We start from the raw sequence: 49,688 nt of genomic DNA on the forward strand, positions 1-49,688 counted from the left end.
CTCTATACAGATATGTCGGACCGAAGGGCGAGCTCAGGGATTATGGGAAGCGCGTTCTCAGCTTAGCGTAGGATTTCGCCCCCTCCCGCAAACGACCCCCTTCAGGCGTATCCATTCGTCCAGAGCCGTACGGAAGATGGCAATGCCACCCCGCGCCATCAGGCGGGCGGCGTTGCGGCGGTTTTTGCGGTCGGAAATACGTTTCGCAAGCCCGTCGGCAAGGCAGTCCTCCCACTTGGCGTATTTCTGGAAACTGACCGTCCGCAGGGAGGGCGTCTTTTCAATCAGGAACACGAACGCATAGGTGTCTTTCCGGTTTTCCGCGATCTGGGGCACCAGCGCGGTGAAGGCATGCATCATCGCATCGGCGGGATGCATGTCGGCAGGACATGAAGCCAGCGCGTCGCTCAGGCTCTGGGTCATGCCGCGCGTCCAGGCAAGGACGATGTCCCCCTTGGTCTCGAACATGCGAAACAGCGTGCGTCGCGAAACCTTGGCGGCATCGGCGATTTCATCCACCGTCGTCTGGTCGTATCCCTGCTCGGAAAACAGGTGCATCGCCTCGGCAATCAGGGTGGCGCGGATGCGTCCCTGCTTGCGCTCACGCAGGCCGGGTTTGGGCAGGTCCTCAGTGGCGTCGGGCTTCATACACTCTCCTCATGTCCGCATTCATCATGCCGCAGGGCATCGCGAACATTCAAGGCGCAAGGAAAAACGGGGCTTACGCGGGGCCGTGACCACATCAGGATGGGTCGATCAGGGGATTTTGCGGTTTCTTGCCATGCTGCTGCCCACCTGTCGAGCCTTGGTCCCCCTGTCCCGCCGCGATCTCCGGTCCCATGGCATGGCGGGCATGCCCTGTCCCGGCAGGACAGGCCCTGCTTCACGGATCCGTTACAGTCAGGAAGTTTCTTAAAAAGAATATCATGTATTATAAGTAATAATGAAAATTTTTTAGGTATTAAAAAAATATTTTAAACATTTTCCATTCATACTTTGTAAAAAACCCTGTATCTACCACGCAGGTCATTACCCCATGAAACCATGTCAGGCATCTTCTGCCGACCCTGCCGGAGTGTACACGCATGTCACTTTCCACAGATATGGCCTGTCTGTCCTAACCTTTCGTATTCGCATGCGGTCAGGAATGACCGGGGACCAGAACCAGAAATGAACCCGGCGCGATGTCCGCACGACATCCGCGCGTGCAGGGTTTGTTTCCACGCATGAAATACATATCCCATGAATGCCATCGTAGTTACCGCACTACGTCGGCCCTATACCTTCGTGGTGCTGTCGATCCTTATCGTGGTCTTTGGCATCATGTCGGTATTGCGCACGCCGACGGACGTGTTCCCGAACATCCGCATCCCCGTGGTGTCCGTTGTCTGGACCTATGGCGGGATGCTGCCGGAAGAATTCGCCGGTCGTATCATCTATAATTACGAACTGATGGTGACCTCGACCGTCGAGGGCATCGAACATATGGAAAGCAGTTCGTATTACGGCCGCGGCATCGTCAACATATACTTCCAGCCCGGAACGGACATCGGCAAGGCCGAAGCCGAAGTCACCGCCATTTCCCAGACGGTGATCAAGCAGCTTCCTGAAAACATCCCCGCCCCGATGGTCATGAGCCTCGATGCATCGTCCGTGCCCGTGCTGACGCTGCAGGTCACGTCGGACCGGCAGACGCCGTCCGACCTGTTCAAGCTGGCGATGATCCGCGTGCGTCCCTTGCTGGTGACCGTGCCGGGCGCGGTGGTGCCGCAGGCCTATGGCGGGATGGACAGCTTTGTCATGGTCGCGCTGAACCAGCAGCAGTTGCAGGCGCATCACCTGTCGGCCATGGATGTGCAGAATGCCCTGCGCGGCCAGAATATCGTCCTGCCGGCAGGGGACCAGAAAATCTCCGCCACGGACTGGATGGTGCAGACCAACGCCACGCCGCGTTCGATGAAGGAACTGGGCGATATTCCCGTCAAGCGGGTGGGCAATGCTGTCATCTATGTCCATGACGTGGCCGAGGTCTATCGCGGCGGCCATCCGCAGACCAACCTTGTGCTGGTCAAGGGCAAGCAGGGCGTTGAAATCGTCGTCATGAAAAGTGGCGATGCCTCGACGCTCGATGTCGTCGCCGGGGCCAAGGCGCTGCTGCCACGGATACAGAAACTGCTGCCACCGGATGTCAAGGTCAGCATCCTTGGCGATGCCTCTGTCTTTGTTAAGGATTCCATTTTCGACGTCGTGCGTGAAATGCTGACGGCGGCGTGCCTGACGGGCATGGTCGTGCTGCTGTTCCTCGGTTCGTGGCGGCCGACCGTCATCATCGCGACTTCCATCCCGCTGGCGATCCTGTGCGCGATCATCGGCCTTCACTGGGCGGGGCAGACGATCAATGTCATGACGCTCGGCGGGCTTGCGCTCGCGGTCGGGATCCTCGTCGATGACGCCACCGTCATGATCGAGAATATCGACGCCCATCTGGAGATGGGAAAGGAACTGGAACTTGCGATCATCGACGCGGCCAACCAGATCGTCATCCCAACCTTTGTCGCCACCACCTGCATCTGCATCGTCTGGCTGCCGCTGTTCGGGCTGAGCGGGGTTGCGGGTTGGCTGTTCATGCCGATGGCCGAGGCGATCATCTTCGCCATGATCGCGTCCTTCATCCTGTCGCGCACGCTGGTGCCGACCATGGCGAAATACCTGCTGGCCGGGCACAGCGTTGCGGGACATGGGGATTCACACCACTGCGAACCCCAGCATCATAAGCTGCAATACCCCCAGCGCCTGCCCGAACGTTTCCAGCAGGCGTTTGAACGCGGGTTCAATACCTTCCGCGAACGCTATGCTGGCCTGCTACGCTGGGCGATCGCGCGCAGGCGGCCGTTCGTCGGGGCCTTCCTGGGCGTCTCCGTCTGTTCGATGGCGCTGTACCTTGTCGCCGGGCGCGACTTCTTCCCCGAGACGAAGTCCGGCACGATCCAGATGCACATGCGCGCGCCCCTTGGCACCCGTATCGAGGTCGCAGGCCGCGAGGCCTCGCTGGTGGAGGATCGCATCAACCAGCTTTTCCCAGACCGCGTGGACACGATGATCGAGAATTGCGGCCTGCCCGAGGGTGCGCATAACCAGGCCTTCATCCCCACCCCCACCATCGGCACGCAGGACTGTGACATCACGATCGCCCTGAAGGACGAGGAAACGCCCGTATGGGATTACCGCGCCGTCCTGCGCCGTGACCTGTCGGCGCGCTTTCCCGGCACGGTCTTCACGTTCCAGCCTGCGGACCTTACGGCGCGGATCCTCAATTTCGGCTCCCCCGCGCCGATCGACGTGCAGATTTCCGGACCGGACCTGCGCGACAATTACGACTATGCCCGCAAACTGGTCAATCGCCTGCGCGCGGTGCCGGGAACCGCCGACGTGGTGATCCAGCAGACCATGAAGACGCCGACCCTGTTCGTGCAGGGCAACCGCACCTTCGGCCAGGCGACCGGCATGACGGAGGCCGACCTGGCGAACAATGAACTGATGACCCTGTCGGGCAGCCAGACGGTCGATCCACAATACTGGCTGGATCCGCAGACCGGGATCACCTTTCCGCTGAACGTCTATGTCTCGCAGGACCAGTTGACGCATTTCAGCAACCTGATGACCATTCCGGTGGACAAGGGCGATGGCGACCCGCAGGGACGGCACATGCAGTTGCTCGGTGGTATCAGCAACGTTACCGCCACCGGCACGCCGGGACAGGTGTCGCATTTCAATTCCATGCCCGAAGTCGATATCTACGTCTCGGCCGAAGGCGCGGACCTGGGGCAGGTGACAACAGGCGTGCGCCGCGTCCTGCAGCAGACGGAACGCATGGTCCCCTCTACCGCCGCCGTGACCATCCGGGGGCAGACCGAAACCATGCGCCATTCCTATGTGGAACTGGTGTTCGGACTGGTGGTGTCGGTGCTGCTTATCTACCTGCTGATCGTGGTGAACTTCCAGTCGTGGCTTGACCCGTTCATCATCATCACCGCCCTGCCCGGCGCGCTGGCCGGCATCGCATGGGCGCTGTTCCTGACCCATACCCGCCTGTCGGTGCCCGCGCTGACGGGGGCCATCATGTGCATGGGCACGGCCACCGCCAATTCCATCCTTGTCGTCTCCTTCGCACGCGAACGGATCGAGGAACATGGCAATGCCCTGCGCGCGGCGGTGGAGGCAGGGTACGGCCGCATCCGCCCGGTCCTGATGACCGCGCTGGCGATGGTGATCGGCATGGTGCCGATGGCCATGAGCAATTCGCAGAACGCGCCACTGGGCCGTGCCGTCATTGGCGGCCTGCTGGTGGCGACGGTGTCCACCTTGCTGTTCGTGCCGTGTGTTTACGCAATCCTGCATAACCGTCCGTCCCGCCACCGGGAGGAGCCGAAGTGATGTCGATCGGAAAATCGAAAAAAATGCTGCTGGTGGCCGGAAGTGTCGTCATCATGGGATGGTGCGGCTACCTTGTGGGGGAGCGCATCCACCATGCCGCCGCCCTGCGCCGTACCGCGCGTGAGGCCGCCATTCCCGACGTGATGGTGATCTCCCCCCGCCACGAGGCACGGCATGTCAGCCTCGAACTCCACGGTACGGTGGAGGCCTGGTACCAGGCCCCGATCTATCCGCAGGCTTCGGGCTATGTGCGCATGTGGTACAAGGATTATGGCGCACGTGTTGCCGCAGGCGACGTGCTGGCCGAAATCAATACGCCCGGCCTTGATGCGCAGTTCGCGCAGGCGCAGGCCGACCTGCAGTCGTCACAGGCGAAATACGACCTCGCCGTCGTCACGGCGCAGCGCTGGCGCCTGATGGGCCGGTCGCAGGCGGTCTCCGGCCAGTCGGTGTCCGTACAGGATGCCAACGAGAAATCGGCCGCCGCCGACCTTGAGGCCGCGCGCCATAACCTTGACCGTTACGCCGCCCTTGAGAGGTTCAAGGTCATCGTCGCCCCCTTCAGTGGCGTGGTGACGGAGCGCGACATCAATGTGGGCGATTACGTGCATGAAGGCGGCGGCAACCTCAACGCCAATGGCGGGGCCAGCGAACTGTTCAGCGTGGCGGACACGCACCAGATGCGGCTGTTCGTCTCCATCCCTGAAAACATGTCCTACATCCTTCAGCCTGGCCTGCAGGCCAGCGTGCGCGTGCCGCAGTTCCCCGATCGCGTGTTCGAGGGGAAATTCCTGACGGTTTCCGGCGGGTATGACCCTGATACACGGACCAGCGTCAGCGAATTCGTGATCGATAACAAGGACAATGCCCTGTGGCCGGGCACCTTTGCCGCCGTGACGCTGAGCGCGCCGGAACAGTCAGGCCACCTCAGCATCCCCACGGGGGCGCTGGTGTTTCAGGAACACGGCATGCAGGTCGCGGTCGTGGACAGCCACGACACCGCGCATTTCCGCGACATCACGGTGGGGCGCATGGGGGACGGGGCCACGCAGGTACTCTCCGGCGTCTCGACAGGCGACCGGATCATCGACAATCCCCCCGCCGATCTGCTGGAGGGGGAAAAGGTCCATGTCGTCCCGCCTGCCGCCGGATACAGCAACGACGTCTCTGAAAAGGACGATGAATGATGAAGCGCGCCATTCGTCCTGCCCCGACGCTGCGCGTGGCCTGCGTGGCCTCCATGCTGCTGCTGGCGGGATGCGACCTTGCCACCGCCTATCACACGCCACATTACGTCATCCCGACGACATGGCAGGGGCAGGCCCCCTTCGCGCCCGCGCATCCGATGGATGACAGCGTCCGCGCGGACTGGTGGAAGGGGTTTGCCGATCCCCGCCTTGATGCGCTGGAGGCCGAGGCCACGGCGCATAACGGGGACCTGCAGGCGGCGTCCGAACGCTTCATGCAGGCCCGCGCCGTCGTCAGCGAGGCCCGGTCCGACCTGCTGCCCCATTTCGGGATCGCCTTTGGCGGCAGCAACAACAAGAGTTCGGCCGAACGGCTGTTCCGCTACAAGGGGCCGATCACGGATTCCGATGAATTCTATGGCGGCATGGCCTCGTGGGAACCGGATTTCTGGTCCTCCATCCGCAACCGCGTCCGACTGCAGAAGGATTACGCGCAGGAACAGGCCGCCGAATACGCCTCCGCCCGGCTGAGCCTGCAGGCGGAACTGGCCAGCGATTATTTCACCCTGCGCGGACTTGATGCGCAGGCCGATATCTATACCCAGTCAATCCGGTACTACGAGGACTCCCTGCGCGTGACGCGTACGCGCCTGCAGGACCAGGCGGCCTCGCGCCTCGACGTGGCGCGCGCGGAAAACCAGCTTTACACCACACAGGCGCATCTGCTCGACATCCAGGCGCAGCGTGAGGTGATGGAGCATGCCATTGCCGTGCTGGTCAATGTCGCGCCGTCTTCCTTCCACCTTGCCGCCGACAGCCACCTGAACGCAAACCGGCTTGCCGTATCGCCCGGGCTGCCGTCCGAACTGCTTGAACGCCGTCCAGACGTCGCCATGGCAGAACGCCAGATGGCGCAGGCCAACCGGGCCATCGGCATCGCGCGTGCGGCGTTCTATCCCCATGTCTCCTTCCGGATGGATGGGGGTTTTGGTGATAACGGCTTCAACCTCGCCAATCTCGCCAACAGCATGTGGACCTATGGCGCCACGGCCACGCTTCCGGTGTTTGAAGGTGGGCTGCGGCGTGCGCAGTTGCAGCAAAGCTGGTCGGCCTATCGCGAGACACGCGATCATTACCGCATGACGGTGCTGACGGCCTTCCGCGATGTGGAGGACGGGCTGTCACGCACGAAGCGGCTGGATGGCGAAAACGCCCGCCTGCGGGCCGCCGTGGGCGCGGCAAGCCAGACGCAGGACATCACGATGAACCTGTACAAGGGGGGCCTTGCCGCCTATCTCGATGTCCTGATCGCACAGGTCAGCACGCTGGAGGCACGCATACAGCAGGTCGAGGTGCAGACGCGCTACCTTCAGGCGCAGGTCGGGCTGATCCGGGCCTGTGGCGGGGGATGGGATGCCTCCCTGCTGCCTGCGCCGAACCGGCTGCCCTCCGTGGGGCCATTGCAGTATTCCGGCCTGCATCAGGCCCGCGCGGTTGGCGATGTCCCCGCGCCCCGTACCCGTGGCGAGGATCCCGAAGACAACCTGACCGGGCCGAACCTGTCCGCCCTGTCGGTCAGGTAGCGTTCCATGCGGGCCGCATCTGGCCCGCATGAAAAATTATGTCCGTTATTATTTATAAAAAACATACTTACATGGCGTATGTATGTTTTTTAAAATATATCCATGTCTTGTGGGTTTCGTGCTACTTTGGGGGCGTTGTCTCTTAACAGGTGCCCTTGTGATTCTGTTTCTATCCGGCCTGATTTCTCTTGTTCTTCTGGTCGCACTCAATATTTTTATTTCACTTTCGGAAATATCGTTCGCGGCCGCGCGTGATGTCCGGCTCCGCTCACGCGCGGATGCGGGCGATGAACGCGCCACCGCCTTCCTGCGCCTGCGCCGCAATAGCGGGCAGGTCATGACGGTCCTGCAGATATGCCTCAACGGTGTGGGGGTGCTGGGCGGGATCATCAGTTCGGAAATGCTCGCCCCGTCCCTGACGCAGGGGTTCATGGCATGGCACCTGGGCGAAGCCACGGCCCAGACCCTGGCCGCAACGGTGGGCTTCTTCCTCGTGACCGGCATGTTCGTGCTGTTTGCCGACCTGATCCCCAAGCGCGTCGCGATGAACGCCCCGGACAAGGTCGCCCTTGCGGTCGGGTGGTTCCCGGCCATGGCGCTGAAACTGCTCTATCCCCTTGTCTGGGTGTTTTCCAAGATGTCGGATGCGATCCTGCGGGCGATGAAAATCCCCGCCGCATCGGCGGTCGAACCCGTAACCCCGGAGGACCTGCGCGCGATCCTTGCCGCAGGCACCGCATCGGGCGTCCTGCTGGAGCAGGAACACCAGATGATCCAGAACGTGCTGGGACTGCAGGACCGTTCCATCACATCGGCCATGACGCCGCGTGACGAGATCGTGTTCCTCGACCTGCAGGAAAGCCTGGAGGAGCAGAAGGCCAAGGTGCGCGCCAAGCCCTATTCCCGCTACCCCCTGTGCAATGGCGGCCTCGACAACGTTGTGGGGTCCATCCGGGCGGAAGACGTGCTGGCCGCCGTGGTGGACCGTGTCCCGGCCTCCGGCGTGGCCTCTCCTGACGACAGGGTGGATTTCGGGGTGCGGCGCGATGTCCTGTCGGTGCCGGAGACGATCAACCTGTGGGACACGCTGGCGCAGTTCGACACCCATGGGGTCGGCTTTGCCCTTGTCGTGAACGAATACGGGCTTGTGGTGGGCCTGATCACGTTCAAGGACATCATGGGCGCCCTGATGGGAGGGGTCGCAAACCCGTTCGAGGAGCAGTTGATCGTCCGGCGTGATGCCAATTCATGGCTGATCGACGGTGCGGCCTCGATCGAGGATGTGCGCCGTGAACTCGACGCCACGGACCTTGACGAAGCCGGTCCCTTTGACACCATCGGCGGCTTTGTCATGCACCGCCTGCGCCGCATGGCGCGCAAGGCCGACCGGGTGGACACGGCGCGCTTCCGCTTCGAAGTGGTCGATGTCGAAGGATTCCGCATTAACCAGTTGCTTGTGACCCGGCTTCAGGGCTGAATGCAGAAACGCCGCCTTCGTGAAAGAAGGCGGCGTCTGGTGAAGATTTTTGATTACTTTGCCGCGGTTTCCATGGCAGCGACATGCTTTTCCCCGGCGGCAGGGACGCGGATCAGGTAATCAAAGGCCGAAAGCGCGGCCTTCGCACCATCACCGATGGCAATGACGATCTGCTTGTACGGCGTTGTCGTGGCATCCCCGGCCGCAAAGATGCCCGGAATGGACGTCGCGCCATGGTCATTGACGACGATCTCGCCAAAATCGCTCAGCTTTACGGTGCCTTTCAGCCATCCGGTATTGGGCAGCAGGCCGATCTGCACGAACACCCCTTCCAGATCCAGATGGTGATCCGCGCCATCCCCCCCGCGATAGGTCAGGCCGGTGACATTTTTACCGTTGCCTTCGATCCGGGTGGTCAGCGCCTCTGTCAGGACCGTGACGTTGGGCATGCTGTACAGCTTGTCCTGCAGTACCTTGTCGGCCTTCAGGTGCGATCCTCGTTGCAGCAGCGTGACATGCGCGACAATCCCGGCAAGGTCGATCGCGGCCTCGACGCCACTATTGCCCCCGCCCGCTACCGCAACGCGCTTGCCCTTGTAGAACGGACCATCGCAATGCGGGCAGTAGGCCACGCCCCTATTGCGATATTCCTCCTCCCCTGGCACGCCGAGGTGACGCCAGTGCGCGCCTGTGGCGATGATGACCGTGCGGGCATGCAGGATCGCCCCGCTTTCCAGCGCCACGCCATGCAGGCCGCCCGGTTGTGCCGCGGGGAACAGTTCCTGCGCACGCTGGGAGGAGATCACATCGACATCATACTGCCGGACATGGGCCTCGAGCGCTGCGGACAGTTTCGGGCCGTCGGTTTCCTTGACCGAGATGAAATTCTCGATCCCGTCCGTATCCATCACCTGCCCGCCAAAGCGCTCCACCACGATGCCGGTGCGCACGCCCTTGCGCGCGGCATAGACGGCGGCAGAAGCCCCCGCCGGCCCGCCGCCAATGATGAGTACGTCAAAGGGCGCGACATTTTTCAGCGTCTCCGCCATGCGCCGGGGCGCGTCCGCATCCAGCTTCGCAAGGATCTGCTCAACATCCGCGCGCCCGGTTTCGAACGGCTCGCCATTGAGGTAGACCTGCGGCACGGACATGATGTTGCGCGCCGTCACCTCATCCTGGAACAGTGCGCCGTCAATGGTGGTGTTGTGGATGTTGGGATTGAGTACGCTCATGGCGTTGAGCGCCTGCACCACGTCGGGGCAGTTCTGGCATGACAGCGAGACGTAGGTCTCGAACGCGTATTTTCCCGGCATGGCGCGGATCTGCGCGATCACGTCATCCGAAAATTTCGGCGCATGTCCACCAACCTGCAGCAACGCCAGCACGAAGGACGTGAATTCATGGCCCATCGGGATGGCCGCGAAGGTCACGCCCGCCATGCCTTGCCCGGTGGCATCCGCCCGACGGATGACGAAGGAAGGGCGGCGTGTGGCCACGCCCTGCTCCGACACCTGCACCTTGTCGGAAAGGGCGGCGACCTCGTGCAGCAGTTCATGCATCTCACGCGATGGGGCGCTGTCATCAAGCGAGGCCTCCAGCACGACCGGATGGGCCAGGGTCGCCAGATACCCCTTGAGTTGCGCCTTGATGGTGTCCTGCAACATGGGAAAGAACTCCGCTTTTTCCGAAAAGGTGGGTACGGTGGCCCGACCCGCAAAGGGGCCGGACCACGGACCTGCGATCAGATCTTGCCGACGAGATCCAGCGACGGGGTCAGGGTCGCGCTGCCTTCCTTCCACTTCGCGGGGCACACTTCGCCCGGGTGGGAGGCGACATACTGCGCGGCCTCGATCTTGCCGAGGAGTTCGCTCGCGCTGCGGCCGACGCCGCCTGCCGTGATCTCGATATACTGGATCCTGCCTTCCGGATCGATCAGGAAGGTGCCACGCTCGGCAAGGCCGGCGTCCTCGATCAGCACATCGAAATTGCGTGCGAGATGCCCGGTCGGGTCACCGATCATCACGTACTTGATCTTGCTGATGGCCGGCGAGGTGTCATGCCATGCCTTGTGCGTGAAATGCTTGTCGGTCGAGACCGAGTAGATTTCCACACCAAGCTTCTGGAACGCGGCATAGTTGTCGGCCAGGTCCTCAAGCTCCGTCGGGCAGACGAACGTGAAGTCGGCCGGATAGAAGAAGAAAACGGACCATTTGCCCTTAACATCGGCATCGGTCACCGTGATGAACTTGCCATTGTGGAAGGCGTCGGCCTTGAAAGGCTTCAGGGGCGAATTGATGCGTGCCATGTGAAATGCTCCTCGCTTTCGCTTGTCAGTTGATGACAGGTCATGTTGTCCCACGAACACGGATGACGCGGAAACTGTTTGTTCTGATAGCTCTGATAGGCAGAACCTTTCAATCCCTCCTCAGGAATCCGTTATACCTATACACATGAGCTATATTCCCCTTTCCGGCCTGTCGCTGCGGGACATTGAATATGTTGTCGCGGTGGACGACCTGCGCAACTTCTCCCGTGCGGCGGAACGCTGTGGCGTCAGCCAGGGTGGCCTGTCGGAGCAGGTGCGCAAGCTTGAAACCCTGCTTGGCGTGGTCCTGTTCGAACGCACCCGCCGCCATGTCGCCCCCACCCCGCAGGGCGCGCGCCTGATCGCGCTGGGGCGCGAGGTGATTGCCGCCGCCCGCGCCATGATCGAGGCCGCGCGCGTGCAGGCAGGCCCGCTCGAAGGCATGCTGCGCATTGGTGTCATCGCCACGCTTGGTCCCTATTACGTGCCAAGCCTGTTGCCGCTGCTGCGCCATGCCTATCCGCAACTCAGGCTGCAACTGACCGACAGCCAGACGCTTCCCATGCTGCGGATGCTGCGTCATGACGAACTTGACCTTGTCTTCGCCGCCCTGCCGGTCAGTCATGAAGCCCTCCATTACGCACCAATTTTTGAAGAGCCGTTTGTCGCCGCCTTTCCCGCCAGCCACCCGCTTGCGCACCGCCAGACGCTTGCGATGGGCGACCTTGACGGGCCGGACCTGCTGCTGCTTGAAGAAGGACATTGCCTGCGCGATCAGGCGCTGGCCCTGTGCGGCATGCCTGCGCATCACGACCGACAGCGCCTTGCCACCAGTCTGGAAATGCTGTGGCATATGATCGGCGCGGGCGAAGGATATTCGCTGATTCCCCGCCTTGCCCTGCGTCATCGCGGGGAGTGGGAGGACCTGATCACCACCACGCCCCTTGCGGATGCGCAACGCACCATCGGCCTTGTCTGGCGCGCATCAGACCCGAGGGAGGACGCATTCCGCGCATTCGCCCGTTTCCTGCGCGAAAACACGCCCGATGGCTGTCGTCCGGTGGCGGATTACCCCACAATCGCCGATGCGCGGGAATAATGCCTTCCCCTTCCCTTACCCCCTGCCCCGGACGGTCATGCGGGCCGTCCTTTCTGTCACGTTCATGGAAAACCGGTCTTGCCTGATAAGTCTGCCTCCCGAACGCATCGGTCCGATGCAGGTCCATCATGGCGCACATGGCTGTCGCGGCGTTTCGGGGTGTACGGCCACCTTCCGCGCATGTTCCGGCAGTTGTGGCAATGCAGCCCTGCCCTGACACTGGCCAGCATGGGACTGCGCCTGATACAGGCGATCCAGCCACCGCTCGCACTTTATGTCGCGAAACTGATTGTCGATGGGGTCATACATCTCGGCGGACATGCACGGGACCGTGCGGGGGCGGATCATCTGGAACTCTGGCTGGCGGTGGAATTCGGGCTGATCATCCTGTCGGACCTGACATCGCGTGCGGTGGCCCTTGTCGATGGCCTGCTGAACGAACGCTATATCAACGCCGTCAGTATTGCGCTGATGGAACATGCAGCGACGCTGGACCTTGCGCAGTTTGAATCCAGCGAACTGCAGGACCTGCTGGAACGTGCCCGCCGGCAGGCATCGGGGCGCAACAACCTGCTGGTGCAACTGTTCAATATCGGCCAGACGGCGCTGACGGCCATCACGCTGGTCATCGGCGTTGTCGCCTTTGCCCCGTGGATGGTCCTGATCCTGATTGTCGGCCTGCTGCCCGCTGCTGCCGGGGAGGCCCGCTTCAATGCCGAGGCCTATCGCCTGATGCGGGCGAAAACCGCGGAACGGCGGGAAATGGAATATCTGCGCAGCATCGGGGCCAGTGCGGAACATGCCAAGGAAATCAAGCTGTTCTGGCTGGGCGGTTTCCTTGTGGAGCGTTTCCGCGCGGCGGCGGCCACCGTCCTTGAACAGAACCGCAGGCTTGCCGTGCGCCGTTTTGGGTGGAGCAGCCTGTTCGCCGCCATCGGGTCCGTGACCTATTACGGTGTCTATGTCGTGATCGTGCATGACACGGTGCGCGGGCAGTTCTCGGTCGGGGACCTCACGTTCCTGTCGGGATCGTTCCTGCGGCTGCATGGCCTGCTGTCCAGTCTGCTGCTCGGCATTACGCAGACGGCGGGACAGGCGCAGTATCTTGATGATTTCTTCGCCTTTCTCGACCTGCGCCCGGTCATCATGTCCCCGGTTGCGACACGCCCGTTTCCATCGCCGATCCGCCACGGCATCCGCTTTCACGATGTCGGGTTCCGGTATCCGGGCACGGACCGCTGGGCGCTGCGGCATCTGGACCTGCGCATCGCGGCGGGGGAAACGGTGGCGCTGGTGGGGGAAAATGGCGCGGGCAAGACGACCATCGTCAAGCTGCTGACACGCCTGTACGATCCCGATGAGGGAGAGATCACGGTCGATGGCGTGTCGTTGCGCGACATGGACCTTGATGACCTGCGCGCCCATATCGGGGTCATTTTTCAGGATTTTGTCCGCTATAGCCTGACGGCGGCGGAAAATATCGCCGTCGGGCGTATCGGGGCGCTGTCGGATTCCGCGCGGATCACGGCCGCCGCGCGCGAAGGACTGGCCGATGGGGTGGTTGAAAAACTGCCGCTGGGATACGACCAGCCCCTTGGCAAACGGGTGGCGAAAGGACGCGACCTGTCCGGTGGGGAGTGGCAGAAGATCGCCATTTCACGCGCCTATATGCGCGATGCCGACCTGCTGATCCTTGATGAGCCGACATCCGCGCTTGATGCGCGGGCGGAGGCCGATGTCTTTGAACGCATGCGCGCCCTGCGCCATGGCAAGGCCGCGCTGGTGATTTCCCACCGTTTTTCGACCGTGCGGACTGCGGACCGCATCGTGGTGCTGGAACATGGGCAGGTGCTGGAATCCGGCACGCATGACGAACTGCTGGCCCATGGCGGGCGCTATGCCGAACTGTTTGCACTGCAGGCGGCGGGGTATCAGTAGGCGCGAAAACTTTACAATGACGCCAGCGATGATACGGGCCTCATTCCGTGCAGGCGATGAAGAACGTCATCGTCAGGACCGACAGGACCGCGCTGAGGAACAGGGTCGATGCGGCCTCACGCTCATCAACCCTGAAGCGGACGGCCAGGATCACCATCACGGTGCCAACCGGAATGGACAGCGCGAGCACCGCCGCACGGATCGTCTCGTGTGACATGCCGATCAGCACCATGATCCCCCACGAGACCGCAGGCACGAGGATGTTGCGCGCGGCCACCGTCATGACGACGGGCAGTGTGATGGATACACGCTGTGCAAACAGCACGATCCCCGACGCAAACAGCGCCACACCCGCCGCCGCATTGCCAAGCAGGCCGAGCGAGTCCAGCAGCGCCCCGGGAAGATGCATATCCATCACCACCAGCATCGTCGCCGCGATCGGCGCCCAGACGATCGGTTCCTCCAGCGAGGAGATGATCTGCCTGCGGATCCCCGGCGGGGCCGCGATCCCCGCACTTGCATTCTTTGCCAGCAGCATGAAACAGAGCGGTGTCTGCACCATCACCATGGCAAACACCGCGGCCGAAATGGCGACGGTGGCGCTGCTATGCCCGATCAGTGGCGGCAGCATGGCCGAACCGATGAAGGGGACGGACGGCGCGCCAATCGCCAGTCCCTGCAGCGTCGCACCCGACGCATCACGCCGGAACACATGCCGCGACATCAGATAGGCCACGACAAAACTGCCGCACATCAGCAGGAAGACACAGGCCGCAAGAGGCACCTGCTGCGCCAGGATTGCGCGTGGCGTCCTGGTGATGCCCACGAACAGGTTCAGCGGGAACGCATACAGCATGACCATCCGGTTGAGGGTGGAGACCTGCTCCCCATCGAAATCCTTATGCCAGCCTGCCCGGTAACCAAGGGAAAACACCACGATGAGTGGCAGCATCGCGGCAAGTATGTTTGAAAGCATGCAGTCGTAAGTCCCGTGATATACAAGGCAGGGCCGCAGGTGTCCTGACGTCCCCGTAACGTTTTACAGTACGGGCGTGATTATGGAACAGGGATGGGGCCACCGCACCGTCATCGCGGGTCAGAGGGCGCTGACACTGCGCCACAGGTCGATCTTTCCGTCCCTGGCGTACTGGTCGATCCGGTTCAGTTCATCCGTGGTGAAATGCAGGTTCTTCAGCGCATCAAGCGAATTGTCCAGTTGCGCCACGGTACGCGCGCCGATCAGCGCGGATGTCACCCGCGGGTCACGCAGCACCCACGCAATGGCCATCTGCGCCAGGCTCTGCCCCCGTTGCGCCGCAAGGTCATTGAGCGCCCGTACATGGGCAAGGTTTTCCTCCCCCAGCATCTCGGGATTGAAGGAGGTGCCTTTTGTCGCGCGGGACTGATCGGGAACGCCGTGGAGGTATTTGTCCGTCAGCAGTCCCTGCGCCAGCGGCGAAAAGGCGATGCATCCCACGCCAAGTTCCGCCAGCGTGTCGAGCAGCGAGACCTCCACCCACCGGTTCAGCAGGGAATATGATGGCTGGTGGATCAGCAGCGGCACGCCTTGCGCCTTCAGGATTGCCGCAGCCTCACGCGTGCGTTCCGGGCCGTAGGAGGAAATGCCGACATACAGCGCCTTGCCCTGACGCACCATCTGCACCAGCGCGCCCATTGTCTCCTCAAGCGGGGTATCGGGCGACGGACGGTGGGAATAGAAGATATCGACGTAATCAAGGCCCATGCGACGCAGGCTCTGATCCAGCGAGGCCAGCAGGTATTTGCGTGATCCCCCCACCCCGTAAGGACCGGGCCACATGTCCCATCCTGCCTTGGAGGAGATGACCATCTCGTCACGATGGGCGGCGAAATCCTTTTTCAAGATCTCGCCGAAATTTTCTTCGGCGGAGCCATAGGGCGGGCCGTAATTGTTCGCCAGATCGAAATGCGTGACCCCACGGTCGAATGCCCGGCGGATGACCGCACGGCCCGTTTCGAACACATCGACCCCACCGAAATTCTGCCATAACCCCAGGGAGATCGGCGGCAGATCAAGCCCGGAACGGCCGCAACGCCGGAAACCGGCCTGTTCATAACGGTGTGCGTCAGGAACCCATGTCATATTTTCTGCCCCCGTGGTCAATTATTCGTAGTCCATTACCGGACGGTCCACGATATACGCCAGTGACCGGGACGGCAAAGGGAGGACGATCGCATCTACTCCCATTCCCCCCCAGAAACAGGGGGCAATCCTGCGCGCCGGTACCGATCCCGCTGGTTCCGGCGGTGCTCTCGCTCCAGATCGCGCCTTCGCGCAGCTCCAGCATGAGGCAGGCCGGCAGGTGTGCGATCAATATTACGGACCAGAATGATGGCGTTCCGATCGATCCGCAGGACCATCAGGCCCCCTGCACAAGGCCGAACAGGCGGCGCATTTCAGGCATGTCGGTTTTCAGAAGATTTCTGGAACAGACAGCAACATGTCGGAATTCCGCCCCGGACAGGACATCGGACCTCCATCCCTGCGGCAGATCCAGATTATGGGGCTAGGCACAATGCGGCCAGGATCTGGCGATCTCACTCGTGCTCGACATTCGCAGCAACTGCTTCGGGACGATGGGGCCCCTGCACCTTTCACAGGCCATGCCGATCTTGGTTCATGGCCTGTACATCAGGTCATGCACGATGCATGGGTATAAAAGCGTGGTTTTCCTGTACAGGTTTATTTGCTCATGGAATATCCTACCTTCCATTATAGGCATGGAGGCACTTGTCTCATATTTTCCATCAATCCTGTATCAACTTGCCGGGATACGGGTGTCATTTCCTGCTGGCGCGACGTCGCTGCCGGATTGCACCATGGATGGAAATAAATGACACAGGATACGGAAAAGACGAACCATGACCACGCCATTGCGGGAATGACGGATGTCAGCGCAGGCCCCTTCATTTACCATAGATAGACGAATTTGACGTAATAGGCATTGCTTTCGGGAACATTTCGCCCGTCCACGGAATGGGAGTAGCGGGTGGTAAAGGACAGGTGCTGCGAAATATTGAACATCACCCCGGCGCCAAGCGTGATTTCACGGCTGTTGGAATCATCCAGATACTGTCGTGCGGTATTGTCATACGTTCCCTTGACATTCTGACAGTCAAGGGCAAGGAACGGCTCGAACAGATGCGTCGCCTTCCAACTGAAACGCAGGTTGGTGTAGAATACGACACCGGGGTTATAGCTATGCTGTCCCTTCTGGTGTTTCGCTGCCCCGGCGACCGTTCCGGCATCCCCGTCGAAGCTGAAATGTTTCCATTCATAATCGAAGATGAAGCTGGAAATGTTTGACCAGTAATTGGGCGATGTCGCATCGCGCGTACCCACTGCGGTCTGCATGAAGGTCTGGATGCCGAAAGTACTGTGCCTGTTGGGCTTGAACCATGCGGCAGGACCGACAATCGTGGGGCCAAGGCCGCCGTAATTGGTGCCATTCGCCAGGCTGTAGCTTTCCGTCTGGATCAGTTCGAATGCGAACCCTACATGCGGGATGGCGGCGAAACTGCGGAAATGCACGTATTTCGTCATGCCCGCCCATGTATGGCTGCCGCCATTGGCATGCCGTTGTCCGTCGCTGTTATAGGAACTGCCGGCCGCATTCCCGTCGCCATATTGCACGAGCACATTGAATGGCTTGAAATCAACCGGCAGGTCATATTCATGCGGACCGATGATCCCGAGGGTGACGTCGGCGGCCCTTGCGGAGCGCGCGCCGAAGATGACGACGGACATGAGCGCGTAACGGAGCATGGCACGGGGCCATGCCGACCTTTCTGTATGATGCATGGGGACGTTTCCATGGTGCAGCACGGTCGCCGGAATGATGCCCGGCACCCGAGCAGGTTATTGTTGTTTATTTATTTTTATCCTGCACACCGTCGAGTGTATAGGCGATGATGTAATCACCACTTCGCGCGCTCAGTTCACCATGACCGCTTGTGGCAATCACGACATATTGCTTTCCATTTATTTCATACGACATCGGCGTTGCCTGACCGGCCGCCTGCGGGCAGGTGCTCTCCCGTCACGATGTCCAGCGCGATGGTCGCGGACGACGCGTGCCGCCCCAGTAGTGGGGACATAGACCAGCCCGAGGTTGAGGTCCGCCGTATAGACGTGGCCAGACAGAACTTTCCCTCTACCACAAGCGAGTGCGTCACTCTTCAGCATGAAAATCTGAAGAAACGCCGCGCGATATCATGATTTATTCACAGAGTTTTGTGGTTGGAAAACCAGACTGTCTTATTCCTGAGACAATCCGGCAGCAACTTTCGGCATGACCGGGGAAGCATCATCCCGATGCTGCTGCCTCACCACGCTTTGCACCGCCCATGCGGGACGGTGTGGGCATACCTGCGGATACCGGTCGTTTTGCGGCAGGACGGGGACAGTTCCTATCGGAACCTGTCGGCCTCTTTGACGCTGCGCTCATAAAGGACGGCATCCTGCCGGTATAGTGCATGGATGCGTGCCGTCTGGCGTGCTGTCAGGGCAACGTCCTGACTGGTGCTTTCATTCAGATGCCGGATGGGCACGTCGCGGAATGCCGGCAGGATCCTGTGCAGGTTCGTGACAGCCTGCATGGGAACCAGATGATCCACCAGAAGACGATCCGAGCGGTCATTTACGTACCAGGACTGCGGACGGAAAATATGGTCCATGTCATAGACCGAACGGGCATTTTCGACATGATCGAGCGCATCGTCCACAGAACGGAAATTCATGTAGCGTTCGCGAAAGGTGTCAACGACCTGCCGGTGCCGTCCTCCGCCCGCCCGGGCGTAACAGTAGGAAGACACGAAACGCGCAACAGGATCGCGCATGATGGCAACACTGGGCAGCCTGCGAAGGGCCGCCGGTGCGGTCGTGGCAAAGAAATGCATTGTTTCATGCAGCATGGGACGACCATAAAGCGCCGTCGCAATCGAGGTCCCCGCATTTTTGGGCACATGGATAAACAGCACGCCACGCTGCGCGATCAGTTGCATCCGTGCCCGACGCTTGCGCCCATGGGGAATATAGAGCCCATGATCCGCCGCCCATTCATGAAAGTCCGAAGGAAGCTGAAAGCCCATCCTGCGCGTCAGGGAATGAAACAGGGTCTGGGGCAATGCGGACTGAGAAACCCTGTGTCGTGGATTTACCGAACATTCCGACGTGGGGCTGTCAGTACTCATGTGATATGGCGATCTCTTGCTGGAATGAAATCCGGAAATAAATGTTCCGGAGACAGAAAAAACCTATCACACGTCCGGATAAAATCGAGCCCCAGGCAACGGCCTGTTACTTTATTTTGCACAAAAATTACATGACAGAACCAATCTGGTACGCTTGACCACCATGGATTCTGACATAATTTGAAATCTATATTTTGAAATATTATCCCTGCCCCAAGATTATGGTCAGGGCAGCCGTTTTTCATTATCCTGTAATGTCAACTGCATTTTGCAGCGCTTTTCCTCATGGCAGGAAATGGCCGGGGCCTGCGTCCGTCCATCAAGTTCAGGACCGACAGGGCCATGTCGTGCAATCTCCCGGCGTCCCCTTGCGTCAGGGACGTTGGATCAGGGACGGGCGCCCGATCATATCGGCTTTCGCGGAAACGGCCTGATTTTCCGGGATGCCCATGGCGGGGACACCCTTGTATTCATACGACGCGGCAGGCGACACGCCCGGCAATGTAAGGACATGCAATGACTGCCTTGCCTGCCGCTGTACCGTCGCATCCGGCCTGTATGCACCATGACCGCCTGCATGGAAAAACGGTCATGTGCGATAATATCAAAGCCCGATTATGGTTGCTGCGAAGATGACGGTGCCGCACCCGCCATCACCGCAACGCACATTCCGCCAAGCCTTCCCTTCCCTTCCCTTCCCTTCCCTTCCCTTTCCTACGCCGCTTCCAGAAACTGCTGCATCAGGTGCAGGAATTCCGCCGGGGCCTGCGCATGCACCCAGTGACCGGTGTTGGGTATGATCTCGAGTTGGTAATGGGGAAAGAGTTTTCGCATCATGGGATAGCTGGCCGGCTGGATATATCGTGACTGCCCGCCGGCGATAAACAGCGTCGGGCCATCATAATGTATGCCTGCCGCCAGTGTCGGCCATCCGATGATCGCGGGCATGGACCGGGCGATTTCGTGAATGCCGATATTCCAGTGCGGATGTTCCCCCAGATCAAGGTTCATCATCATCAGGTCACGCACCGGCTTTTCCGCGATATCATGGGCCAGCAGCGCATCCGCCCCGGCCCGGTCCAGAAAATCAGGCAGCGGCAGGTCGGCCATCTTCGCAGCCAGGTGCTGCGACTGTGCCAGCCCACCCTGCGCCGGGGCGATATCGGCAACCAGCAGGGAATGTACGTCCGCGGGAAACGACAGGGCCATCATCATTGCCGTCTTCCCCCCCATCGAATGGCCCATAATCGTGGCAGGCAACGCATCGTGGGCCGACAGTGTCTCATGCACATCGGCGGCAAGCGTGGGATAGTCCATCATCCCATGGGGGCTTTGCCCATGGTTGCGCAGGTCAAGCGCCAGCGTCCGCCGCGTGGCCGCAATACGTCGCTGGAAAAACCCGAAATTGCGCCCACGCCCGAACAGGCCATGCAGGAAAACGACAGGCGGCCGTGACAGGTCACCATTTTCCGGACCCAGTTCAATCGTATTGAGCAACATGGACAAGCAAACTCCGTTTTTCCATCTGGCCTGACTGCCTATCCTAGGGTAATCGGCCCCATGCCGCCTGTCATAACTTTGTGGGGATGCGCCGGGCCCGGAATTGACCGCGAAATCCGGGTATGTTCCGCTGTGCCACACGTCTCGATCTGCGCCGGATGGCGGGGAATACACCGTGGAAAACACGCCGAAACTGATCCAGTCCATCGAACGCTCCGCCGCCATCCTGGAAATCATCGCCCAGGAAGGCGGCGCGGCAAGGCTCCAGCGGATCGCAAGCATTGCCGGGATCGGCAAGACCACGGTACACAATATCCTCCAGACACTGGACCAGCTTGGCTATGTGCAGCGCCGGGCGGGCGACGTGCGCTACCATCTTGGGGGACGTATCCTGAACCTTGCGCGCATTGCGGGCGACGACAATACGCTGCGCGCGCGCCTGCGGCCAATGCTCGACGCCATTGCCCGCGAAAGTGGCGCGACCGCATGGCTTGCGGTGCCCAGCGGGGACGAGGCCACCTACCTTGACATCGTGGACGTTGCGAACCCGGCGATGGTCACATCGGGGATCCGCCGCCGCGAACGGCTCGAGGGATCGGCCGTGGGACTGGTGTTCCTTGCCTTTGTCCCGGGACTGGGCAAGCGCGTGCTGGCCACCCGCGCCAACGCACTGGACGAGGATATCCGCACCCAGATCGAGGCCGTCAGGACGCGGGGCTATGCGCTGGACCTCGAGGCCTACCAGTCCGGCCTGAACGGTGTCGCCATCCCGTGGCGCGAAAATGGCGAGGTACGGGCCAGCATCTGCCTGACGGGGTCCGCGGCACAGTTCCCCCGCCCCAGGCTGACGCGCATGGCCTGGATGATGATGCGGCACGCCGAATGTATCGCCGTTCAACAATGCTGAATAAACGGATTTTATGGTATCCGGCAGGTTCCCACGTCGAAGGGGGCGGCTATTGTGCATTTTTTATTCACAACAGCGGTCATGGGCATGATGAAACTGTCTTCTGCTACACTGATACTGGATACCGCACTGGCCGAGGCGCAGAAGCGTGGCGTCAGCGTCTGCATTTCCATCGTCGATGCGGCCGCATGGCCCGTGGCCTTCGTACGCATGGACGGCGCGCCGCTTGGCGTCATAGATGTCAGCAACAAGAAGGCACGCACGGCGGTACTGTTCCAGATGGACAGCGCGGATTTCGCCAAAGTGGCCCATCCCGACGCTGGTGCCTATACGCTGGAGAACACCAATGGCGGCCTGACCAGCTTTGGCGGCGGCGTGGTGCTGAAGGCGGCGGATGGCACGGTGTTGGGCGGGATCGGTGTCTCCGGCGCGGCCACGCAGGATGACATCGACATCGCCCGTACCGCGGCAGATACCCTAACGGCCTGAATGGCTATTGCCAGGGAACCCTCATGACTACTGAAACCGCACCGCCACAGGTCAGCAACGGAATTGTCGTTCCCCACCATGGAAGAACGGCGGCGCTGCTTACGCTGACATTCGGCACCTTCGTCGTTGGCACCGGGGAGTTTTCCATCATGGGAATGCTGCCGGAATTCGCGACGTCGCTCGGGCTTTCACCTGCGGACGCCGGGTATGCCATCACCGCCTATGCGCTTGGTGTGGTGGTTGGCGCGCCGCTGATCACCATTCTGGGCGCGCGCCTGTCGCGGCGTGAACTGCTTTTGCTGCTGCTGCTGCTTTTCTGCTTCGGCAATATCCTGAGTATCGTCATGCCCAGTCCCGGACTGGTGGAGGTCGCACGCTTCATCACCGGCCTGCCCCATGGCGCGCTGTTCGGGATTTCCGCGCTGGTTGCCGCCTCCATGGTTGAACGCTCCCGCCGGGGATGGGCGGTCGGGCGCATCCTGTCGGGCATTGCCATCGCGACACTGATCGGTGCGCCATTTTCGACCTTCGCCGCCGATCACATGGGCTGGCGGGTGGCCTACCTGATGATCGCCATACTGGGCTTTGTCGTGTTCCTTGGGGTCTGGCGCTATATTCCCGCCGACCGGCCCAACCGTTCGAATTCTCCCCTGCGGGAGGTCACGGCGCTGAACAATATGCAGGTCCTTCTGACGCTTCTGACGGCGGCCATCGGGTTTGGCGGCATGTTCGCGATCTATACCTACCTGACCAGTGTCCTGCAGGACGTGACGCATGTGTCCGAATGGCTGGTCATGATATTCATGGTCATCTGGGGACTGGGCATGCTGGCGGGTGCGAATGTTGGCGCATGGATCGTGGATCGCAACCTTGACCTCGCGGCGATCCTCGCGCTGGCGGGCAGCGTGGTCGCCATGGTGGTCTTTCCTGCCCTGCTGCACAATACGGCCGGCCTGATGCTGGATGTCTTCCTCATCCCCGCCTTCGTCAATGCGCTGGGCCACGCCCTGCAGACGCGGCTGATGGATTTTGCCGGGGATGCGCAGACGCTTGCCGCCTCGCTCAACCATTCGGCATTCAACATCGCCAATGCGCTCGGGGCCTCGCTCGGCAGCGAGCTGCTGGCATGGCATTACGGATATGGCTCCCTTGGCATGGGGGGCGCCCTTCTGTCGCTGGGGGGGCTTGCGGTCTACCTCCTTGCCGTGGCGATCCTGAAGAAACGCGGGGTTACCGAAGTCCGCGAACCGATTTCATGATTGGGTCCATGGGCCGCCATGTTGCAGGCCATGGACTTTCATCGTGATGTCAGGCCGTCGTGCGTGGCGACACCCTGCGCACGAGTGCCGCCAGCGCACCAAGCTGGCCACGCAGGAACTCCCGCGTGGCGGCATCCACAAGTTCCAGCGTCCGGGCATCGACCTTTCCCATCACCTGCCCGATCATTGCTTCGGGCCGGTTCAGTACATAGGCGTCAAGGAAAACAAGACTCTGGCGCAGGTGGTACTGTGCCCGCGCGCCACCGATCATGCCCGGCGAGGCCGTGATGATCGCCACAGGTTTTTCGGCCAGCGGTTGCGGGGACACGCGGGATAGCCAGTCGATCGCATTTTTCAGGACACCGGGGACGGAATAATTATATTCCGGCGTCACGATCACCACGGCATCCGCCGCCGCGATCTGTTGGGCCATTGCGGTGACGGCGGCGGGATAGCCCTCCTCCTGCACGTCCTGGCTGTAATGGGGGAAGTCGCCGATGGAACCCAGCGGTGTTACGCCAACCCCTTCCGGCGCGATCCCCGGCAGGGCGCGCGCCACCGCCGCGTTGAACGAAGCCTTGCGCAGGCTGCCCAGAAGGCTGACAAATTGCAGGGGGGCGGTTGTGGTCATCTCTACTCTCCTTGGAATGATGTCGGGGCCGATATGACGCGACTGCGCCTTCCGGCCGGAATGGGAGGTCATATGGAACCCGCCACAGGAACGCGGGAACGGACCGGATGGCTGTTTCCAACCCGATGGCTACGGGCATGCTTGTGACGTCGCGGGGTTTTCGCGTACATGCCTGTGCATGACAGATCCATCTCCCCGGCAGGCCGGTTGCCTCCCTTTCCTGTCCCTGCAGCCTGCACTGCATCCATCGTTCCATGAAGGGTTCGGGATGGGACGCTGCGTTCCTTCAGCAGGACACGGCGTTCTTCGACAGTCCGCCCCGTTCGCCCCGATGGGCCTGACACATTTGACGGGAGGTTCCTGCCCAACATGGTGACATTGGCGGTTGCTGAAGGAAAACATGCTGATTTCCCAAGCTGGAAGCGTGCATTTTCCACCCTTGCCCCTGATCTGGATGTCATCTGGTGGGAAGACGCGCTCCGAGCCCCCCAGAACGCGGAATATCTGCTGGTCTGGCAGCCGGAGCATGGGCTTGCCGCCCGTTTTGCCAATCTCCGCGCGATATTATGCGTCGGTGCGGGGGTGGATCATCTGCTGGCGGACCCGCACTGGCCACATGACATCCCGCTTGTGCGCATGGGGGGGCAGGAAACAGCCGCCCTGATGGAAGAATATGTGACATGGGCGTGCCTTTCGCTGCTGCGTGAAACCCGGACATGGGCATGGCAGCAGGAACGCAGGATCTTCCACCGCAAACTGGTGACCCGCACGGCCGCCACGACCACCGTCGGGATCATGGGAATGGGGCATCTGGGGACACAGGTGGCGCGACGACTGCGCGATTTCGGTTTCCAGGTGCGTGGATGGTCACGTCGGCGGCGGGAACTGGCAGGTGTCCGGTCGTTTGCCGGGCAGGCGGAACTGGCGGATTTCCTCTCCGGGACTGATATCCTTGTCTCCCTCCTGCCCAACACCCCGCGGACCCGCGACATGATCGACGCGGATCTGCTGTCGCGCCTGCCGCGCGGCGCGGCGCTGGTGAATGTCGGCCGGGGGGAGCAGGTGTGCGAGGACGCCCTGCTTGCGGCACTTGGGCGCGGGCACCTTTCCGGTGCGGTGCTGGATGTCTTTCGTGAAGAGCCCCTGTCCCCCGATTCCGCGCTGTGGGACCATCCCGCCATTACGATCAGCCCCCATGCCGCCTCCGAAGCCTCCCGCGCGGAACAGGCGGCCTATATGGTGCAGGTCATTCACGAAATCGAGCGGGGCGGAACGCCTGCCCTTCTCTACAACGCGGAGCGCGGATATTAGGAGAGGGCCGGACTGCGCCGTACCGGATCGCAGCCCCACAGGATGACGAGACATGCGCCAATGCTGAATGACCGTATGGGACTGCCGGCTGCCCTGATGCTGGGAATGATGCTGGGGCTGGGGGCATGCACCACCTCCCCGTCTGCAATACGGACATCGGTGGCCGGTGGACAGCGCATCTATCACGCGCCGGGCACGGCGGATGATCCATGGGGACCATATATCCAGCAGGCCGCCCGCCAGTTTTCCGTGCCGGAAACATGGATCCGCGCCGTCATGCAGCAGGAATCCGGCGGCCAGCAATATATGGACGGGCAACTGACGACATCCAGCGCGGGCGCAATGGGCCTGATGCAACTGATGCCTGAAACCTATGCCGAAATGCAGGCTCAATACGGCCTTGGGGGGGATCCGTATGACCCGCATGACAATATCATGGCGGGGTCGGCCTATATCCGGCAGCTATATGACCGTTTTGGCGCCCCGGACTTTCTGGCGGCCTATAACGCCGGTCCCGGCAGGGTGGATCAATGGCGCAATAATGGCGATCCCCTGCCCGATGAGACGGTACAGTATGTCGCGGCCATCACGCCCAACCTCGGGATTGGTGCGTCTCCCGCCTCCTCCCCCACGCTGCTGGCGCGTGCGGACAGCGTGAACCCGGATGCGGCGTATGTTCCGCCCGCCGCCGCGATACCTGTCAGGACGGCGGATTCCCTGTCACGCACGGCGGATGGATGCCTGCGCAATGCCGATGCCGCCTATGACCCTGCCGCGCCCTGCCTGATGGATCAGGACACGCCGCATGATGACCGTGCAACCGATGGGCCGTCCATGGCAACCGGCACCGTCGCGATTGCCGATAGCGGCCCCCTGCCGGAAGCAGCCCCGGCCGGGGGGAGCATGGTCCATGCCGTCAGCTATACACCTGCCCAGACGGGGCAGTGGGCAGTGCAGATCGGGGCATTTTCAACGGATATGGAGGCACGGCAGGCCCTTGACACGACGCGACGGATCATCGGGACCGGACATGTATCCCCTGCTGCGGTCGTAATGCCGGTCGCCGCTGCCAGCGGCACCCTCTACCGTGCCCGCTTCGTCGGATTTGCCGCCAGTGATGCCGCCCAGGCCTGTCAGATCCTGCATGAACACGCAATGGCGTGCCTGACTGTTCCCGCCCATGCGTGATGCGGCGGAATATGATGTCATCATGCGCAGGCTCGCCCCTCCTTGTGACAGGCAGGTGTCCATGAAACTGTTTCCCGGCCTCATGGCCGTTCTCCTTACTCTGGTTCTGGGCGGATGCGCGCCCCACAGGGGGCCTGCCCGCATGGCGGATCATGACACATCCCCAGACCGGTCCATTGGCATGCCAAACCCGGCTTCCGCCCACTGCATCAGGATCGGGGGGCGGCTGGAGCTGCGGAACACGGCAGGCGGAACGGTCGGGATCTGCCACCTGCCTGATGGGACCGAGATGGAGGAATGGGCCCTGTTCCGCAGGGATATGGCAACGCGATAGGCAGTAGCTGTTTTGTGATCCGCACCATGCGGTCCTGACCACTGCCCCCTCTTTTTTCCCGATACCACCCTGCCCATGTCCGGTGTGCCGGCGCAATGTGCGTTCCGGCAGGGAGGTTGCCATGAGAATGGGAACACATTACCGCCAACCGATCGGGCCGGGCGTACGTTCCGGTCGCAATGCCATGGATTTCCTCGGGATTGGCATTGTGGTGCTTACACTGCTCCTGTGGGTGGCGCTCACGCTGCTCTAGGCTGCGTGAATCTTCATGATCCTGAAATCCTTTTCCCAAGTCAGGGAGGTTTCAATGTCCATGTACCTGCATCGTACCGTCCGTGGCACCGTTCCACGAACACGTGGCCTGGGCCGTTGGGATATTCTCGGCCCGGCCCTGCTTGCAACCGCGTTCGCCCTGTCCACGGCCCTTATCTTTTTTGAATGACAGGCGAAAGCCGCGAAGCCAGGCAGTCAGCATGCCGGGCTTCGCCTTGCGCCCGGAGATAGGGGTCAGGGCGCGGGATTGGAATGGATCTGGTGGATTGCGTTGATTTCCGCCTCCAGTTCCGGGGTGATCTCCACATTGACCGATCCCAGGATGGTCGCAAGCTGTTCGATGCTGGTGGCGCCAATGATATTGGACGTGACAAACGGCCGTGACGTGACAAAGGCAATGGCCATCTGGACCGGGTCGATCCCTTTTGCGCGGGCAAGGTCGAGATAGGCGCGGATCGCAACGTCAACACCGGGTTTTTCATAACGCTGGCCACGATTGAACAGCGTCGTGCGCGCACCCGCCGGTCGTGCGCCATCAAGGTATTTCCCGGTAAGATACCCCTGCGCCAGCGGCGAATAGGCCAGCAGGCCGACCTTCTCCCGCATGGCGATTTCAGCCAGCCCCATTTCAAAGGTGCGATTGAGCAGGTTATAGGCATTCTGGATCGACGCCACCCGTGGCGCGCCGGTTTTCGCGCAGTCCAGATATTGCGAAACCCCCCATGGGGTCTCGTTCGAGACACCGACATGGCGGATCTTGCCCTCATTGACCAGATCCCCCAGCACGCCAAGCGTTTCGGCAATCGGAACCTCGTCTGCCTCCACTTTTGCGTCAAAGGTCGTCCCGCCCGCCCCGAACAGGCCGATGCGACGGTCCGGCCAGTGCATCTGGTAAAGATCGATATAATCGGTTCCCAGACGACGGAGCGACCCTTCTATCGCGTAGCGGATCTGCCGGGGGGTCAGGCGGGTTTCCTCGCCGCCGGGACGGAACCATGGCATGTTGCTGCGTCCGACGACCTTGCTGGCGATGACCACCCGGTCGCGACCCCCACGTGCCCGAAGCCAGCTTCCGACAATCGTTTCCGTCGCCCCATAGGTTTCAGAACGTGGCGGGATGGAATACAGCTCGGCCGTATCAATGAAATTGATGCCATGATCCAGCGCCAGGTCAAGCTGCGCATGCCCCTGTGCCTCGGTATTCTGTTGCCCGAATGTCATTGTCCCAAGGCAGATTTCACTGACCAGGATGCCGGTACGGCCAAGTTCTCTTTTCTTCATCCAAGAATCCATCGATTGAAAACGGGTGGATGGCCACCGCGAAGGCCACGGCAGCCCATGAGGGGCAAAGTGTGGCAAGGGATCTGCCGCGACGCAACCATCACGCCCCTGCGGGCATGTCGGCAACCGGGCGCAACCCTGTCCGCCAGAGGCTGCTTGACAGATATTCGTTCCTACATTCCAATCATTTTCCTACCTCCCGCATGATCCTGCACAGGAAATCCCGACAGATGTTCCGATCGGCCTGCCTTGTTACGATATCGTTCTATTCCGTCCTGCAGGCAGCGAATGCAGCGCAGGCCTCCGCACCTGCCATATTCCACATCACCCCCAGCAGACCCGTGCCGGAACTGATGGAGCAGGCACTGAAGGCCACGCCCCCTGCCCCCACCGCGCAGGAAAAGAAGCCGGATCTTGTCGATCTTGCCAGCCTGTCGCCGGATTTTCATTTTGACGTACGCTACGCCACGGACCGGAACTTCATCGGCTATCCGGTCTATTCCTCATCACATGCCTATATGGAACGTCCGGCGGCGCAGGCCCTGGTGCGCGTGCAAAAAGCGCTGCATGCGCAGGGATATGGCCTGCTGGTCTATGATGCCTATCGCCCGTGGTACGTCACGAAACTGTTCTGGGATGCGACGCCACCCGACAGGCACCAGTTCGTGGCTGATCCCGCCGCCGGGTCCATGCATAACCGGGGATGCGCGGTTGACCTTACGCTGTATGACCTGAAATCTGGGCAGGCCGTCCCCATGCCCAGCGGGTATGATGAAATGACACCGCGCGCCTATGCCGACTATACCGGCGGGACGAAAAGCGAGCGCGAAAACCGCGAGATCCTGCACAAGGCCATGGCGCGGGAAGGTTTTACACAACTTCCCGAAGAATGGTGGCATTTTGATTACAAGGACTGGCGGGATTACCCCGTGCAGAATATCCGTTTCGAGGATATCGCGTCCTCCGAACCGCATGCAGGACATCCCGCATCACGATAGGGAAAGCCAACGACACCCCCTTGCGGAAACGTAAAGGCTTTGAAAGATGCCGCCCCTTTGGAAAAAAGGCGGCACCCGGACATTCCCTGTCCGTATCACTGATCGCGGGGTCTCAATCCGCCTTGCGCGGCGGGCGGGCATTGGCGGCGGCAACGCGACGTCCCCATGAAATCAGTTCACTGGTGCAGTCATCGCGCTCGATCTGACATTCGATCAGGGTGGGACCGTCCTGGTTCTTCAGCGCCTTTGCAATCGCATCGGACAGTTCGCCTCCCGTCGTCGCGCGCAGGCCAAGGCCTTTTCCGTCTTCTGCATTGAAGGCGGACATCAGTCCGGCATAATCCCAGTTCTTGATGTTGTTATACGGCCCATCATGAATTTCAACCTCGATGGTATATCCCCTGTTATTTACAAGGAAAATGATAACGGGAAGCTTCAGGCGCACCATCTGCGCGACTTCCTGCGCCGTCAGTTGGAAGGACCCGTCGCCCACCATTGTAATGATCCGGCGTTCCGGTGACGCGACGGCATATCCGAATGTTGCGGGCACGGACCAGCCAATATGCCCCCACTGCATTTCCAGTTCCACGCGCGCACCCTCGGGCAGCGTCATGCGCAATGCATTGAACCAGGAATCCCCGGTCTCTGCCACGATGGTGGTCTGTGGCGTAATCAACTGTGCGATCTGTCGCGCCATTTCCGCACGGACCAGCCTGTCGCCCGGTGCGGCGGCCGCAACGGGGGCGGATGGACGGACCACACGCTGGAATTCCTTCAGCGTGTCGGGCCGTGTGATCTCGCCCGACAGGCGCTGCGACAGGTCCGCCAGATAGTCCTTGAGGTGAATGCCATCAAACGTGCGTCCATTGACATGCACATGATGCGGTTCGGCCAGCAGGACATTTTCCCCCTGCGGCCATGCCGTCCACCCGGCCGTCGAATAATCGTTGAACACCGGTGCAAGCGCGACAATCCCATCGGACCAGTCCATGATCTCCCGCACGCCCGCGCTGCTGGCATCCCCCCAATAGGTGCCGATGTAATGCGGGTCGTTTTCGGGATAGAAACTCTTGGCCGCCGCCATGGTCGCCACGGCGCATGACAGGGTTTTCCCCAATTGCAGGGCTGCATCCTCCGCCCCCGCCGCACGCAGTTTGCTGCCGATCAGGAGCGAGACCTTCTTGCGCGACGCAAGGAATTCCACCGACGCCGCAACCGCTGCTTCGAGTGTGTCCGGATCGCTGGGAACATCACGCAGCAGCGCGCTGACCGGCCCGGGCGGCGAACAGGGGGCGGCGGACACATTGCAGGCAATTTCGATATAGGCGGGTTTCTTCTCACGCAGCGCCGTGCGGATGGCATGGTCGATCAGGACCGGCGCCTCCTGCGCACTGGTGATGGAAACTGCCGCACATGTCAGGCGCTTTGCGATTTCAAGCTGGTATCCATAATCGGGCAGGCCGATCGTGTGGTGCAGGATGTGGCCGCTGCCGATGTCATTCGAATTCGGCGCGCCCGAAATCAGGATGACCGGCAGGTTTTCGGCATAGGCCCCGCCAATCGCATTGAGTGCGGACAGTGCGCCGACGCTGAACGTGACCACGGCGGCCCCTGCCCCGTTGGCCCGGGCATAGCCTTCGGCGCTGAAACCGCAGTTCAGTTCGTTGCAGCAATAGACCTGCTTCAGGTCCGGTGTTGCAAGCAACTGGTCAAGCAGCACGAGGTTGTAATCCCCCGCGACCGCGAAATGATGTTTGAGGCCGATCTGGGCAAGGCGCGTCCCGAGGTAACGTCCGACAGTATAGGTCATGCTGGCTGCTTTCCATATGCGCGATGAATGATCAGCGCCGCGCCATGTGGCGTCATGGCATGGCACTGGTAAATCATAACAATTATCATCATGTTCCCAAGTATTTATCCTGAAGGCAATACCAGAATACGTATCACTGAGATTTTGAAACTCTCTAGGTAACGAAGGCGTCAATCCCGTTTTCGTGTTTTGCTGACTCGCAAGATTGAATTTTAAAAACCGCGTCATGTTTTGCCTCATGGAAATAAGGAGGCGCGCCTCGACTGATGGTATATATGCATTATACGCAATCAGTATATCGTTTATATTCTGTTTGTGTTTCCTGTTACTGACACCATCTTTTGCAGACGAGCCTCTTTTGCAGTCCGCCCCTGCGGGACAGCAACCCTTGGTGCCCGCACCGGCGGACAGTAAGACCGGAAGTACGCCTGCGCCCGAAACCCCGGTAAAGCATGCATCGGTTTCAACGCGCCTCAATACCATTTTCCGTACCGAAGGCCTGTCGATCCTCCTGACCAACCGCGAGGATGCATTGCGGGTGCGTGACCTGTCGGCCGGATATTACGCATCGTCGGAGGCACCGGGCCACATCCTGCCTGAAATCAGCGATTTCCGCTCCCGCCTGCAGCGCAGGGGCGTGACATTCCAGTTCACCTACAAGGGGGGAGTCGATGGCGGATGTCGGGGGCGGCATTTCGCTGGGGATAGACTATGTCCATGAACTGACGCTGCAGACGCAGTTCGACCTCGGGAAACTGGTCGGTCTTGATGGGTGGACGATCCATACGCTGCTGATGGAGCGTGTGGGGCGCGAGGTCTCGCACGACCGCGTGGGGGATTACAATATCAGCCTGATGGAGGTGTACAGCCTGTCGGGCCATTCGGTTGCGCACCTGACGGATATGTACGCGCAGAAATCCTTCCTGCACAACACGGTTGACCTGGCGTTCGGCCGCATGGCGCTGACGCATGTCTTTGCCACGTCGCCGCTGCTGTGCAGTTTCATGATGACCTGTTCCGCTCCCGTCGCCATCAAGCTTGATGCGGGGTTCAGCGTCTATCCCAAGGCGACATGGGGTGGCAGGGTGCGCCTGCGCCCCACGCGCGACACCATCGTGCAGGTCGGTGCCTACAGTGTCAGTCCCCTGAACGAGGATATCAGTGGCTGGGCCTGGGCGGGGGAGAAAAGCACGGGCCTCATGCTGCCGGTGGAGTTCACGTGGCAGCCCTTTTTCGGCCGCAGGAAGCTTGCGGGCCATTATGTCCTGGGCTTTGCGCACGATACCACGCGGTATTCCGACAATATTGGCTCCGTCCCGGTCGGCACCGCCCGGCCCCATTCCGGCGAGGCACGCGATACCTTCTACCTCGAAGCCGACCAGATGCTGTACCGCAAAGGCGGCGCGAACCAGATGGCCGGTGGCTACATCCTTGGCGGATATATTCACAATACGCCCGATGTTTCGGTCATATCGGACGAATTCTATATCGGCTCCTCCCTGCTGGGCATCATTCCCCACCGTCCCCATGACCGTTTTGGCGTGATGTATTCGTATTACCGCATAAGCCCACGCACCGAACTGGGTGAACGGCTGCGCATGGATGCGGGCATGCCGCTGGGTGCGCATGTCAACGGCCCACAGACCCATGCCGCCGTGCTGGAAGCCTATTACGGGGTGCCGGTCTATCCCGGCATCCTGATCCAGCCGGAGTTCGAATACATGATGCGCCCCGATGAAACCTCCCACATTCCAAACGCCGAACTGGTGGGGCTGAAGGTCATCGGCACCCTGTAATTCCACTTTCCCCTGGCACAGACGAAAGAAACCGACATGCTTACCGCCCTGAAATCCCTTTTTGGCCGCAATCGCAAAGATGACGCCGATCACTCCCCCTTTGTCAGGGAACTGCGCGCGATCGTGGGGGCGCAGCATGTCCTGACCGACCCGTCCAGGACCCTGCCCTTCCGGCGCGGCTTCCGCTTCGGGCTGGGCAAGGCGCTGGCGGTCGTCCATCCCGGCTCGCTGGTGGAACAGTGGCGCGTGGTGCAGGCCTGCATCAAGGCGGACAAGATCGTGCTGATGCAGGCGGCCAATACCGGGATTACCGGCGGTTCCACCCCGGACGGGAACGATTATGACCGCGACATCGTCATCATCAGCGGCATGCGCCTGAAAAAGATCTTTGTCATCGGTGGGGGAAAGCAGGTCATCTGCCTGCCCGGCGCGACACTGGACCAACTGGAACGTACGCTTGCGCCTTTGGGGCGCGAACCCCATTCCGTCATCGGGTCCTCGTGCATCGGGGCTGCGGTCTTTGGTGGCGTCAGCAACAATTCGGGCGGTGCGCTGGTGCAGCGTGGCCCCGCCTTTACCCAGATGTCCATCTTTGCGCAGGCGGATGCGCAGGGCACGCTGCACCTTGTCAATCACCTTGGGGTCGAACTTGGCACCGGGCCGGAGGAGATACTCGGCGCGCTCGATCGTGGGCAGGTCCCCGAAAGCAGGATCAACTGGCACGCGGGCAAGGGACATGACGACAATTACGCCACCCATGTGCGTGACGTCGATGCGGACACGCCCGCGCGCTACAACGCTGACCCCGCACGCCTGTTCGAGGGCGCGGGCTGTGCCGGGCGCATGGCGCTGTTTGCCGTGCGGCTTGATACCTTCCCGGCAGAGCGTAACCCGTCCGTTTTCTATATCGGCACCAACAATCCCGACGAACTGGAGGAAATCCGCCGTCATATCCTGACGTCATTTTCCGAACTGCCGATCGCGGGGGAATACATCCATCGCGATGCATTCGATATCGCCGAAGAATATGGCAAGGACACGTTCCTTATCATCCGCGCCATCGGCACGCGGCGCCTGCCGATGCTGTTCGCGCTGAAAAACCGTATCGACCGCCTGACGGAACGCGTGCCGTTCCTGCCGGGCAACATGAGCGACCGCCTGCTGCAGGCGTTCAGCCGCCTGTTCCCGCGCCACCTGCCCAGGCGCATGTATGAATATCGCGACCGTTTCGAGCATCATCTCATGCTCAAGGTCAGCGCGCATCTCGCGTCGGAGGCCCGGACCTTCCTCGATGGTTTCTGCGCAAAAAGCGGCACGCGCTACTTCGCCTGCACGCCCGACGAAGGGGCCAGGGCCTTCCTGCACCGCTTTGCTGCGGCGGGGGCGGCCATCCGCTACCGAAGCACCCACCATCGCACGGTGGAGGATATCGTCGCCCTTGATGTCGCGCTGCGGCGCAATGACCGGCAATGGTCGGAAACCCTGCCGTCCGACCTTGATCGCAGGCTGATCGTCAAACTCTATTACGGGCATTTCCTGTGTCACGTGATGCACCAGGACTATATCGTGCGCAAGGGGAACCCATGTCCCCCGATCGAGGCGGAGATGCTCGCGCTGCTTGACAGACGTGGCGCGCGTTATCCGGCGGAACATAATTACGGCCACCTGTACGCCGCCCCGCCCTCCCTGCAGGCGCATTACCGTGAACTTGACCCGTGCAACTGCTTCAACCCCGGCATTGGAAAGACGACCAAGCGCCGGAACTGGAAAGCTGAAAGCGTGGCGTAAGCCGCCCATTTTCCCATCCATGGATGCCGGAGTATCCCACCATGCGCATTGGCCTGTTCGTCCCCTGTTACATCGACGCCTTCCATCCGGAAGTCGGCATCGCCACACTTGAACTTCTCGAACGCTTCGGGCTGGAGGTCGAATATCCGCGCGCCCAGACCTGTTGCGGGCAACCCATGACCAATACCGGATGCCATGAGGAATCTGCCGCGACGGAGGAACTGTTTGTCCGTAACTTCAGCGGATATGACTACATCGTTGCCCCATCGGGCAGTTGCGTGCACCACGTCCGTTGTGACATGGACGCGGTGGAGCAGACCGGGGAGGTGCGTCAGGTCCGCGCACGCACCTATGAACTGGTCGAGTTCCTGCATGACATCCTGAAGGTCGATGCATTCCCGTGGGCGGAATTCCCGCACAGGGTCAGCCTGCATAACAACTGCAACGCCCTGCGTGGCCTGAATCATGCCAGCATGAGCGAACTGCGCGAGAAGGCATTTTCAAAACCCGCCGATCTCCTGTCGAAGGTTCGCGGGCTTGAGTTCGTGCATATCAGTCGCCCCGATGAATGCTGCGGGTTTGGCGGCACGTTTTCCGTGTTTGAAAAGGGAGTGTCGGAAAAGATGGGATATGACAAGGTTCATGACCACAGCAGGGCGGACGCGGAATATGTCGTCTCCGCCGACAGTTCGTGCATGATGCACCAGCAGGGCTGCGCACAGAGGCTGGAGATGCCGCTGAAGTTCATCCACATCGCCCAGATCCTGAACGGGGCACGGGCATGAGCGGCACGCAGGGGAACGTCCCGAACCGGGCCAACCGCCTCGACCATGCCGAAGGCGCTTCCATCGCGCTGCGGTCGCACAGGCGCGAGGCCCAGCCACGCGGCGCGGTGATCCGGGGGAACCATCCGATCGACCAGGCCGAAGCGGCCGAACGCTTCATCGCCGCCCCCGAGCATGAGCGCATGCATGATGCCCGCCTGTGGGATCTGCGCCAGAAGCGTGACCGGCAGATGCATGGCATCGAGGAATGGGAAGACCTGCGCAGGCTGGCCTCCGAAATCAAGGAACACGCGCTGACGCACCTTGATACCTATCTGGAACAGTTCGAGACCAATGCCCGCGCCAACGGCATCCATGTCCACTGGGCGCGGGATGCGGATGAACATAACGCCATCATCCTGTCGCTACTGAAGGACCATGGGGTCACGCGTCTGATCAAAAGCAAGTCGATGCTGACGGAGGAATGCGGGTTCCGCGATTTCATGGCCCGTTCCGGCGTGGACGTGGTCGAAACCGACCTGGGCGAGCGGATACAGCAGCTTGACCAGGAGGCCCCCAGCCATGTGGTCGTGCCCGCCGTGCACAAGCTGCGCTCTGACGTGGCGGATGTCTTCGCCCGCACGCTGGGCACGGACCCAAACGACGATGACGTCCATTACCTGACCGAACAGCAGCGTGAAAAGACACGCCCCCTCATCCAGCAGGCGCAGGCAGGGCTGACGGGGGCGAACTTCGTTGTCGCGGAAACCGGCACCTTCGTCGTCTGCACGAACGAGGGCAATGCCGACCTGTCCGCCAATACGCCACCATTGCAGATCGCATCGATCGGGATCGAGAAAGTCATTCCAAGGCTGGAGGACCTGCCGGTATTCGTGCGCCTGCTGTCACGCAGCGCGCTGGGTTCGCCCATCACCCAGTACACCTCCCACTTCCGCGGGCCGCGACATGGGGGCGAACTGCATGTGGTGCTGGTCGATAACGGACGTTCCGAACGGCTGGGCATGGAACAGTTCTGGACGTCGCTCAAATGCATCCGCTGTGGTGCGTGCATGAATACCTGCCCGGTCTTCCGCCGCAGCGGGGGGCTCAGCTACGGGGCGACCTATGCCGGCCCGATCGGGCTGATCATCGACCCGACCTTTAACCGTCACCGCTACAGCAGCCTGCCATTTTCCTCCACGCTCAATGGCAGTTGCACCAATGTCTGTCCCGTAAAGATCAATATCCATGAACAGATCGCGGACTGGCGCAGGGTCCTGTCCGAAACCCATGAACTGCCGCTGATGAAAAAGGCGATGATGCGCGAGGCCGGGCAGCTTCTTTCGCATCCCGCCCTGTATCGCGCCGCGATCGCAACCGCCGACAGCGCCCTGCGTCACCTGCCGCGTTTCATGGTCTATAACAGGCTCAATACTTGGGGACACGGGCGCGACGTGCCCACGCCGCCAAAGCAGACCTTCCACGAATGGTATGCCGCGAACCGCACGACACCGAAGGGAGCACCGCAATGAGCAGCCGTGACGACATCCTGGCGCGCGTCCGTGCGCACAGGTCCGCACCTGAACGCGCCCTGCCGGAAATCCCGTTTTTTGACCCGCCTGCCGGCACGGACCTGCTGGCCACCTTCACGCAGTCATTCCTGCAGATGGGGGGCACCCTGCCCGAATGTGGGACAGCGGACCCGATCGCGGTCGCACGGCAGTCTGTTTCCACTGCGCGGGTCGTGTGTTCCCGCGTGCCGGAGATTCCGGGCAACCGTCCCATCACCGCCGATACGCCGCCTGCCTCGCTGGCCGATGTTGATGTGGGGGTCGTCCGTGCCTCCTTCGGCGTGGCGGAAACCGGTTCGCTGTGCCTGACGGAGACGGACCTGCTGGTCAATACGCTGGGATACCTGCCCCAGCACCTTATCGTGCTGCTTGATCCCGCGCAGATCGTCAGCAACCTGCACCGCGCCTACCAGCGGCCGGAATGGCGGTCGGGACATTATGCCGTGCTGCAGAGTGGACCGTCCGCCACGGCGGATATCGAAGGGGTACTTGTACACGGCGCGCAAGGTGTACGGTCCCTGCGCCTGTTCTTCGTGCCCCGTCGCACCGATACGTCCGGGACAGCGGCGGCATAGCAACCCGGACCGGGGTATAGCCATCTGGGGCGATCATGTAAAATCTGGACACGCATGCATGATGCCCCCAGAATATTGCGGCCATGACGGCATCGAGGGGTTTTCACCCGGTCACGACATGGCCTCAGCGCCGGGGACATTTTTCCATGCCATGTCACAGCGATATCCATGATGTCCATTGACGGAACCCTTCTGGAAATAGCTGAAAAATACGGCAATTTTTCACAGCCATTCGTGCATATGCCCGCAGGGGAAGCCCTGGCCCTTGCCAGCCAGCATTACGGCATCAGCGGGCAGATGGACCGTCTTGCGACTGAAAAGGACGATACGTTCCTGATCCGCTGCGGGGCGGGGCGCGCCTTCATCCTCAAAGTCGAGCATCCCCGCGAAAGTACCGGGGATGTCATATTCCAGACCGCGCTCCTCGATTACCTGCGCGATACGAGGCCTGACCTGCATGTGCCGCGCGTGATCCGCGGGAATGACGGTGCTGCAATCATGCACTGCACCGACCGGGCGGGACAGGTACGTCAGGTCAGGCTCCTGTCCTATCTCGAAGGGCTTCCGCTGGAATATCCAGCCCCCACCCCACACATACGGCGGCAGATAGGCGAACAGCTTGCCCGGCTGCGTCATGCCCTTGCCGATTTCGCGCATCCCGGTGAAGGGCGTGTACTGATATGGGACGTGCGGCGACTGCCTGACCTTCTGCCTGTGCTGCCCCTCATTGACGACCCATCCCATCGTGCATGCGCCGGGACCGCAATGGCGCGGTTCATGTCCCTGCTGCCCGCCATCAGGGGATTGCGTACGCAGGTGCTGCACAACGATTTCACCTGCTCCAACCTTCTTGCGGTTTCGCGGCAGGATGAAACGATCACCGGTATCATCGATTTTGGCGACGCATTGCGCACGGCAGTCGCAATCGACCTTTCCACGGCAATGGCGGGCCAACTCCCGCTGGAAGGTCCGGCGGATGAAACGGCGTTCCTGTCCGCGTCACGCGATGTCCTGCACGGTTATCTGAAACATGCCGACCTCCTGCCCGAAGAGGTCACGATGCTGGGCCCCCTGATGATGGCGCGCGTACTGCTCCGTGCCCTGATCTCGACATGGCGTGAAATGGTGTTTCCCGAAGACTGCCCCCAGATGCGGTATTATGACCGGATCACATGGGAACAGTTGGCATGGTTTGTGGAGCGTGACCCCGATACCGTCTCCAGACTGTTCACAAGGGACGTGCCGTTTCATGGATCCTGATGCAACGGGCGGATCATGCACCGTCCCTCAGCGCAGGGCATCTTCCACCAGTTCCTCCAGCGTCATTCCTGCCCCATCACGGGCAAGCAGCATGTCAAGGAACCCGTCAACCGCCAGCACGGCAAGGCCATGCACCCTGCCCCACAGGGCCGCGCGTGTTCCGGCGCGTGTACGTGCCGCATGGGGCTCCTTCATTGCACCGATGACCTGCGTCAGCATGTCCGATGTCCGGCCCGAGGCCTGTGCCAGCGCGGGCAGGCCACGATCAATGGCGTCGCTGCGGAACATGAGGGTGAACAGGCCGGGATTGAGGATGGCAAAGCGCACATAGGCCATACCGGTCGCGTGCGCCCCCTTCCCCATGGCCGGTGCGAGGGCGGCAGCCAGTTCTTCATACCCGATGGTCGCAAGCGCGCTGAGCAGGCCGGTCAGGTTTCCGAAATGTGGGGCCGCCGCCGCCGAAGACACACCTGCGCGACGTGTGATCGCACGCAGGCCCAGCGCGGCAATTCCCTGTTCCTCCACAATGCTGCGCGCCGCACGCAGCAGCGCCGCGCGCAGGTCCCCATGATGGTAGGCCTTTGGCGATGGACGTCCCCGTATCCCCCCGGAGGATGGCGGGGCCAGTGTCACGGTGCCATGGGAACTTGACATCCACTTTATCCCGATGTTCATTCTTAACAGTGTTAAGTTTAAACCCGCATGGTGGTCAAGCGGAAAGCAGGCTGCCTTCTGGAAAGGATTTTGCGTGCACTTTTCCCGCCCTGCCCGCACCATGGCCTGCCTTGTGGCGGGTGTCTGCCTTGCCTCCCTGCCGTCCATCGGCCATGCGGCCTCCCCGACGCCGGAAAGCAGCAGGCCGGGAACGCTCATGGCGTCCGCATCCCTGCCCGCAGCCTTCAGCCTGCCGAATGCCGGGCGCGCCATGCGCATCACCTACCTTTCCACCAATGGCGTGACCGGCAGTGGACTGGTGCCCGTCACGGCGGAAGTCATCCTTCCCCCCGGCAAGGCCCCCAAGGGGGGATGGCCGATCGTCGCGTGGGCGCACGGAACCGTCGTGGTGGCAGATCACTGCGCCCCGTCCGCCAATCCGTGGACCGATCGCAACAGGCGGTACCTGTCCGTCTGGATGCAGCGTGGCTTTGCCGTGGTCGGCACCGATTATCAGGGACTGGGCACGCCCGGCGTGCATGCCTATCTCGACACACGGGTCGAAGCCTACAGCCTGCTGGACGGGGTGCGGGCTGCATTGTCCACCGTTCCGGAACTGCGCAACAAGGTCATGATTGTCGGACAGTCACAGGGAGGTGGCGCCGCATTCGCATCCGCCGCATTCGCGCCCGCCTATGCCCCTGACATTGACATTCGCGGGACGGTTGCAACCGGTGTTCCGTATATCACGCCGGAACTTCTCAGGCAGCTTATGACTGCCTCCGCCACCCGGCAGCAGGGTGCGACATTTGACCCGCTGATGGTCTATACGCTCTACCTTGCGCAGGGGCTTGCGGGTTATGACCCGGCTTTCCGGCCGGAAGATGCCTTCACGGCAAAGGCGCTGCCTGCCTATCAGGCGGCAGGTGATCTGTGCGTGTACCAGTTGACCGACAGGGTGAAAGATGCGGGCCTGACATTCGGGAACTCGCTTGCGCCGAATTTTGCAAAGGCGCTGGCCCCTGCACTGGCCGCGATGGCGTATCCGACCATGAAACTGGCCCAGCCACTCTTTATCGGGACCGGTGAACTTGACCGCGATGTACCGCCGTCACTGCAGTTCGGCCTGGTCAAGGCCGCATGCGCCGCAGGAACAACCGTTCAGGCCCATCTGTACAAGGGACTGGACCATAGCCAGACGGTCAATGCATCCCTGCCGGATTCAGCCGCGTTCACACAGGCAGTCATGGAAGGCAGGCCTGTGACACCGCAATTCACGCCGACCCCGCAATAAATCCGCAAGACAGCATGACGGGCGCGCCTGTATTCCGCGCGGAAGGAGACATTGGTGCATACGCTCGATTTCAGTTCATGGCACAGCCTTCTTGTTACCCTGATCGGGCTGTCGGTAATTACGCTCATCGGTGTCGGAATCCGTCTGTTGATGATGCAGGTCATCCAGCAACGTCGCGAGCGCATGAACCGTCAGATCAACGAACGGCTACGGACCCTGATCGCGGCCTACCGGACCCTGGGCGGATCCTTTACGGGCGACCTGGTGGTCGATCCACGGCACCGGCGGGAAATGCGGGTCATGACGGATGCGGGAACGGATAGCGCATCGGATCGTGCGCGCCGTATCCGCGATGCCGTGGAGGCAGCCCTGTCGGACATCATCCTGCTGGGCACCGAAGAGCATGTCCGCCTGGCCGAGCGTGCCGCCCATGAACTGGTGGCCGGGCAGCGCGTGCACACGCATGCGCTGGTCGTCTCATTGCGTGATTTCATCCGCGAGGCGCTTGATCTGGATCCGATCCCCTCGGATCTTGCCATTCCGATGCAGGGCCCCACGCGCATCCCGGCGTCAGGCAACCGGGCAAAGGACGATGGGAAAAAGGACAAGGCCGACGGCGGCGGTGGGGGCATGAACGGTGGCGGAGAGAATTTCCCGGCGGGAGAGACCGGCAGCGACCATCATGATGCATGAGCAGCATTCGGGAGACCGGTTTTCCGAGGCGTCCTGAAAACTGAAATCATGAAACTTTCCGGTCAGGTCACAGCACCGGTCCAACCATCGCCAGCACATTGTTCCACAACACCCGATGGACCGGCCAGCGTATGACGTCATCAAGCATCACCCGTGTGGAAGCCGTTGTATAGCTCTGTTGCCTTTCATATATGGCTGCCGTGAAATCACGGTCCACCAGCAGGATGTTATTTTCAAAATTCAGGTCGAAACTGCGCCGGTCCAGATTTGCCGAACCGATCATGGTCATGTGGCCATCCACCGTCAGCGCCTTGGTATGCAGCAGGCCATGCGGATATTCATATACCATCACGCCCGCCTCCAGCAGTTCGCGGTAATAACTGCGACTGGCGCCGGCGACGATCCATGAATCATTGCGACGCGGCAGGGTCAGGACCGTTTTGACGCCGAGACGGGCCGCAGCGCACAGCGCGGCCTGTATGGGTTCGTCCGGAACATAATATGGCGTGGTCACCATCAGTTCCCGTGCCGCTGCGTTCATGAGCGAGACGAAAACCTCCGGCATCGCCGCGTAACGTACCGCGGCACTGGTGCCGATGACCTGGGCGACAAATCCCTCCCCTGTCGGTACGGTGGCTGACGCCAGCAGAGGGGTCAGATCCTCGTCCGTATGGGCGATCCAGTCCGTTGCGAACAGGTGCTGGTTCTGCAGCACCACAGGCCCTTCGAACCGTGCGACAAGATCCACCCAGGGGGCATAGCGCGCCTTTACCCGGAATTCCGGGTCGGCACAGTTCTGGCTGCCGCAATAGGTGACACGATTGTCAATCACGACGATCTTGCGATGGTTGCGCATGTCGAAACGCCCGCGGAACGGGCGTTGCAGGAGGTTGCCGATCGGCAACGCACGTACGACCAATATCCCGGCCGCCTGCATCTCTGCCCAGTGGTGGCTGTGAATCAGTCGCCGCGATCCCAGGTCATCGGCCATGACCCGGCATACGACCCCACGCGCCGCCGCCCGCTTGAGCGCGTTGACGACCTTCATGCCGTTATTGTCAGACAGCCAGATATAAAAGCTGATATGGACATGTTCCCGTGCGGCATCAATGTCCGCGACCATCGCCGTGATCGCGGCATTGGAATCCTGCATGAGCGTGGCTTTGTTACTGCCAAGTGGGGGATAGCCACTGATCGACTGCCCGACCCGGAACAGGGGCGCCAGACGCGGCGGCAGGCCGAAATCGTGTTCGGCATCGATCAGGGCATCATTTTTCTTGCCCGGGACGGGCAGGTCCCGGATTGCCTTGTGGATACGCTGGACGATACGCCAGTCAAGATGCGTTTCGCCCAGCAGCAGGTAGGCGATCATCCACAGAATCGGCAGCGACCCGATAATGGCGACCCACGCCACGCGGGAGGCTGGCTGGCGATGGGGTCTTAGCAGCACCCGTCCGATAAACAGTAACTGTAACCCAAGGGTCGTCGCCGCACCAACCCAACCCCATCCCATATCTTTTGCCCTGTCCTGATCCGGTCACATTTACGTTGTGACGGAATGGTATCGTGTGCGTACCTTATGGGCAATATCCGTCCCTCCCCATGTCCTGCGGGGCAGGGTTTACGCAATCATGTGATGAAAAAACTGCCGGTGATAGGCATACATATCACTGAAAAAGCACAGTTCCGGCGCACCCAGACGGATTTCGGGCATCGTGCGGTTCATCACATCCTGCCATTGCATCATGAACCGCGTGAATTCCGCCGCTTCGTGGTCTGCAAAGCTACGGACCTGATAGGCAAGGGTGGTATGGAACACGTACGACCCGGGCCGGGGCTCTTTCATCCCCATATGGGCCGCAAGCGCATGGCGCAGTCCCGCCAGCATCCGCTCCTGGACATGATCCGCCGGTTCCAGCCTGATATGGGGGATTTTCCCGTCGTATGATGGATCCGGTCTGGCCGGTCGCATACGTATGGGCAGGTCCAGTCCATAATGAAAGGTCCCAAGCCTGTCTTTGACCCACTGATCGCACGACGGCATCGGCGCGGTGCGCGCAAGGGCCTCGGGCCATGACGGCCGGGTGCGCAGCCCATCGTTCAGACCGTCCAGTACAGTCATGTGGTAACTCGACGGGGGCAGCAGCGCCAGTTTCCCTGAAAAACCCTGTGCCAGAACGTCACGATACATATCCAGCAGGACATTGAAAAACGAACTCTGCTCTCCCTGCTGGGGCAGGTGGCAGATGATCGTATTTCCGGCATAGGGCCGGGGACGGCCGTCAGGGTAAAATTTATTCTGGTTCAGCAGCAACGTCGCGACCTTCGGCCTTTTATCCCGGATCTCGGGCAGGCGGAAAGTCTGCGCCTGATTTCGCATCATGCATGAAATATTCAGGGAAATATAACAAATCCGACCGGGCGGGGTTCGACATGAACCCCACCCGGTCGGCAGAAGGCCCTGCGGCTATTATCCTGCCTTGATCTCGATCTTGCGCTCCGCCGGCTTTACCGGTTCACGACGCGGAAGGGTGATCTGCAGAACGCCATTCTTGATGCTGGCCACGATGCCTTCAGGATTGACCTCCTCCGGCAGGTTGAAATGTTCCTCGAACGCTCCGAACATGCGCCCCGCCACATGCTGCTTCTGTTCGGTGTCGGCAATCGGGCTTTTCTTCTCGCCGGAGATGGTCAGGATCCCGTTTGTCGTGCTCAGGCCGATGTCCTTTTCCGAACAGCCCGGCACCTCGATATAGATATGGTATCCCGATGCATCCTCGGTGATATCGGTTGCACCCAGCCTGCCGGAACCGAACGTGTCGGGCGCACGGTAATCTTCAATCAGCCTGCCGACCTGCCGCTGCAGCGCCGCGAACGGATCCGCCACCCGCCCTTCACGGCTGCTGGAAGGACGCTGCGGCACTGCGATGATTGTCGGACGCGTAATCACGATATTCCTCCTGAAAGCATGACCAGATCATCTGGTGCCCCCACTGTGGAATGGCGCACGCCCCGGGACAGTGATGCAGGTCAAACAAGGCATGCCCCACATTCTGTCCAGCCATACCTCATTTCTGAAACATAACGGAGCATATCAGGCTTTCTGCAACCCGGGATGTCCGCGCTCCACGGCAAAACTGGCATAGGTCGACAGCCTGCCACCACGTTCCATGACCCTGTCGAGCACCTTCAGGTCCGCATGCCAGACATCGCGTCCCACGTCGCACAGCACATAACCCCGCTGGTCCGTGGTGGCCAGAAGGTGCGGGTTTTCACGCCGGACCGAGCGGCTGAAACTGTCATTGTCCCCTGCCCCATCCGCACCGGAGGAAATGGATGTCGCAAGGAATTCCACGGAAACCGGCCTGCGATCATCCGCGTCATAAGCAAGATTTCCTGCAAAGTGCCGATGCGCATCCCCCGTCACGTTCACCACGTTCCCCGGGCAGTTCTGTTCGATAAACTGTAGCAGGTGCCTGCGGCTGTACATATAGCCCGACCACTGATCCATGCTGTAGAGTACAGGGCCATGGCCGGATTTGCGAAAGGCAAGGTTCATCATCATGACCTGGTGCGCCAGCAGGTTCCATCGGGTATCCGAATGGGCCAGGCCATTGAACAGCCACTGTTCCTGCGCATTCCCCATCATCGTCCGTTCCGGCAACCAGACATCCGGCCCCTGCCCCGCGAACCGGTCCCCATAGACCTGATCGCTCCGATACTGGCGGGTATCAAGCACGAATATATTCATCAGGTCGCCATAGCGCAGGCTGCGGTAGATCTGCATGTGACTGCCATCAGGCAACGAGGTCAGGCGAAGCGGCATATGTTCGTAATAGGCCTGCATGGCCGAAGCCCGCCGCAGGCGGAAGATCTCCGCAGGTGTGCCGTCCTGATCGCTGTCACCGGCCCAGTTGTTATCGACTTCATGGTCGTCCGATGTGACGATCCATGGCACTGCGGCATGGGCCGCCTGCAGGTCTGCATCCGTCTTGTACTGCGCATAACGCCGGCGATATTCATCAAGGGAATAGCATTCAGGCCCCACATGGCGTCGCAATGCCCGAAACGGTCTGCCATTATGCTGATGGATACCGTCCCCGCGATCCCCATTTTCATAAATGTAGTCCCCATAATGGAAAACGAAATCTATGGGTTCTTCGGCAATCCTGCGCCACGCGGTATAATATCCCTCTTCATAATACTGGCATCCTGCCGCGGCGAACCTTACGCGGGCAGGCGATGCGCCCGGCAGGGGGAATGTATGACCGCGCCCGATCGTACTGTCATATCCGGCAATGCGGAAACGGTACCAGTAGGGACGGTCCGGTTTCAGGCCCGATACCTCCACATGCACGGAATGTCCCAGTTCGGGATGCGCCAGCGCCTGTCCCCTGCGCACGATATGCAACAGGGTATCATTCTCCCCGACTTCCCAGCTCACCAGCATGGGGCGATGACTGGTCATGCCCGCGTCAGGGGACAGTGGCGCAGGGGCAAGCCGTGTCCAGATGACAAAGCCATCGGACGATGGATCCCCCGATGCAACACCCAGTTGAAAAGGTGATGTCTCGAATTTCGGTTTTGTCTCAAGGTTGGCCGGCACGGCCGCCCGCAGGGCCCTGACCCGCGTCGAAAGCAGCAACCCGCCTCCCAGTCCCGCCAGAACCTGCCTGCGATTTGGAAAAACCATGAAAACACCTTGTTAAAATTGAAATATGTTCTGATTCAATCTTTCATGGCAGAACATGTCCTGACGGGCGTGGGGACCACAGCCACCATACGGACCCGGCATATGTCGCAGTCACGGCAGACCCCGTAAGTCCATTATGTAATTTTGTCAGCGTAGTTGTGTGATGTTTTCATGAATTCGTATCGCCACGTTGCAATGACGCAATGCAGGGATCATTCCAGATAAAGAAAAGTCTGTGGGTGCCGGTTTTCAGGAATGTCGCGTTTTTCAAAGCTTTTTGAAAAAAGCTTCACCAAGAACCTTTGGGGCTACGAGATGTTTTCCGGGGGCTAATGATCGACGATGAAGTCCAGTGCATATGAGGACTGCTCGGCAGAACGCTGCTGCCCTCCCGTATGGATGGCTGGATCATCAGGCATCAGGGCATTGACCAGATACACCGCGTCAGGCCCCTGGCCCTGATTGGCATACGCCAGATGATACGCACCGGGCGCCAGCACGACAGTGGCTTCATAATGAAGCCCGATCACGCCATCACCTGTCCGCATGGCCGCAACGGATGGAAAAACCGCATCCCCTGTCCTGAGAGGCAGGGAATGGCCATTAAGGGAAAGTTTCAGTCCATGCGCGATACGCCCGGCATAGGCATGCTGTTCATCTAGTGACAGGACGCCATCCCCATTGCTGTCGATCTGGCGAATGACGGCGGCGGCTACCTCCCGTCCCGGTGTCAGGCGCAGGCTGATGTCAATGTGCTGCCGGTGCAGGTCGATCATCGTCGCCTGCAGATATTCATCCAGTCGATGCGCCTGCGCCACCCCCATGACGGACATCATCGCAACCGTCATGGGGACCATCATCTGCCTGCCGACCTTCATGGCCGGGTATATCGGTTGCCATAACTGTTGGTCGGATCACGATAAACGGTATGGACATGCATCGTGGGATCGTCCCCCACCCCCTGCGGCGAAAACTCGATCAGCAGCCTTGGCCCCTCGATGCGGTAGTAGGAGGATCCATTACGTCCCGGCGCATGGATGACAGGGCCACTCCACGCAAACCATGTATTGTCGAGGCCATTGCGGATTTCCTGCAGGCGCGGCGCGGCATAGGCATCATCGACGATGCCTGCCCATTCCGTAATCACATCCATCAGCAGTTCTTTCTGCGCGGCGGTCATGCCGCTTCCCTTCAGGCCTTCGGGGATAAGCATCTCGCCATCATGGCCCGGCCCCTGCACCAGATCAGCCACCCTGTAGGACAGGATCGCCTGCCGCCGCTGTTTCGCATCAAGCGCGTCCAGAAGTGCAAAGGCGCGATCATTTTCCCCCGCCAGCACCCGCACCGTCTTTCCGTCCGCCTGGTAAATCGCAGGCTGCGCGCCAGTCAGGGTGGGGGTCATGACGCCATGCGCACCATCAATCACGATGTTCAGCCCCAGATGATGGCCACCAAACTGTATCATCCACGGCCTGTCCGCTGCCGGTGCACCAAAGATCGCAAGGGTATAGACCGCCCTGCCGGACGCAAAGGGCGTCCCGCCATCGGCAAGTGCCTGATCCGCGCCCATGATCTCAAGCACCTTCCGGTAGCCTTTGGCACTCAGCACCGTCTGGAGCAGATGCAGGGCCGCCGCCTGCTGGGTGGGGGTCAGTTGTCCCATCTGCACGCCCGGTCGCGGCACGTCACTGACGGGGAAATTGGACCACACGGAATTGCCGTAGCGTTCGCCGATGAATCCTCCCGGCGGTCCCATCCCCGGTCCCCGCGCCGCAGGGGCGTCGGCCTGTGTCCCGGTGACAGGCCGGACCGGTTGGTCGGGCGCGCTGCGGCGGAAACGGGCCAGGGTGGCAGTTTTTTGTGTTACGAAGGGAAACTGCACCTTCGCCCGCCCGTCGGCCCCGAATGTCCCGAGGAAGGACTGCGCTGCGGCCACAACCATGTCCGTGCGCCGGGTGGCGGTGTTTTGTGTTGCAGCGATGGCGGAAGACGGCGTTTTCTGGCCAGATGTGTCGCCCGCCATCGCGGACGTCGCGATCAGGAACATGCCCCCGGCCGCCAGAAAAATCTTGTGCATCAATCCCCTGCCCTGTCCTGCCTGACGGGAGTCCCGTATGGTGGTGCATGCACACTGCATGGCCAGCGCCGTGCGATCAAGGGCTTTTCCCCCACTGGTTTTTTCCCCCACAATGGCATCTGCCGTCAGGTCGGGCCTGCCACCGGAGCCGTCCATGACATCACAGCCGCAATGATCCATCGGGAACCCGCCATGCCCCCTTCCGAGCCCCCTTTCACATCCGTGCGCGGCCTGTCGCACCAGATAGTCCGGCTGGCGGTCGGCACGGCCCTTGCGGTGCCACTGGCGTTTGCCAGCGTATCGGGTGCACATGCCACAGACTGTCGCGACCTTGCCCGTCAGGCACTGCCGGACGCCACTTTCACGACCGTTGAAACCGTACCGGCCGGAGGCTGGCAGACGCCGCAGGATCAGTTGTCACGCATCATGTCGGCCCCCGGCATGAACCTGGCCGGCCATCCGACACAGGCCCCCACCCCTGCATTCTGCCGTGTGGCCCTTACGCTGCGTCCTTCGCGTGATTCGCAGATCCGCACGGAAGTCTGGCTGCCGCTGAAGGGATGGAACGGCAGGCTGCTGGGGGTTGGCAATTTCGGCTGGGCCGGATCGCTTATGTATTACGGCATGGCGACGGGCGTTGCCGAAGGCTATGCCGTGGCCAGCACCGATACCGGACATGACAGTTCCACGCCCGATGGGCAGGGCGGGCGCTTTACCCTCGGCCATCCGGAAAAGCTGATCGACTATGCCTATCGGGCCGATCACCTGATGACCGTCACGGCAAAGGTGCTGGTCAGGGCGTTCTATGGCAGGGCAGCATCCCATGCCTACTGGATCGGATGTTCGCTTGGCGGTCTGGAAGGGCTGATCGAGGCCAGACGCTATCCTGAGGATTACGACGGGATCGTGGCGGGGGCACCGCCAAACCCGATCGTGGATTTCAATGCGGAACAACTCTGGGCAGGCTGGATGAGCTATCATAACCCTGCCCTTCGCGTCTCGCGCGACAGGTTCAGGCTGCTGAATATGGCGGTGATGGAGGCCTGCGCCTCCCCTGTCGGGAAAAAGCAGGGCTTTCTTGACGAACCGGACAGGTGCACGTTCACGCCGCAACAGCTTCTGTGCAAGGAGGGGCAGACGACTGGCTGCCTGAACGCGAATGAGGTGCAGGCCGCGCAGGAGATCTATCAGATTCCATGAGGAGTGGATAGCGAGCCGCGCCGTGTCAGAGTGTGCTTGCTGAAACTCTCTGGAGGGCAGAACCATGCTCGAGGCATCTGATCATCC

Annotated in this window: 42 protein-coding genes and 1 pseudogene; 25 read left to right on the plus strand and 18 right to left on the minus strand. The window is 61.1% G+C overall.

The window, feature by feature from the left end:
- Positions 1-57: 57 nt before the first annotated feature.
- Complete coding sequence (locus CFR72_RS10845) at positions 58-648, minus strand: TetR/AcrR family transcriptional regulator (protein WP_110913965.1); 591 nt, start codon at positions 646-648, stop codon at positions 58-60.
- A gap of 594 nt (positions 649-1,242) precedes the next feature.
- On the opposite strand from CFR72_RS10845, the gene CFR72_RS10850 reads away from it, so the two are divergent.
- The 4 genes from CFR72_RS10850 (at position 1,243) to CFR72_RS10865 (ending at position 8,681) form a co-directional block, all read left to right on the plus strand.
- Complete coding sequence (locus CFR72_RS10850) at positions 1,243-4,434, plus strand: efflux RND transporter permease subunit (RefSeq protein WP_110913966.1); 3,192 nt, start codon at positions 1,243-1,245, stop codon at positions 4,432-4,434.
- Positions 4,434-5,621 carry an efflux RND transporter periplasmic adaptor subunit gene (locus CFR72_RS10855; protein ID WP_110913967.1) on the plus strand — a complete coding sequence of 396 codons (1,188 nt, stop codon included), beginning with the start codon at positions 4,434-4,436 and terminating at the stop codon, positions 5,619-5,621. Before CFR72_RS10850 ends, CFR72_RS10855 begins: the two co-directional genes overlap by 1 nt.
- A complete protein-coding gene (locus CFR72_RS10860) occupies positions 5,618-7,204 on the plus strand; it encodes an efflux transporter outer membrane subunit (RefSeq protein ID WP_110913968.1) in 1,587 nt (528 codons plus the stop codon). Before CFR72_RS10855 ends, CFR72_RS10860 begins: the two co-directional genes overlap by 4 nt.
- 157 nt (positions 7,205-7,361) lie before the next feature.
- Positions 7,362-8,681, plus strand: coding sequence for a hemolysin family protein (locus CFR72_RS10865; RefSeq protein ID WP_110913969.1), 1,320 nt, complete (start codon positions 7,362-7,364; stop codon positions 8,679-8,681).
- Between the two features lie 53 nt (positions 8,682-8,734).
- Here CFR72_RS10865 and ahpF read toward each other — a convergent pair whose 3' ends face one another.
- The gene (ahpF, locus tag CFR72_RS10870; RefSeq protein WP_110913970.1) at positions 8,735-10,345 is read right to left on the minus strand and encodes an alkyl hydroperoxide reductase subunit F; all 1,611 of its coding nucleotides are present in this window, start codon (positions 10,343-10,345) and stop codon (positions 8,735-8,737) included.
- A 77-nt stretch (positions 10,346-10,422) separates the two neighbouring features.
- Complete coding sequence (gene ahpC, locus CFR72_RS10875; protein ID WP_110913971.1) at positions 10,423-10,986, minus strand: alkyl hydroperoxide reductase subunit C; 564 nt, start codon at positions 10,984-10,986, stop codon at positions 10,423-10,425.
- A 145-nt stretch (positions 10,987-11,131) separates the two neighbouring features.
- Between ahpC and CFR72_RS10880 the strand changes: the two genes are divergently transcribed.
- Together CFR72_RS10880 and CFR72_RS10885 are read left to right on the plus strand one after the other, a co-directional pair.
- Positions 11,132-12,085 carry a hydrogen peroxide-inducible genes activator gene (locus CFR72_RS10880; RefSeq protein ID WP_110913972.1) on the plus strand — a complete coding sequence of 318 codons (954 nt, stop codon included), beginning with the start codon at positions 11,132-11,134 and terminating at the stop codon, positions 12,083-12,085.
- A 78-nt stretch (positions 12,086-12,163) separates the two neighbouring features.
- The gene (locus CFR72_RS10885; RefSeq protein ID WP_110913973.1) at positions 12,164-14,023 is read left to right on the plus strand and encodes an ABC transporter ATP-binding protein; all 1,860 of its coding nucleotides are present in this window, start codon (positions 12,164-12,166) and stop codon (positions 14,021-14,023) included.
- Positions 14,024-14,063: 40 nt separating this feature from the next.
- Here the strand turns inward: CFR72_RS10885 and CFR72_RS10890 are convergent, their stop codons facing one another.
- The 5 genes from CFR72_RS10890 to CFR72_RS10910 all read right to left on the minus strand — a co-directional run bounded on the left by CFR72_RS10890 (position 14,064) and on the right by CFR72_RS10910 (position 20,755).
- Positions 14,064-14,999: an AEC family transporter gene (locus CFR72_RS10890; protein WP_110913974.1), complete on the minus strand. Its 936-nt coding sequence runs from the start codon at positions 14,997-14,999 to the stop codon at positions 14,064-14,066.
- A gap of 120 nt (positions 15,000-15,119) precedes the next feature.
- Positions 15,120-16,145: an L-glyceraldehyde 3-phosphate reductase gene (mgrA, locus tag CFR72_RS10895; protein ID WP_110913975.1), complete on the minus strand. Its 1,026-nt coding sequence runs from the start codon at positions 16,143-16,145 to the stop codon at positions 15,120-15,122.
- Between the two features lie 828 nt (positions 16,146-16,973).
- Complete coding sequence (locus CFR72_RS10900; protein WP_408869973.1) at positions 16,974-17,828, minus strand: transporter; 855 nt, start codon at positions 17,826-17,828, stop codon at positions 16,974-16,976.
- A gap of 644 nt (positions 17,829-18,472) precedes the next feature.
- Positions 18,473-19,255, minus strand: coding sequence for a hypothetical protein (locus CFR72_RS10905; RefSeq protein WP_244182257.1), 783 nt, complete (start codon positions 19,253-19,255; stop codon positions 18,473-18,475).
- A 714-nt stretch (positions 19,256-19,969) separates the two neighbouring features.
- Positions 19,970-20,755, minus strand: coding sequence for an alpha/beta fold hydrolase (locus tag CFR72_RS10910; RefSeq protein ID WP_110913976.1), 786 nt, complete (start codon positions 20,753-20,755; stop codon positions 19,970-19,972).
- Positions 20,756-20,858: 103 nt separating this feature from the next.
- Between CFR72_RS10910 and CFR72_RS10915 the strand changes: the two genes are divergently transcribed.
- From CFR72_RS10915 to CFR72_RS10925, 3 genes are all read left to right on the plus strand, one after another.
- Positions 20,859-21,662: an IclR family transcriptional regulator gene (locus CFR72_RS10915; protein WP_244182258.1), complete on the plus strand. Its 804-nt coding sequence runs from the start codon at positions 20,859-20,861 to the stop codon at positions 21,660-21,662.
- A 90-nt stretch (positions 21,663-21,752) separates the two neighbouring features.
- Positions 21,753-22,151, plus strand: a complete 399-nt coding sequence (locus tag CFR72_RS10920; protein WP_110913996.1) for a GlcG/HbpS family heme-binding protein — start codon at positions 21,753-21,755, stop codon at positions 22,149-22,151.
- A 23-nt stretch (positions 22,152-22,174) separates the two neighbouring features.
- The gene (locus tag CFR72_RS10925; RefSeq protein WP_110913978.1) at positions 22,175-23,410 is read left to right on the plus strand and encodes an MFS transporter; all 1,236 of its coding nucleotides are present in this window, start codon (positions 22,175-22,177) and stop codon (positions 23,408-23,410) included.
- 49 nt (positions 23,411-23,459) lie between these two features.
- Here the strand turns inward: CFR72_RS10925 and CFR72_RS10930 are convergent, their stop codons facing one another.
- Positions 23,460-24,041, minus strand: coding sequence for an NADPH-dependent FMN reductase (locus CFR72_RS10930; RefSeq protein ID WP_110913979.1), 582 nt, complete (start codon positions 24,039-24,041; stop codon positions 23,460-23,462).
- A gap of 369 nt (positions 24,042-24,410) precedes the next feature.
- On the opposite strand from CFR72_RS10930, the gene CFR72_RS10935 reads away from it, so the two are divergent.
- The 5 genes from CFR72_RS10935 (at position 24,411) to CFR72_RS17560 (ending at position 27,316) form a co-directional block, all read left to right on the plus strand.
- Entirely contained in the window at positions 24,411-25,352 is a 942-nt protein-coding gene (locus CFR72_RS10935) for a 2-hydroxyacid dehydrogenase (protein WP_110913980.1), read from the plus strand.
- 60 nt (positions 25,353-25,412) lie between these two features.
- On the plus strand, positions 25,413-26,540 hold the full coding sequence (locus tag CFR72_RS10940) for a lytic transglycosylase domain-containing protein (protein WP_208630019.1): 1,128 nt from the start codon (positions 25,413-25,415) through the stop codon (positions 26,538-26,540).
- Between the two features lie 181 nt (positions 26,541-26,721).
- Positions 26,722-26,874 (plus strand): putative hemolysin, encoded by a 153-nt coding sequence (locus CFR72_RS18065; protein WP_244182261.1) that lies wholly within the window; start codon positions 26,722-26,724, stop codon positions 26,872-26,874.
- A gap of 121 nt (positions 26,875-26,995) precedes the next feature.
- The gene (locus CFR72_RS18305; RefSeq protein ID WP_261310337.1) at positions 26,996-27,127 is read left to right on the plus strand and encodes a hypothetical protein; all 132 of its coding nucleotides are present in this window, start codon (positions 26,996-26,998) and stop codon (positions 27,125-27,127) included.
- Between the two features lie 15 nt (positions 27,128-27,142).
- Entirely contained in the window at positions 27,143-27,316 is a 174-nt protein-coding gene (locus CFR72_RS17560; RefSeq protein ID WP_167400356.1) for a hypothetical protein, read from the plus strand.
- A 65-nt stretch (positions 27,317-27,381) separates the two neighbouring features.
- Here CFR72_RS17560 and CFR72_RS10950 read toward each other — a convergent pair whose 3' ends face one another.
- A complete protein-coding gene (locus CFR72_RS10950) occupies positions 27,382-28,428 on the minus strand; it encodes an aldo/keto reductase (RefSeq protein WP_110913981.1) in 1,047 nt (348 codons plus the stop codon).
- A gap of 230 nt (positions 28,429-28,658) precedes the next feature.
- Here CFR72_RS10950 and CFR72_RS10955 point away from each other — a divergent pair, with 230 nt between their 5' ends.
- Entirely contained in the window at positions 28,659-29,426 is a 768-nt protein-coding gene (locus CFR72_RS10955) for a M15 family metallopeptidase (RefSeq protein ID WP_110913982.1), read from the plus strand.
- A gap of 112 nt (positions 29,427-29,538) precedes the next feature.
- Here the strand turns inward: CFR72_RS10955 and CFR72_RS10960 are convergent, their stop codons facing one another.
- On the minus strand, positions 29,539-31,236 hold the full coding sequence (locus CFR72_RS10960) for an alpha-keto acid decarboxylase family protein (protein ID WP_110913983.1): 1,698 nt from the start codon (positions 31,234-31,236) through the stop codon (positions 29,539-29,541).
- 388 nt (positions 31,237-31,624) lie between these two features.
- On the opposite strand from CFR72_RS10960, the gene CFR72_RS18375 reads away from it, so the two are divergent.
- From CFR72_RS18375 to CFR72_RS10990, 7 genes are all read left to right on the plus strand, one after another.
- A complete protein-coding gene (locus tag CFR72_RS18375; RefSeq protein ID WP_341865264.1) occupies positions 31,625-31,957 on the plus strand; it encodes a hypothetical protein in 333 nt (110 codons plus the stop codon).
- Entirely contained in the window at positions 31,908-33,032 is a 1,125-nt protein-coding gene (locus tag CFR72_RS10965; protein WP_341865265.1) for a carbohydrate porin, read from the plus strand. The genes CFR72_RS18375 and CFR72_RS10965 overlap by 50 nt, the downstream gene beginning before the upstream one ends.
- A gap of 36 nt (positions 33,033-33,068) precedes the next feature.
- Entirely contained in the window at positions 33,069-34,820 is a 1,752-nt protein-coding gene (dld, locus tag CFR72_RS10970) for a D-lactate dehydrogenase (protein WP_110913984.1), read from the plus strand.
- 41 nt (positions 34,821-34,861) lie between these two features.
- Positions 34,862-35,605 carry a (Fe-S)-binding protein gene (locus tag CFR72_RS10975; RefSeq protein WP_110913999.1) on the plus strand — a complete coding sequence of 248 codons (744 nt, stop codon included), beginning with the start codon at positions 34,862-34,864 and terminating at the stop codon, positions 35,603-35,605.
- Positions 35,602-37,116, plus strand: coding sequence for a lactate utilization protein B (locus CFR72_RS10980; RefSeq protein ID WP_110913985.1), 1,515 nt, complete (start codon positions 35,602-35,604; stop codon positions 37,114-37,116). Before CFR72_RS10975 ends, CFR72_RS10980 begins: the two co-directional genes overlap by 4 nt.
- Entirely contained in the window at positions 37,113-37,730 is a 618-nt protein-coding gene (locus CFR72_RS10985; RefSeq protein WP_110913986.1) for a LutC/YkgG family protein, read from the plus strand. Before CFR72_RS10980 ends, CFR72_RS10985 begins: the two co-directional genes overlap by 4 nt.
- A 168-nt stretch (positions 37,731-37,898) precedes the next feature.
- Entirely contained in the window at positions 37,899-38,990 is a 1,092-nt protein-coding gene (locus CFR72_RS10990) for a phosphotransferase (RefSeq protein WP_110913987.1), read from the plus strand.
- Between the two features lie 27 nt (positions 38,991-39,017).
- On the opposite strand, the gene CFR72_RS10995 is transcribed toward CFR72_RS10990, so the two are convergent.
- A complete protein-coding gene (locus CFR72_RS10995) occupies positions 39,018-39,644 on the minus strand; it encodes a TetR/AcrR family transcriptional regulator (protein ID WP_110913988.1) in 627 nt (208 codons plus the stop codon).
- A 94-nt stretch (positions 39,645-39,738) separates the two neighbouring features.
- Here CFR72_RS10995 and CFR72_RS11000 point away from each other — a divergent pair, with 94 nt between their 5' ends.
- Both CFR72_RS11000 and CFR72_RS11005 read left to right on the plus strand, forming a co-directional pair.
- On the plus strand, positions 39,739-40,938 hold the full coding sequence (locus CFR72_RS11000; RefSeq protein WP_456303981.1) for a lipase family protein: 1,200 nt from the start codon (positions 39,739-39,741) through the stop codon (positions 40,936-40,938).
- Between the two features lie 54 nt (positions 40,939-40,992).
- The gene (locus CFR72_RS11005) at positions 40,993-41,631 is read left to right on the plus strand and encodes a hypothetical protein (protein ID WP_110914000.1); all 639 of its coding nucleotides are present in this window, start codon (positions 40,993-40,995) and stop codon (positions 41,629-41,631) included.
- 67 nt (positions 41,632-41,698) lie between these two features.
- On the opposite strand, the gene cls is transcribed toward CFR72_RS11005, so the two are convergent.
- From cls to CFR72_RS11035, 6 genes are all read right to left on the minus strand, one after another.
- Entirely contained in the window at positions 41,699-43,144 is a 1,446-nt protein-coding gene (gene cls, locus CFR72_RS11010) for a cardiolipin synthase (protein WP_110913990.1), read from the minus strand.
- 108 nt (positions 43,145-43,252) lie between these two features.
- The gene (locus tag CFR72_RS11015; RefSeq protein WP_110913991.1) at positions 43,253-44,014 is read right to left on the minus strand and encodes a DUF1868 domain-containing protein; all 762 of its coding nucleotides are present in this window, start codon (positions 44,012-44,014) and stop codon (positions 43,253-43,255) included.
- A gap of 87 nt (positions 44,015-44,101) precedes the next feature.
- On the minus strand, positions 44,102-44,581 hold the full coding sequence (locus CFR72_RS11020) for an Hsp20/alpha crystallin family protein (protein ID WP_110913992.1): 480 nt from the start codon (positions 44,579-44,581) through the stop codon (positions 44,102-44,104).
- A 144-nt stretch (positions 44,582-44,725) separates the two neighbouring features.
- On the minus strand, positions 44,726-46,324 hold the full coding sequence (locus CFR72_RS11025) for an alkaline phosphatase D family protein (RefSeq protein WP_110913993.1): 1,599 nt from the start codon (positions 46,322-46,324) through the stop codon (positions 44,726-44,728).
- A gap of 329 nt (positions 46,325-46,653) precedes the next feature.
- Entirely contained in the window at positions 46,654-47,184 is a 531-nt protein-coding gene (locus CFR72_RS11030; protein WP_233043203.1) for a hypothetical protein, read from the minus strand.
- Positions 47,185-47,198: 14 nt separating this feature from the next.
- Positions 47,199-48,401 (minus strand): DUF3500 domain-containing protein, encoded by a 1,203-nt coding sequence (locus tag CFR72_RS11035; RefSeq protein WP_110914002.1) that lies wholly within the window; start codon positions 48,399-48,401, stop codon positions 47,199-47,201.
- Between the two features lie 171 nt (positions 48,402-48,572).
- Here CFR72_RS11035 and CFR72_RS11040 point away from each other — a divergent pair.
- Positions 48,573-49,598, plus strand: a pseudogene (locus CFR72_RS11040) (tannase/feruloyl esterase family alpha/beta hydrolase); the annotation flags it as partial.
- Positions 49,599-49,688: the final 90 nt, after the last annotated feature.

It is taken from the genome of Gluconacetobacter entanii (assembly GCF_003206495.1).
Taxonomy (GTDB): domain Bacteria; phylum Pseudomonadota; class Alphaproteobacteria; order Acetobacterales; family Acetobacteraceae; genus Novacetimonas; species Novacetimonas entanii.

Excerpts from the sequence above, each read along its gene's own strand:
- CFR72_RS10845 (WP_110913965.1), bottom strand. The coding sequence starts at position 648 with ATGAAGCCCGACGCCACTGAGGACCTGCCCAAACCCGGCCTGCGTGAG.
- CFR72_RS10850 (WP_110913966.1), top strand. The coding sequence starts at position 1,243 with ATGAATGCCATCGTAGTTACCGCACTACGTCGGCCCTATACCTTCGTG.
- CFR72_RS10855 (WP_110913967.1), top strand. The coding sequence starts at position 4,434 with ATGTCGATCGGAAAATCGAAAAAAATGCTGCTGGTGGCCGGAAGTGTC.
- CFR72_RS10860 (WP_110913968.1), top strand. The coding sequence starts at position 5,618 with ATGATGAAGCGCGCCATTCGTCCTGCCCCGACGCTGCGCGTGGCCTGC.
- ahpF (WP_110913970.1), bottom strand. The coding sequence starts at position 10,345 with ATGTTGCAGGACACCATCAAGGCGCAACTCAAGGGGTATCTGGCGACC.
- ahpC (WP_110913971.1), bottom strand. The coding sequence starts at position 10,986 with ATGGCACGCATCAATTCGCCCCTGAAGCCTTTCAAGGCCGACGCCTTC.
- CFR72_RS10880 (WP_110913972.1), top strand. The coding sequence starts at position 11,132 with ATGAGCTATATTCCCCTTTCCGGCCTGTCGCTGCGGGACATTGAATAT.
- CFR72_RS10890 (WP_110913974.1), bottom strand. The coding sequence starts at position 14,999 with ATGCTTTCAAACATACTTGCCGCGATGCTGCCACTCATCGTGGTGTTT.
- mgrA (WP_110913975.1), bottom strand. The coding sequence starts at position 16,145 with ATGACATGGGTTCCTGACGCACACCGTTATGAACAGGCCGGTTTCCGG.
- CFR72_RS10900 (WP_408869973.1), bottom strand. The coding sequence starts at position 17,828 with ATGCTCCGTTACGCGCTCATGTCCGTCGTCATCTTCGGCGCGCGCTCC.
- CFR72_RS10905 (WP_244182257.1), bottom strand. The coding sequence starts at position 19,255 with ATGAGTACTGACAGCCCCACGTCGGAATGTTCGGTAAATCCACGACAC.
- CFR72_RS10910 (WP_110913976.1), bottom strand. The coding sequence starts at position 20,755 with ATGTTGCTCAATACGATTGAACTGGGTCCGGAAAATGGTGACCTGTCA.
- CFR72_RS10920 (WP_110913996.1), top strand. The coding sequence starts at position 21,753 with ATGAAACTGTCTTCTGCTACACTGATACTGGATACCGCACTGGCCGAG.
- CFR72_RS10925 (WP_110913978.1), top strand. The coding sequence starts at position 22,175 with ATGACTACTGAAACCGCACCGCCACAGGTCAGCAACGGAATTGTCGTT.
- CFR72_RS10930 (WP_110913979.1), bottom strand. The coding sequence starts at position 24,041 with ATGACCACAACCGCCCCCCTGCAATTTGTCAGCCTTCTGGGCAGCCTG.
- CFR72_RS10935 (WP_110913980.1), top strand. The coding sequence starts at position 24,411 with ATGGTGACATTGGCGGTTGCTGAAGGAAAACATGCTGATTTCCCAAGC.
- CFR72_RS10940 (WP_208630019.1), top strand. The coding sequence starts at position 25,413 with ATGCTGAATGACCGTATGGGACTGCCGGCTGCCCTGATGCTGGGAATG.
- CFR72_RS18065 (WP_244182261.1), top strand. The coding sequence starts at position 26,722 with ATGCCAAACCCGGCTTCCGCCCACTGCATCAGGATCGGGGGGCGGCTG.
- CFR72_RS18305 (WP_261310337.1), top strand. The coding sequence starts at position 26,996 with ATGAGAATGGGAACACATTACCGCCAACCGATCGGGCCGGGCGTACGT.
- CFR72_RS17560 (WP_167400356.1), top strand. The coding sequence starts at position 27,143 with ATGATCCTGAAATCCTTTTCCCAAGTCAGGGAGGTTTCAATGTCCATG.
- CFR72_RS10950 (WP_110913981.1), bottom strand. The coding sequence starts at position 28,428 with ATGAAGAAAAGAGAACTTGGCCGTACCGGCATCCTGGTCAGTGAAATC.
- CFR72_RS10955 (WP_110913982.1), top strand. The coding sequence starts at position 28,659 with ATGTTCCGATCGGCCTGCCTTGTTACGATATCGTTCTATTCCGTCCTG.
- CFR72_RS10960 (WP_110913983.1), bottom strand. The coding sequence starts at position 31,236 with ATGACCTATACTGTCGGACGTTACCTCGGGACGCGCCTTGCCCAGATC.
- CFR72_RS10965 (WP_341865265.1), top strand. The coding sequence starts at position 31,908 with ATGGCGGATGTCGGGGGCGGCATTTCGCTGGGGATAGACTATGTCCAT.
- dld (WP_110913984.1), top strand. The coding sequence starts at position 33,069 with ATGCTTACCGCCCTGAAATCCCTTTTTGGCCGCAATCGCAAAGATGAC.
- CFR72_RS10975 (WP_110913999.1), top strand. The coding sequence starts at position 34,862 with ATGCGCATTGGCCTGTTCGTCCCCTGTTACATCGACGCCTTCCATCCG.
- CFR72_RS10980 (WP_110913985.1), top strand. The coding sequence starts at position 35,602 with ATGAGCGGCACGCAGGGGAACGTCCCGAACCGGGCCAACCGCCTCGAC.
- CFR72_RS10985 (WP_110913986.1), top strand. The coding sequence starts at position 37,113 with ATGAGCAGCCGTGACGACATCCTGGCGCGCGTCCGTGCGCACAGGTCC.
- CFR72_RS10990 (WP_110913987.1), top strand. The coding sequence starts at position 37,899 with ATGATGTCCATTGACGGAACCCTTCTGGAAATAGCTGAAAAATACGGC.
- CFR72_RS10995 (WP_110913988.1), bottom strand. The coding sequence starts at position 39,644 with ATGTCAAGTTCCCATGGCACCGTGACACTGGCCCCGCCATCCTCCGGG.
- cls (WP_110913990.1), bottom strand. The coding sequence starts at position 43,144 with ATGGGATGGGGTTGGGTTGGTGCGGCGACGACCCTTGGGTTACAGTTA.
- CFR72_RS11015 (WP_110913991.1), bottom strand. The coding sequence starts at position 44,014 with ATGATGCGAAATCAGGCGCAGACTTTCCGCCTGCCCGAGATCCGGGAT.
- CFR72_RS11025 (WP_110913993.1), bottom strand. The coding sequence starts at position 46,324 with ATGGTTTTTCCAAATCGCAGGCAGGTTCTGGCGGGACTGGGAGGCGGG.
- CFR72_RS11030 (WP_233043203.1), bottom strand. The coding sequence starts at position 47,184 with ATGATGGTCCCCATGACGGTTGCGATGATGTCCGTCATGGGGGTGGCG.
- CFR72_RS11035 (WP_110914002.1), bottom strand. The coding sequence starts at position 48,401 with ATGCACAAGATTTTTCTGGCGGCCGGGGGCATGTTCCTGATCGCGACG.